This window comes from Pedobacter sp., from assembly GCF_039594775.1.
GTDB lineage: Bacteria > Bacteroidota > Bacteroidia > Sphingobacteriales > Sphingobacteriaceae > Pedobacter.
On the sequence record NZ_JBCNMT010000011.1, the window covers coordinates 57,672 to 104,511 of the forward strand.

Sequence of the window (46,840 nt, forward strand, 5' to 3'; positions counted from 1 at the left end):
TTTACCTCATTTGGAGCTTCTGATAATAGTGCATAACACTTCTTCATTAAAGTTGGAGTACTAATGGCATGCTGAACAATTAACCAAGCTGCATCGCTGGCTTCTTGGCCAACTTTTGATATTGTAGGATATCCAATGGATCTAATGATTTCGTCTAGTCTTTTGGCATTTTCTCGATGAACACTTTCCATCTCTGGATGATAGCCAGGTGAGAGCTTGCCTTGCTTTAAAAGCTCCTCACGCACCTGTAGGTCGTGTTGTGCCATTGCTATTAGCTCATTAGCGATAGGCTTATTCATTTTGTTATTGCTATACTGAAATTTACGATGTTATCTTTAAAAACAGTAAGATATAAAAAATCATATCTTTATTTAAACGCAGATTGAAACTGATCAATAAATCGCTATGAATTACCAAACATTTGAACCTCACGCTAACTTGGCTTCGGTAGTTAAATGTTATTGGACTTTAGAAGTCCCTAAGGAACCTGATACACAAAGGCAACGAATTGTGCCCGACGGATGCCTTGAAATGATCTTTATTTTGGGTGACGATATCAAACGATACACTTCAGAAAATGAATTTATCATACAACCCAGAGCCATCGTAGTTGGTCAAATTACCGAGCCGTTTATTATTGAGCCTACGGGTTATGTGCATTGTTTTGCTGTTCGGTTTTATCCTTTCGGCTTTGCCAATTTTATAAGTACACCCATTAAAGAACTGGCCAATAAAGAAACACCTACCGCACAAATATTTGGAGAAACACCTTCCATAGAATTAGAGCAGAGCATTATTAATGCTGCAGATGAACATCAACGTGTTGCCATTATTGAAGACTTCCTTTTAAATAAGTTAAGCGAAAAAGCAACTATCGATCATGTGGTAAAAGCAACTATTGAAACGCTTTTTTTGACAAAAGGAAATACTACCATAACTGCTATCCTTAAAAATGATTTATCTAAAAGAAGGCAGTTGGAAAGAAAATTCTTTAAACAAGTAGGACTAAGTCCAAAACAATTGGGGAAAGTCATCAGATTGCAGGCTGCCTTAAAGATGTTGCTCAACCAAAAAACAGAAAATCTTACCCGAATTGCTTATGATAATGAATATTATGATCAGGCACATTTTAACAGAGACTTTAAGGAACTTACAGGAATAAATCCTAAAGACTTTTTGGAAAACGATAAAATGCAGCTCTCCACTATTTTTTACTCCAAAGATTAAACTGTCGCATTCATACAATTTTCGTTTAAATAGGCTCGTTAGCTTTGTCTTGTTAAACTAAACAAGAAGATATGAAAAGAAAGACAATGCTGGTTACCCTATTGCTTGTGGGCGTATTTGCAGCCTGTAGAAGCAAAAGTGGTTCAAATGAACAATCAAATAATCAAATAGTTGATCAAAAGGCAAATCGTATGAAAAATTTAATTTCTATAGTAGAAATTCCTGTAGCCGATTTTTCAAGAGCGGTAACATTTTATCAAACTATTTTAGGGATTAAAATAGAAGAAATGCAAATGGACGGTGTAAGAATGGGGATATTTCCAAATGATGAGGGAACTGTAAATGTGGTGTTGGCCAAAGGGAATGACTATGAACCCTCTACAAAAGGCTCGGTTCTTTACCTGAATGCAGGTGATGATTTAAAGCCAGTTTTAGATAAAATAGAAAAAAACGGTGGAAAAGTGTTAGTACCTAAAACAGCAATTAGCCCAGAAATGGGATTCTTTGCTTTGTTTATAGATACCGAAGGAAATAAACTGGGCTTACATTCGGCACATTAATGGAATAGAAATGAAAGCGAGAGTATTTTTTGCAACAACGGTTTGGGTAGTTCTTAGTAGTTGGACAATCAACTATGAAAATCACATTGAAAAAGCGGAGTGGTTGATTGGAACTTGGGAGAATAAAACGTCAAGAGGAAGTATCTACGAAACTTGGAGCAAAGTAAACGATACTGAGTTTTCAGGAAAAAGTTACGCGCTAAAGGAAAGGGATACCATACTTTTTGAAAGCATACGTTTAGTTCAGGAAGAAGGCACATTGTTCTATATCCCTACGGTTAAAAAACAAAATGCTGGGTTGCCTGTTCGTTTCGCTTTAAAAGTAACTACTGATACGACTTTGGTGTTTGAAAATCCTCAGCACGATTTTCCGCAAGTGATCAGTTATACCAAGATTGATAAGACGCATCTCATAGCCGAAATTTCTGGGGTAAAAAATGGACAGGCACGCAAACAGGTATTCCCAATGCAAAAGATAAAGTCGTTGGAATAGATTTTGTGTCACAGTAGGGTATAAACCAAAAACGATGAATAGAAGCTTTACCATGTCTGTTGTTTTGATCCTCTTACTTTTAGGACAAGCCAAGGCACAGCAGTTAATGATCCTTAAAGATTCGGTAAAAATTGGAGAACAATATTATGTCCTTGAGGAACCAAAGTTGGCCGATCAGTACAGCAACGTTTCGATGGATATTTACAGCAAGGTGAGAAGTAAATCCATCATAGGTAGCTATTTTTCGGCCACACCAGCGCAAAGGTTAAAAGCAAAAAAAGACACACTTAAAGCGCTAGTTGCTAATGGTACACTACGGGAAGCAGGTTATGGCTTTGAGCATTATGAGCTGTTTTATGATCAAGGAGCTCTGTTAAACCTATCGGTAAGTGTACAGTCCTTTGGTTCTCCTTTCGAATCGCAACAAGCTTATTGTTTTGATCTTTCCACTGGAAAAATACTAGGCAAAGCGCTATTTGTTAACCATAAAGCACTTTTAAAAACTGTTTTAAAGAAATTGAACTTGCAGAAAAAAGGTATCAAGATTAATTTGGATGTGCTTGATCAATATGAAATCGTTAACCGTAAAGGTGCTATTGAGGGAATTAAGTTTTTGATCACTGATACCGTAAATTATCGCAATAGTGGTTATGAAATTTTTGAAGTTGACCTGATTAGAAAGAAAATAGCACCCTATTTAGCACCTGAGTTTAAAAAACGTTTAAAGTTTTAGATTTAATTACAATAATACTATTACGGCCCACAAACCTGCCATTGAAATGGCTACCCAAAGGATAATACCTTGTAAAATTGGCCTAAATCCTACGGTACAGATCACTTGCTTTGATAAACCAGAACCAATCAGGAATAAAGTGACTGTCAATCCAATTTTGGAGAGCGAAACGATGTGATTTCCTATTTCGCCAATAAAAGGTACGTAGGTGCTGCATATAATGGCCAATACAAACAAACCGATAAAATAAGGGATTTTAATTTTTGTATCCTTAGCTTTAAATAACCAGGTGCTGAGCAAAGCAATGGGGATGATCCAAAGCGCTCGGGTAAGTTTTACCGTTGTGGCAATTTGCAAAGCTTCGTTTCCATATCTACTGGCGGCGCCTACTACGGAGCTGGTGTCCTGTATGGCAATGGCACTCCATATCCCAAATTGATGTTGTGAGAGATTAAGGAAATGTCCAACTACGGGAAAGATAAAAAGTGCCAATGAATTGAGAATGAAAATGGTTCCCAAGGCTACGCTCACCTGCTTTTCTTCGGCTTTAATGACGGGCGATATTGCGGCAATGGCGCTTCCTCCACAAATAGCTGTGCCGGCAGAGATGAGATGAGATGTTTTTCTATCAATTTTTAATGATCTGCCAAGGAAATATCCTATTACCAATGTTCCGATAATGGAGATAACAGTGAAAACCAATCCTTCTTTACCAGCCTGTAGGGCCGTATGAACATTCATGCCAAAGCCAAGCCCAACTACCGAGAATTGCAATAAGAGATGAGTGATTTTATGGTTGAGATGAAGGTAGGGATGTCCTATCCATTGAGCGGTAACAATGCCGAGAAATAGGGCAAGGGGAGGAGAAACAAAAGGTGTTAAGCATAGCAATAAAAGGGTAATAAAAACAATTTCCCTGAAAGTAACGCTGTGGTCTAATGCCTTTTTGAGATTTCTTTTTAACGATAATCTGCTTTGCATATGTTATTTGATATAATACAAAGGCAAAATTCCATAGAAGAATTAAAATGTAGAAATCACTAATGGCAATCTCCAATAACCTCAGGTTATAACGAAATGTGTTTGAAGAAAAGCTCTTGTAAGCTGTGCATGTCTCCGTGATTAATGGCAAGATAAAAGCTACGTTCAATCTCAAGGCCTTTAATGTCGATTATTTTCAGTTCATTTTCTTTCAGTTCTCGGAAAATGGCATGTATAGAGAGGAACGCATAAACATCTGAATGGAGCAGATAAGTTTTGATGCTTTCTGTGCTCTGCATTTCAATTTCCTTTTGTAATTCAGAAAGCTGAATGTTTTTGGTTTTTAAGGCACTGGCAATTACTTCTAAAGATCCAGAACCAGGCTCTCGTAAAATAATGGGCAATTTTTTTAAGTCTTCGGGTTTGATTATCTGCTTAGCACTTTGGTTGCTTGCTTTGGTGCACAGTACAATTTCATCTTTAGCAATGCAGTTATACTGTAGGTTCTGACGTTTAGATTGCCCTTCCACAATGGCCAAATCTATTTTGTTTTCTATCAACAGATTTTCTACCACTTCGGTATTGTTCGAGACCATCGTCATCTCAATATCAGGGAATCTTTCCTTAAACGAAGCCATATATTTTGGAAGATAGTATTGAGCAACGGTCGTACTGGCACCTATTCGTAGCAAACCTTTCGAATTGCTAGAAAGTGCAGCAATATCCATGTCAATATCTCTGTAAATATCTGTTAACTTTTCAACGTGACTATACAGAACATTTCCGGCCTTGGTAAGCTTGATCTTAGTGCCATTTCGGTCAAAAAGTTTTACACCATAATGTTCCTCAATTTCATGAATATGTTTACTGACCGCAGGCTGCGAAATAAATAGCTCTTCAGCCGCTCTGGTAAAATTTAGCCTTTTGGCAACGATATAAAAAACCTTTAGTCTAAAATCATACATATCTTATCGGATTGGGCCAGGTAGCCTTTCGTGTTTAAGCAAATATGCCCTTTTTGTTCGATAAATGATCTGAAGCTAGAATATTTCTACAAATGCAAAAATGCTGTTGAGGTTTTAGTCAACAGCATTTTCTTTTATATGAAAGAATAGAAATGATTATTTATCAAACTCGGGGTAAGGAAACCCTTTGCCTGTTTCGCAGAGGAATTTTAGGCTTCTAAAAAATAATGCCCAATCAAAACTGCAGGAGGCAAACTCCGGCGTGTAAGCTTCCCAACCATCATGATGGAATAATAAAACACATCCCTTTTGGTGGGCCTCCAGTTCAAAAGTCAGTGTAGTGCCTATCCAATCTTCAAATGCTTTAATGCAGCGCCATTTTACTAGGCCATAAGGTTTTAAAGCGATGACTTCCATTTCTTTAAAATAGTCAGGACCAAAGGTAAATCTTGAAATACTGCCCACCTCTGGTTTCGCAATCGTATCGGGTGTCCACCAACCGGCTAAACCTTCCTGTGTGGTAAGTGCTTGGTAAACGATTTCTACGGGTGTTTTAATCAGCAAGCGGTGAAAAATACTTTTAGTGTCGGTTTGATGCTTTTCGTTTTCGCTCATTGTGCTATCTAGTGCAGTTTCTTTTGGCGTGGCTTGTCCTTTACCTGTTATAATCAACGTTTTTAAGCTGTCCTGTACATAATGCGTCCATGCGTCATGACAAACCTGATAACATTCATAACTTGGGACCAAACCCTGATGTGTAAATTTTAATTCGGTTTTGTCCTCTTTTTCGGTGATCTCAAAAATGATAAAAGTGTTTTTCCATTCAGTCTTATCCTCCGTGAATTTAAAATGATTATCAAGCACGTGCCATACCACTTTGGAATTGGCCTGGATTTCTGTAATTCTTATCTTGCAACGGTGCACATCCTGATAGTGATACAGAAATTCGCCATTGAGCTTGTCCGTAGGTCCTTCGATATTTTCTGACCACCATGCCCTTACGTTGTTAACGGCATCAAATACTTGTTGAGGTGAAGCATCTACTGTAAATGAGGTGGTGAAATTTTGCTGTTTCATGATTCATTAGTGATTAATGTTGATTGTTTGTCTATCTCAAAGATACCGACGTTTAATAACCTAAGTGGGGTGTGAAATAGACTTTCTAGGAGGTTGATTTGGACAGCTTTCTTTTTTAAATTTGCTAGGTGTTAATAAGTTAACCTCGAAACAGTTTGTTTTATTCCCAAATCTTGTAGTATGAAACATCTTACCATATTAGTGCCCGATGCGCAAACAGGTCCCAATACCTTGTCCTGTATTATTGGTGCCTATCATATTTTTACAGAAGCGAATAACTATCAGCTTAGAAATGGTAAAAAGGCAATATTTACTGTTGAGATGGCAGGAGTTTCGAAACAGTCGAATTTTGTAAATGGTTTGCTGGCCGTAATGCCGCAAAAGGATATTAGCTCAATTCATCAGACAAATCTGATTGTTATTCCTGCAATTGTGGCCGCTTTTAAAGAAATACAAGCAGAAAATATCCCTTTGGTAGATTGGATATCAGCACAATATAAGAAAGGAGCAGAAGTGGCCAGTATGTGCACAGGGGCGTATATTCTGGCGTCAACAGGTTTATTGGACAAAAAAAGTTGCTCCATACACTGGAATTCAGCCGCAAACTTTAAAACATTGTTCCCAAAAGTAAACCTGAAGGCCGAAAAACTGATTACAGATGAATATGGCATTTACACTAATGGCGGTGGTTATTCTTTCTTAAACCTCATTATCTATCTGGTTGAAAAGTACTATGACCGTCCAACGGCTATTTATTGCTCTAAGATTTTCCAAATTGATATTGATAGGCAGGCACAGTCTGATTTTGTCATTTTTAGTGGTCAAAAATCACATGGCGATGAGGTGATTGTGAAGGCACAGGAATATATCGAAAAGAATTTTTCCGAGAGGATATCCATGGATGATCTTTCTAAAAGATTTACTACAGGAAGAAGGAATTTTGATCGTAGGTTTGTAAAAGCTACAGGTAATACGCCTGTTGAATACCTACAGAGAGTAAAGATCGAATCGGCAAAAAAAGAATTGGAAACCTCCCGTAAAACGATTAACGAAGTGATGTATGAGGTGGGCTATTCAGATGTAAAGGCATTTAGAGAGGTATTTAGGAAAATCACGGGCTTATCGCCACTGGCGTACAAGCATAAGTACAATAAGTTGGGTTCGGTAGCCTGAATGGTTCTGATCAGTTCATTCTGCACTGTTTTTATTCATCTTTTTTAACCATAATACCAGGGTCCACACTACCGTGATCCCAAATAAGATAAAAAGCGGGATGTAATAATTTTGAAAAAACTGGTGGAAATAACTGCCTACAATAATGTAAATGCTCGCTATACATAGTTTAAAGGGAATAAATTCTAGGTTTATCCAAGTGGTTTTTCTTTTCAAAAAGTTCATCATGTTGTTTTGGAAATAATTTGTATAGTTAAAAATAAGAAATCAATAGCTCATAATCTTCATTAAAAAGATGTTTTGAAGAAATGATGTGATAAGGCAAAAAAGAAATATTTTTATTGATAACTTTATGCTGTTGAAAAACTTGAGGATAAAAATTGGCGTTATGGTATTATGCTGCTTGGGCTTTTTATTAATGTCCAAGCAAGGGTATGCCTGTTCCAAAAAAACAAATACCATTGAGAAGGTTATTTGCTCAAAACAATCTTTAAATAAAACAGAAAACAACAATTGTTGCCAAATAGGTTCCTGCCAAAAGAATAAATATCACAGCAATTGTAAAGGTGTTTGCGGGCATAGTTCTTGTAAATGCAGCACAACAATCTCATCTTCAAGCTTACTAATTGCTTTCGAATTGGTGTTAGGTCAACATTTTATCGAAATCGAAGAGAATAAATTCGGTTATTCACAAGCCTATTACTCTTCAGGCTTTTTATCCATTTGGCTACCGCCCAAAATAGGCTAAAATATGGGCTTACTAGCCCTAATTGTGTCCTATCGAAATTAAAGTACTTATAAACTGGTTGCTACTGGTGTTGCCAGCACGCATATGTATGCTGGCAATGATTTGCCATGGGCTCTATAAGTAAGGCTTTCCATAATTATGAGTGATGATAGCTTGAAGCTTTATATCATCATTGGAGCTACATAAAATTTTCTAAAAAATAAATAAAATGAAAAATACAACATTATATCTAGCAGCTGTAGCTATGGTCATTACAGCAATTATATCTTGCAGTTCACCGTCAAATAAAGCAGTTGATCGTTCAGTAAGCGATACGACCGTAAATCAGGTAGTTAATGATACTGCAAAGAACCAAAATGTTGATTTGAAAGAAGGTTTCTCTATTGCGCCCATAGTGGTTAACTATCTGTCTTTGAAGAATGCGCTTGTATCAGGTGATGATAAAATGGCTGCAAATGAAGGGGGGGAATTGTTAGCTACTTTGAATAAAATAGATATATCTTCAATTCCGGCCGATAAGCATAAGGAATACATGGACATTGCTGCGGATGCTAAGGAGCATGCGGAACACATAGGCGACAATGTGGGTAATATAGGGCACCAAAGGGAACATTTGGTGTCGTTAAGTGAAGACCTAAAAGATTTGATCAAGTTATTCGGAGCCCCTCAAACGCTATATCAAGATCATTGTCCTATGTTTAATGGTGGCAAGGGAGCGATTTGGTTCAGTGAAAGTAAAGAAATCAAAAACCCATACTACGGTTCAAAAATGATCGACTGTGGTAGTGTTCAGGAAACCATAAACAGCAAGTAAAATAATGCTACAGTCTGTATTAGCAGGCTGTGGCTTAATTGTAGAAAATCAATCAATGATATGTCATTAAAAAAGAAAATCCTATGGGGATTGGCGACCATCTTAATTGCCATGCAGTTTTTTCAGCCACAACCAAACCAATCTGATAAAATAACCGATTTACACGTTGAAAAATTATATGAAATGCCCCGGGAAGTTAAGGCTATTTTAACTCGGTCTTGCTACGATTGCCATAGTGATAACACAACCTATCCATGGTATCGCCGCTTTCAGCCAGTAGCTTGGTATATGGCCTCGCATATTGAAGAAGGAAAAAGAGAACTTAACTTCAGTGAATTTGGAACTTACTCGTTTCGCAAGCAACGGAATAAATTCAGGTCAATGTCAAATCAGGTTAAGAATGAAGAAATGCCCTTGTCGTCATATTTATTAATTCATCGTCATGCAAATTTGTCTTCAGAAGAAAAACAAACTTTGGTGGATTGGTTCGATAAGAAGGGAGAGGGGATTTCTAATGTAGATTAGCCATATCAATTATTGATTAGATATCTGTAAATTTAGAAAAGTCAAAATAAGAGAAACAAATGCAAACGATACTTGGTGCCAATGGGCAAATTGCGGAGGAATTGGCGAAGGAACTAAAACGGAATTACACCAACGATATTAGGTTGGTGAGCAGAAATCCAAAAAAGGTGAATGACTCCGATGCCTTGTTTGCAGCTGATCTGACGGACAGAAATCAAGCAATGGCGGCTGTTGAAGATAGCGATATTGCTTATTTCACTTTGGGCTTACCCATGGACAGCGAGATGTGGGAAGCGCAATTTCCGGTGATTATGCGTAATGTGATTGAGGCTTGTAAGACACATGGCACTAAACTGGTTTTTTTTGACAATACTTACATGTATCCACAAAATGGAGAGGTTTTGACTGAAGATAGCCCTTTTTATCCAGTAGGTAGAAAAGGTGCGGTAAGGAAACAAATTGCCGAAATGCTTTTGCAAGAGATGAAAGCAGGGCAAATTGAAGCGGTTATTTGTCGTGCACCGGAATTTTATGGTCCTGGTAAAACACAAAGCATTACCAACACCTTTATTTTTGACGCCATTAAAAAGAACAAGACGTTAAAAGTGCCTTTGAGCGATAGTACGCTAAGAAGCCTGATTTGGACACCAGACGCCAGCAGGGCTACCGCTTTGATTGGTAATACCCCCGATGCTTACGGACAAACCTGGCACTTACCTATAGATACCAACCGGTGTAGTTACAAACAATTGGTTGCCTTGGTATCTAAAGTTTATGGAAGAGAACTAAAATATGCCGTGATTCCAAAATTTATGCTCAGGGTTGGTGCCATTTTTAACAAACGAATTAAAGAGCTTCAGGAACTTTTACCGAGATATGCGGCTGATAATTTGTTTGATGTATCGAAGTTCAAGAACAGATTCCCAGAATTTAAGATTACAACTTATCAGGAGGGGATAGCCTATATCAAAGAAGAACAGGGTTCCTGAGGGTAGCTATGCTTTTGTAAATTCTAGTTGAAAACACATGAAAAACTATATATTGGCATCAGCCTTTTTCTTAGCAGCTTGTGAACAAACAAAGCCAAAAGCTGACGATGAGCAAATCAATCTACAGACGAATGCGCCTGCAAATGTTAGTGAGCAAAGTAAACCAACCCAAAAACTTAGCAGACTAGATAGTATAGAAAAGGCGAATGGTGCGAGTGTAATGGCTTCTGGAGACCATATTACTAGAGCGTCTGTTTTTCTGAAAGGTGGTGACAGCACTATCCATTTAACATCCAACATTAGACAAGACCATAGAATTTTTGGCTATGCACAACCTGATATGCGTTCGGAGCGACTATTGCTTTTATCTGTTTTTACAGATGACGTGGAGAATAATCCGTTTGGCTGTAAGTTTGGATCTTATTATGATACAAGTGGGATGGATAAACTAACCCTAAAATATCTTTCTACAAACAATAACTTCGTTAAGGCTGCTATAACCGATCAAAACAATCAAACTTCAATGATCTATTTTGAAAAGAAATGGATAGAATTATTGTAAAAGTCATTGGAGGTATTATACACGATTCTTATCTATCTTTCAATCCATTTTCTGAATTCGGGAGTGGCAGCAGTTGAAGTGATGAGCCGTTTGGTATAATTTGTTAATTTGATAGATAATCGGTCATTAAAATAAGGTTCAATTAATTCAATAAAATTGATGTTAACGACTTCTCCTCTGTTGATCTTAAAAAAGATTTCAGGGTTTAGCTCTTCTACCAAGTCAGAAAACCGTTGTCTAAACTCATAGGTTTTGCCTTTATGGTCTACCGCTTCGCACACTCCTAGATTGGTGGAAATACTCATGATATTTTTTACCTCTAACAACAAAGTGTTGGTTGCTACCTTAACTGCGAGTCGCTCTCTGTATTGAACGTTGATTTTTTTAAGTGCCGACGAGATGCTTGACCAATCTATGGTCGTATTTTGTGGCGTTAAACGCTTAAATTTATCCATGGCTGCCCCAAAACTTTTGAAACTAATAGGCTTCAACAAATAGGCAATGCCATTGCTATCAAAAGCCTCTTGATAAAAGTCGTTAAAGGCAGTGGTAAAAATAATAGGGCATGAGATAATTCCGTGCTGCAAAGAAGAAAAAACATTGCCATCTAGCAATTTAATGTCGCATAATACCAAATCGGGCATTTTGTTTTCCGAGAACCAAGTTGCAATCTCCTTATTGCTTTTTAACACTGCCGCTACGTTTATAGCCGCATCATATTTAGTGATATAGAAAAGGAGCTGCTCGGCATTCAGACTTTCATCTTCAATGAGTACAATGGTCATTTTTGCGATTATTTACGGGTAATTACAGGCACTTTAACCACAAAATTATGGTCTACTGCGCCATAATGCAACACCTTGTTAAAAAGGAGCTGGTATCTTTTGGAGACATTTGATAAGCCTAATCCTGTATTTGAAGTAATTTCAACCGGTCTAATAGGATTACTAATTATAATGCTATCATTGTCTCTTTTTATAACAATCAATAACGGATTGGTTTCACTTCCCTCATTATGTTTAATTGCGTTTTCAATTGCTATTTGTAAGGCAAATGGAACAATATCCCCCTCCATGTCATCAATTTCGATTTCAATAGCATAGGCCTTGTCAAACCTTTTGGTCGTTAATGCAATGTATTTTTTCAAAAAAGCCAGCTCGTCTTTAATTGGTACACTATCTGCTGCATTATGTAATAAAAAGTATCTATAAACGTCAGCTAAATCCTCAATAAACTCGTCTATCTGATCAGAACCTTTACGGGTTAGGGAAGATAGGATACTTAAATTATTGAATAGAAAATGGGGCTCTATATTTTTGGTTAACATTTGTAGATGCATGCTTTCAAGTTCGTAGTGGGACAAAGCGAGCTCTTCTTTCAAAGAATTGGTTTCCGAGAAAAAAAGATACGCAATGGTAAATCCCGAAACATATAGATGAGAAAAAGATAGGGTAAAAACAAAGTTGGTCCAAAGCATATCCAAAGAAGTTGGATGACCATAATAAGCTCTTACCAGGATGTGAAAAATAGAGGTGAAAATAGCAAATAATGGAATGGTGAATAAGAAAGCATAAATGAACTTTAATTTTTTTACTTGCCATTTGCCCAAATATTTCCAGGCAATTAACGTACAGCCTAATGCCCCCAAGGCGTTTAAATAGGTCGTAACATGCGTTGGGATATCGTAAAAATCGATGTCGCCCCAAATCCTGGTGAAGTAATAGGTTAGGGTTTGCAGCGCATTGAATAAAAGCAACACTAATAAGAGCAGTATAATGGATAGTGTCTTTTTCATGAATATATTATTGTTTTTGTTGAATCGGCAATCATGTAATAGTTAATCCAATATTAAGCTATTTAATGCGATTAGCTTCTTCGGCTGCATTTTTTTGCCTGTTACCCTTTACTTTGTTGTTGCCAAGTTTATAGGTCAAATTTAAACGAACACTTTGGTAATCATACTCATTACTTCCATTTAAATTGGCGCTATTATTTACCTGGCTATAAGAAATTTCATTCCCTTTGCTGATAATACTCGACGCTGTAAGGCCTATACTCAATTGTTTAGCTAAAAAATTTCTTCTATAAGCCAATGTTAAAAATCCGTAGGCATTGGTATGCATGGTTCCATTAAAAGCCGGAAAGTTGTGCATGTAGTTTAATTGCACGAGGTCATTGCTCCCAAATTTAAGGGAATTATTGATGGAAAGATTAGCCCCTGTTCCTTTGGTAGATGGTACTAGCGTGGCATCTTTCGATTTTGTTTTTTGCCAATAATATCCGCCGCTAAGTTGGCTTTCCAAGTGTTTTATCTTGTTAAAGGTGTAATTAGCATAAACGCCGTATTGATAAACATTTAATAAATTATAATAGCTATAGCGTTGTGTTTTACCATCATTTAAAAATTGGGCAATATAACTGATCTGATCTTTGGTAATGGAATGGTATAAAGTAGCACTAAAATTGGAATTATTAGCGTAAGTAAACTCGAAATTGTCGGAGAACGAAGGCATTAATAAGGGGTTGCCTTCTACATATTGAAGTGGATTGATAAACCATTGAAATGGGTTTAACTGCTCTAATCTAGGCCTGTTTACCCTTTTTGAATACTTGAAAGAATAGTCGGCAGTGTTGGAATGCTTGTAGTTTACGTAAAATGTGGGGAAGAAATTGCCGTAGCGACGTGATATTTCATTGGCAGCCGCCTGCGATTTTCCTTTATAGTTGGTGTTCTCGTAGCGCAATCCACCTTGTATGGCCCATTTAGTCGCCAATTTCATTTCTGCAGAAAGATAAAGTGAAAAAATATGTTCCTTATAGTTGAATATATTCGTTAAAGCAGGGTTTAATGTTGGCATATCATTAACCATATCAAAAAAGCGTACATCGCTATTATTGTCTAGAAAGGCGTAGCGTGCGCCAGTTTGTAAGGTGCTCCTCTTAAAAGGCAAATTGAAATCTAAATTTGACACTCCTAAACGGTAATTGTTTAAAGATAAATTGCGGGTAGCAGACCGTATGTCATTGTTGTTAATCTGATTGCTTCTTTCATTGTTAATTTCATTATCAAGCCATTGAAAGCCTAGGTCTACAGATTTGCCCATCGTATCCAGTTGTCCGGTAATGTATGCGTGAAGACGATGGAAATCGCCATTTATAGTGCCATAACCCTCATTAAATAATTGGTTGGTTAATTGGGTGTTGGTATAAAATAAGTTTTTGGATTGATCAGCAGAGGTAAAGTCTGAGCCATTATATTCATAGATCAATGAGGCATCAATTTTAGGGTTTAGCCTGTAATTAAAGTTGATAGAAGGTGCAAAATCTTTTGAAAGCACATTTTTGTCCTGTCTGTTGTTGCTTACAAATCCGTTCGCAAATATATTTTCGTCTTTTTCGTATGCAGTAATCTTGTTGTGGCTGTATAGTAAATTAGAAGTCAAACTAAATTTCTCAGTTTGGTAATTTAAAGTGGCACTGCTTCTGCTCGAAAAACGACTACGCTGGGTAGCGGCCAAATTGAGCATTCCGTTAAAACCTAAATTGGGGTTCTTTTTTAAAATGATGTTGATCAGCCCAGCATTGCCTTCGGCTGCATATTTAGCTGGAGGTGTAGTAATGATTTCAATTTTAGAAATATGGTCGTTGGAAATGGTGCCTAAGTAAGCAATCAATGCCTCACCACTAAGTGCTACTGGCTTGCCATTGATCATTACGTTTAAGCTGCTTTTACCAATCATTGCTACCTTGTTTTCATCGACCTTTAGCAGTGGTGTATTTTTTAAGGCATCTATGGCATCCCCACCTTGACTTGCTATTGAATTTTCTACGTTGAAAATCAAACGGTCGGTTTTTTGGGTAAAGAGTGGTCTTTTGCTTACAATAGTTACTTCCTTCATTATGGTAATATCGTCCGCCAAAATGATGGCTGGAAATTCGAATAGAATATCCTCGTTAGTATTCAATTGAATGGTTTGACTTTGATAAGGTTTGAATCCAATGGTTTTAACACGGATAAAATAGGACCCGGATTTTGTAATCTTAAAATTGAATTTTCCAACGCTATCGGTAACTGTATAAATTATGGAAAGCGTATCGTTTGAATTTACCAATAATACAGGAGCATAGGGGATATGGATGTTTTTATGGTCAAATAATATTCCACCAACCTTGTTTTGCGCATTTACCGTAGTATGGCCCAATACTATTAAAATAACAGTAAATAAATAATGTTTCAATATGGTCTTCATGAGTCTGTTTTTTGCTGTTTAACCGTACTAAAATCTAAAAGAAGAACCGATTTAAATCACGGGTTTAAATGAACTAAGGGAACGATGAAATAAATTAGGGGAAATGGTGAATGATCCATAATCAGCATTTAGGTTAATCCATTGGTGCTTGATCCAGAACCTATCGTCACTTCAAAATGTCCCGTCGTCAATAATCTTGGGTAACCCATTAGCAGCGCTTCAAATTTGTGCCCGTCAATAGTTAATGACAGCTACACATATGAAGACAATGATGCTGATGATACTCAGCTTTGCGCATGTTATTGCGTGTGCTCAAGTGAATTCCACGACCGATACCACTGTTATTAATCAAGTGGCAACATTCCAAAATCATCATCCAATATTCGGTTTAGGGAATGAAAATAAAGCAGCAGATCAATCAATATGCCATGAAACGGATAGCATTGGATACAACATTCGGCATCCCAAAAGCTATCGGTCATTCATGGTACCCTTGGCATTAATTGGATATGGAGTAATGGCACAATTCAATACTTCCCTTAAAAAACTGGACCATGGTATACATCGCAATATCAATCAATCTATACACCGTCGCATTACTTTGGACGACTACCTTCAATACGCGCCAGCGGCGAATGTATATGCCCTAGATTTAATGGGAGTAAAAGCAAAACACAGTTTTGGAGATAGAACAATGGTAATGGTTACTTCTTATATGTTGACGGCCGCAGTGGTACAAACCATGAAACATAGCGTTGGTGTGACACGCCCTGACGGTTCCAATACCAAATCATTTCCTTCTGGGCACACTGCTACAGCGTTTGTAGGGGCGCATATTTTATATAAAGAATATGCGCATCATAGCCCTTGGATTGGGATAGGAGGGTATGTGGCAGCTACCGCTACAGGGGCCTTGCGAATGGTAAATAAAAAACATTGGCTTAGCGATGTGGTGGCTGGTGCAGGTATAGGCATTGCGAGTGTTGAATTAGGTTATTTGTTATTGCCTCGAATGCACCAAATATTAGGGGACAAGCAAGCAGGAAAGCAGTTGGCTATTTTGCCAGTAGTTTCACAAAATCAATACGGATTATCGCTGCTGTATAGGTGGTAGCTGTTATTTGCTCAAAAGCTTTTTATTGACAACAGTTTCGAACAGGTCCTCGCGTCGGTACTTTGATAAGGGTAGTTCATGGCCTTTTACATATATCCTTCCTCCATTAATGCTATCAATATGGAATAGGTTAACCAAATAAGATTTATGAATACGGAAGAATACACTGTTTGGGAGCATTTCTTCAGTTGCGTTCATTGATTGGTGGATAAGATGTGTTTTATCCTGGAGGTGAATTTTAACGTAATTTTGCATTGCCTCCACATAATGGATGTCTGCCCAAAGGATGCGAATAAAGGCATCGCCCTGTTTAATGTAAATGTCCTCCTCCTTTACGTCCTTGGTTTGCTGGGGTATCAGTTGCGAAACATAGGCATTTTTAGCTTTTTGTGCGGCCTGAAAAAAACGTTGAAAACTAATGGGTTTTAGCAAATAGTCTACCACATTGAGCCTAAAACCATCTAAGGCATATTCAGAATAGGCCGTTGTCATAATGGTGAGTGGAGGATCATTTAATGATTCGAGAAATTCGAGACCGTTTAGATCAGGCATGTTAATGTCTAAAAACATCAAATCAATGCACTCCTGCTGTAATACACGAGCAGCTTCAACAGCCGAAAAACTAACGTGTGCCGCCACTAGAAAATCTAGTTTTTCGATATAAAGTTTAATGCCTTCTACAGCGCCCATCTCATCATCTACTATGAGACATTTCAGAGGCTGTTGATTAATTTGATTATTGCTCATTTCCAATCAATATGGTAAGTGTCATTTGATAAGTAGTGTCCGTCTCGTTAATCACTAACTGATGTTGGTTTGGGTACAACAATTCCAAACGCTGTTTGGCATTTTTAAGGCCCATTCCAGAGCTGTCTTGATGATGTTTTTTGATGGATGCTTTTGAGTTGCTAACTTCTAACACCATATGATTATTATGCTGTTGTAATTGTATATGAACGTATCCACTTTGGTCGGTCGAACGGCCAACATGTTTAAAAGCATTTTCTATGAATATGATCAATAAAAGAGGGGCTATCTTAGTTTTGCCGTTCTCTATCTCCCATAAATGGGTAACCGCTAAAGTATTCACCCATCGATATTTTTCAACTTCAATATAATTGTATATAAAGGCGATTTCCTCATCAATGCATACCAATTCCTTATCAACACCATATAATTGATAGCGGAGAATATCGGCGTATTTAAGCAGTAGCGAAGAAGCCAATGCTGTATCTTTTTGTATCTGTATATGAATATGGTTAAGGACATTGAACATGAAATGCGGCGTGATTTTAGCCTGTAGGGATTGTAGTTGGGTTTCTAAGTGAGCTTTTTGCAGGGTTAAATGCTGTTGGTATAGCTTGCCATGTTCATAATAAAACTTTAATCCACCGAAACCTAAATTAACCAAAATGGTAGCTGGAAGCGTATTGGTTAAGGTGGTCAAAAAAGTTTCACGCTCATTGGTAAATTCCGAAATGGGTAAAACGTGATGAGCTTCGAGTAGGACAATACCCTCCTGAAATAACCAAAGTAGAAAACCCTGTACAAGACACAATAGCACAATTTGCCCCAACACGAGTAATATTCTGTTTCTGTGGATGGCTTTAGGCAATATATAATTGCACAAAAAATAAGTAGTGCTACATAAAGCCACAATGAGCGAAACCCCTGAAAGCACTTTCTGTATTACCCATGGATATTCAGAATCATCGAGTGCCCAAAGCAGTGCCGTGATCATGATCCACAACAGGAAAAATATGTTATTGAATTGATTAAACTGATATTTTCTTGCCGTCAAAATTGTGGGAGTTTTACCAATGGAACTTATTTGTACTTAATTAACGGATGCAATAATAGTAAATATTATGCTGCTTTAATCAGTGGCCGAGTGATGTTTGGCTGATGTATTTTTTGCTTGCCAAAATCTTAGTTTTTAGGATTTGCCAAGATTTGTTCCTACCGACGGGGCAACTTTCACGACTATGCCACCTTTCAGTTCACAGTAGTATCTAATATTTAGGGTTTTGTCTTCCAACGAAGGAACCCTTGCCTAATAAAAAATCAATTGCCTTTTGAATATTCCGTTGGATGCTTTCAGCTGTTTTTAAGTTGGCAATGTAGCGTACAATTTCTTTTTGCAGGGAAGGACTGAGTTTATCGAATATAGACTTCGCTTCAGGATTATTTTCCAATGCCTTCGCCCATTGAGGATGTGGCTTAATCGTCCTATCGGAAGAATCAAATTGAATAGCCACTTCAATCGCCTCTCCAATACGTTTGGGAGAATCTTTTAGCATGGTGGTGTTGATGTAAAGTCGCCAAAGGCCGCTGTATTTCACCAAGGTTTGTTGGTAGGGTAGACCGTTAATGGTTCCAACAATTGGAATATGTCCTTTGTTTTTGCCTGCTTGATTAAAAATTTCGGATAAAATAGTTTCCGGGACTTCCACATAGGGATTAATTCCTATTATTGCTATGGTAGCTTGGAAGGTGTAAACTTTCATTTGTGGTCTCTAAAAAATCTAAGCTAAATATAAATAAAACTTGAGCTGCTGTAAAAATGAAATAATCAACTCTTTTTGGAAAAAGATATATCAAGCTAAAACGGTAGATCAACAAAAAAAGTCGTACCATTGGTTTTGTTATTTTCGAACCATATTTTACCATTATGGGCCTCTACAATTTGCTTTGAAATAGCTAAGCCCATACCAAAAGGATGTTCTCCGGCAGTGCCTGGTCTCTTGGCCTCGGTAAATAAATCAAAAACCTTTTTGCCCATTTCAGCGGGGATTCCAATGCCTTCATCTTTCACTGAAATTCGTATGCCGCTAGCCTTTTGAACCATTTTAAGCTTGATTTTTGAGCCATTGGGACTAAACTTAATGGCATTGGCAATTAGATTGCTTATCACTCTCCAAAGCTTTTCACGGCTAGCTGTCAATACGGTGGGGACCGTTTCCAGGCTTAGCTGTTGTTCCTTGGCCTCGGCCTTGCTTTCCAACAACGAAACGCAATATTTAAGCATTTCTGCAATATCTATCGGCTCTTTCTTTAATTCTTGACTACTAAACTGCAACTGCAAAAGGCTATCGACAAGTTCAAGGGAATGTTGGCCGGAGGTTTTGATAAGTTCAAGTGGCATTTTATCTTCCTCCGACCTGTCAGGCTCTTCCAACATTATGGAAGCAAGAGACAACATACCTCCAATAGGGTTGCGGAGATCGTGTGCCACAATGCGCATCATGCGGGTGTTATCGGCCTGACTATGTTCAAGAGCAGTTAAAGCCTGTTTCATTTGACTGTTCTGTTTCTTGGTACGTTTTAAATGCCTACGAATCGAAATGATGGTGGAAATAGCCAGCAAAAAGGCGATACATGATAATATGGTGAGTGCAACCTGATAAAAATAGCGGCTTTCAAGGGATTTTACCTGTTCTTCCTTAAGCGCATAGTCAATGTAATCTATTCCCGAGTCGCTATTTAATTTTGTCTCCTTATCTCGAATTTCAATAAACTTTTTGCCAAAAGTTCCCGCCTTTAAATGATCTCCACGGGCATGGTAAAACTCAAATAGTTTGCGTGTTAAAACTTCACCGTAATATAAATAGTCGTTATTGTTGGCAATGGCTAAAGCTTGATGATATATTACCGCACTTTTCTCTGGATTTGTCTTCTCCAACCGTTGTGCCATATCAATATGCATATCCATTGAAACATAGTATAGCTTTTTGGCAAGAGCAGTGGCAATGGTTTTTTCAAGTAATGCCAAGCCTTCGCTACGTTTGCCATGGTCAATCAAGTCGTCTGCGATAAGCTGGTCGATGGCTACCAATGTTCGTTCGTCTTTGTATTTGGCAGCAATTTGTTTGGCTAAGTTAATGTAATAGCGAGTAGAATCCTTGCTGAAATGCTTGGGGTAGGAGAGCAAGTAGTTGTATATAACCAAAGCCCTAATAGAGTCTTGGGTCAACTTTTTTGCCTGGCTAAAAGCCTGGTCATAGCGTTGAATGGAACGTTCATCCTTGCCCATTTCCCTATACACCATGGCAATATTCATTAAGGTTTGAACGACGTTAACGGAATCTCTTATTTTTTTGTAGCCGAGATAACCTTCACTATAATATTTTAAGGCCAATTGAAAGTTGCCCTTGATGTCAAAAAACACACCTAAATTGTTCATGGCATCGGCTTTGCCACGTTGGTAATGATGGCGATTGGCAATTTCACGCGCTATTTTGGTATAGTAGAAAGTGCTGTCTATATTCTTTTCATAGAGCAGCATGGCCATCCGGTTAAGCGCATCCACATATTTCAAGCTATCGCGCAATTGCGGTAGCGAAGCCTGGATATTTTTGAGTTCGGAAGATTGTGCTCTCCCAAAATTCCATAGCAGTAGCAATAAGCAAAAAAACAGTAGCCCTTTCTTCATTATAAACTAATTTAAGCATTTATTACCATAGCTACTTATTTAGCATGCTTATTGAACAGGCTGAATAAAAAACAATAGAAAATAAAATGGTTAAACCTATGTTTTTATTGAATGTTTTTGATGGCTAATAAAAAAATCAATTCAAATGGTCTATCTGATATTTTATCCTATATAATTTACTAACTTTCAGGATAACAAAATACCCTATGCATACTATTTTACCCTTTTTATTGGCCATGGTTGCGGCTGTTGTACTGTTAGAAATGTGGGCAACTAAATTGAAGATTGCTTATCCGGTTTTATTGGTTATTGCTGGATTATTGATCAGCTTTATACCCAATTTACCTATGGTGAGGATCAATCCAGATCTTATCTTTTTTATATTTCTTCCACCCTTATTATTTGAGGCAGCTTGGTCTATATCCTTTAAGGAGATGAAAAAATGGTGGCGCATTATTACCAGTTTTGCGTTTTTGGTTGTTTTTTTTACCGCATTAACCGTTGCATTGGTGACCAATTACTATATTCCGGGTTTTACGATAGCATTGGGATTTTTGTTGGGGGGCATTGTATCTCCTCCAGATGCCGTAAGTACGGGGGCAATTACCAAATTTGTTAAAATCCCGAAATCTACTTCAGCTATTTTGGAGGGAGAGAGCTTGTTGAACGACGCCTCTTCACTTATTATTTTCAGGTTTGCATTGGTTGCGGTAGGTACGGGCCAGTTTATTTGGCAGGAAGCGGCTACAAGTTTTTTATGGATGGTATTTGGAGGGGTAGGTATAGGCCTGTTGTTGGGTTGGATCTTTGTTCAAATGCATAAACGTTTGCCAACTGATGCAGCTTCCGATATTGCATTTACCTTAATAGAACCCTACTTTATGTATTGGGTAGCAGAGCAGGTACATAGTTCTGGAGTATTGGCCGTAGTATGTGGTGGCTTGTATATGTCGTCACAACGGTTGGTATTTTTAAACAGCACAAGCCGTATCAGGGGAGCCAGTGTATGGGAAAGTTTTGTGTTCATCTTAAATGGTATTATTTTTCTGATTATAGGCTTGGAACTTCCCGAAATAGTTAGTGGAATTCACTCCAAAGGCATTCCCTTAAGCACTGCAATTAGTTATGGTATATTGGTAACTGGCGTACTCGTTGCGGTCAGGATCATCAGTGGATATGCGGCCATGGTAGCTACAATGATTTTTCGGCCTACCGTTTTGCCCCATGCGGCCTCACGGAGGAGGCGATGGCTAATGCCTGCTTTGTTGGGTTGGACAGGGATGAGGGGAGTGGTATCATTGGCAGCGGCACTTGCCATCCCCGTTAAACTTGCCAATGGACAGCTCTTTCCACATCGGGACCTTATTTTGTTTATCACCTTTGTGGTTATTTTATTGACTTTATTGGTTCAGGGACTTACACTTCCTTATTTCATTAGGCGTAGCCGTTTGTTTGAAGAAATTTTTAACGAAGCCGAGGAAACGGAAACTCGTAAAAAAATGAAGCAGGGTTTGAAGCAGCACATTTATCAGTTCTTGAAACATAAATATGAAAATGAATTGCATGGTCACACTGGCTTAGAAAAATTTATTCTTCAATGGGAAGAAAGGGCAAAGGCCACCGATGATAGTTGGATGAACGAAAAGACCAAGATTATTTTTTTAGAGATGTTGGAAAGCCAACGTCAATATCTCATCGAGCTGAATAAAGATCCAAAAGTGAATGAAGAGATTATTCGTCAGCAATTATATCAAATCGATTTAGAAGAAGAACGGTTAAAGATGATATAACTAAAAGAGAAAAACAGCAAAACTATAAAGCTTTGCTGTTTTTCATTTTCTTAAAATCTTAGATGTATAGGTTCCAAAAACTGCATTTATAGGATTAAGCGCAAACGTTTCCGCATTTTTTTAGAAAATATTTTCATTGTGTTTTAAACGTATCACTAGTTTAAACACGATTAGATATATAGTGCAATTAATCAGTGCATTATCTTAAATGTGTTATGAGATTTAAGCGTATCAAAATTTTTATAATATGTTAATTATCAGTTGTTTGTGTTGGTTTTGGTGTTGCGGATGTAAAGGTAGCTGACCTATATTTACGATGTCAAATCTTTGACGGAACCCAACTAAAAAACCAAATAAACTGTATGAGTGAAATTCTATTAAAAAGAATTTTGCAGAAGATTTCAATTACACTGCTCTGGTGTTTTTTTCTGCAATTGAATGCTTCAGCCGAAAATGGAATTCCTGTAAACACTTTATCCAATAACACAGCATATGCTGATGAAGTGACGGGAAGAGTAACAGAACTTTCGGGCAAACCCCTACTAGATGTTATTGTGCAAATTAAAGGCAGGTCTAATAGCTTGGTTTTAACAGATGCCGATGGCAAATTTATGTTGAAAGCCGATAAAGGCGATGTGCTTATTTTTAAGGTAAATGGATTTAAAACCCAAGAAATTCCATTTACTGGCCAGAAGGTAATTAATGTAACCTTGCTTGAAGACGACAGCCCATCAGATACGTTTAATTTACTGTACACCACACAAAAGAAAACAACTAACCTAGAATCGGTATCGGAAATTAGGACCAACGATTTAACCAAAACCATCTCTTCACCCATTTATGGGACATTAACAGGTCGTTTAGCAGGCTTAAGTACCTATCAAAGCAGTGGAGAGCCTGGCAATGATGGTTTGAGCTTAAACTTGAGGGGAATGGCCCCTTTGGTTATTTTAGATGGTATCCCGCAAACTTTTACCTCCATTAATCCTGAACAGGTGGAATCGGTGACCGTTTTGAAAGATGCACTAGCTACCGCAATGATGGGCATTAGGGCATCCAACGGATTGGTGCTAATTACTACTAAAAAAGGACAAGAAGGCCCTCAGCGTATAGGTTTTAAAGCCATGTACGGTTTTTCTAGACCCACACAATTGCCAAAAACCTTAGATGCCTATAACTACGCATTGTTATATAACGAGGCTTTAACCAATGATGGTAGACCTGCAGTATATTCACAAGCAGATTTAGATGCCTACAGAGATGGCAGTGATCCATTTTACCATCCAAACGTAAATTGGCAAAATGAAATTTTAAGGAAAGAAACCCCTTACAGTCGTTACAATGTAGATATTTCTGGGGGTAAACAAACCGCTAAATACTATGTAAGTCTTGATTATTTAGATCAACAAGGACTGTTTAAAGAGTCGGATGCAAATGCCAATAGCACCAACTCTAGTTACAAACGTTATGTGTTTCGTTCAAACGTTTCGCTAGATCTAAGCAAGTACATTACCACCAGTTTAAACCTGTTTGGTCGTTTACAGACAGGTAATGAGCCTGGTGTTTCTACCAGTACCTTGTATAATAACATCATCAATACCCCAGCAAACGCTTACCCAATTTTTAATGCTAACGGCAGTTTAGGTGCAAGCCAAGACTTTCAGCAAAACAACATTTACGGTCAAAATTACATGTCGGGCTATCAGGTAGGCTACACCCGCGACTTTAGGGTGGATTTAGCGGTAAAAGCTGATCTGCAAAAAATAACGCCTGGACTTTGGTTTAGGGCATTAAGTGCAATTAACACCTACTTGGATCAAACCACGGTAAGAAGCAAGGCATTGGTGGCATTTTTACAAAGTAAAGATGGCGCAGGCAATCCTGTTTACACGCAATATGGTACACCAGCAGACCAAACAAATAACTTAATTACCAATACCCAAAACCGTGTTTTTTACCTGCAGGGAGAGTTTGGTTATACCAAAAATGTAGGTGCGCACCATTTCGATGCCTTATTGATTGCCAATAACGATTATCGTATGGGTGGGGCCGATTTGGCTTATAACATTAAAGGCTTTAGCGGAAGATTAGCATATAACTACAAAGAGAAATATTTGGCGCAAATTGTGGCTGCCTATAATGGTACTTCTGAACGTTACGCAAAAGGCTACGGCTACGGTTTATTCCCGGCACTAGGTTTAGGATGGAACATTAAAAAAGAAGATTTTTTGGTGGATAAGGCCAAATGGTTGAACGATTTGAAATTGAGAACCACTTTTGGCCGTACCGGAAATTTCAACCCTAATAACTATTATACCTATAACCAGTATTACACGAGCGGAGTTGGATATAACTTTGGTACCAATACAGGAGGTACAGTGTCGGGTATAGAGCAAGGTGCTTTGGCTAACCCTCACTTAACTTTTGAGAAAGCCAACAAGTTTAACGTAGGTGTAGATGCTGTCCTATTCAATAACAAATTATCGTTAACTGCGGAGTACTTCAATAACAAGTATTTCGATTTGTTGCAGTTGATTGGTAACAGTACCCAAATTACTGGTGCTAACTACACTGTACGTAACCTAGGCGAGCGTAATTATTCAGGTTTTGAATTTCAGTTAAACTATCACAACAACATTGGAGATTTTAACTACTTTCTGTCTCCAAACTTCTCTACCGTAAAAACCAAAGTTGTTTTTGCAGATGAACCCGCACGTCAGTTCGCTTACCAGAGATTTACAGGTTTACCTGTAGGACAGCCTTTTGGGTTAGTAGCCAGCGGATTGTTCCAAACGCAAGCAGAAATTAATGCCAGTGCAAAACCGGCCAACTTGGCCATCGTACCTGGCGATATCAAATACGTAGATCAAAATGGCGATAACATTATCGACGAGAATGATTACGTAGCGATTGGCAGAACGGCGCCGACATTGAATTTCGGTTTAAACTTAGGTGCTAACTATAAAGGATTTGATTTTTCGGCTTTACTGCAAGGAGTAACCAACAATGATGTTTTCTTAACTGGAAATTCTTATTGGGCTTTTCAGGGTGCTAGAGGACAGGCTTACGAACACAACCTAGACAGATGGACACCAGCTACAGCGGCCACCGCTACCTATCCACGAGTAAGCGTTGGAACCAACGTAAACAACCAATATGGTTCAACTTATTGGTTGCGCAATGGCGATTTCTTACGATTGAAGAGTGTAGAATTGGGTTATACTTTCCCAATCAGTTGGGTTAAAAAAGTGAAAGCTTCTAATGCGAGGTTATTTGTGAATGGTACCAATCTTTTCACCATTACCGCATTGAAAAACCAAGACCCAGAAAACTACTTTAACGCTTATCCCATCCAAAAAATGCTTGTTGCAGGCGTTAGTGTTAAATTTTAAGAACGAAGAATATGAAGAAATTATTGATAGCAGTAATGACTGCACTTTCTTTGGCAGGCTGTACTAAAATTGAAGACGGGCCTCTTGAAAGAATTACTGAAAACTATGTGTTTGATCCAACCGATAAAAACGGATTTTATGCGGAGCAATTTTTAAATAACATTTACTCTATCTTACCTAATGGATATAATCGAGTAGGAGGCGATTTACTGGATGCCGCAACAGATGACGCCATGCCATCAAGGAATGCAGTAAGTATCGAAAGGTTTACCACCTCCTCACTAAGCGCTTTAACCAATCCTGATGATGCTTGGGCTAAAAACTACGAAGGCATCCGCAAGGCCAATATCTTTTTAAATAACATTGATATTGTGCCTGTACCTGCCAAAATTCCTTTTTGGAAAGCCGAAACCCGTTTCTTAAGAGCCATGTTTTATTTTGAATTGGTTAAAAGATATGGTGGTGTTCCCTTGGTGGGCGATGAGGTTTTAGATGCTGAAAAGCCAAAGAACTTTACTAGAAATACTTTCGAAGAATGTATCAATTACATCGTGTCAGAGTGTGATGCCATTAAAGGTGCGGTACGACCAGATCCTTTAGCCGCTGGCGATTACGGCAGAGTTTCTAATGGAGTAGTGCTAGCGCTAAAAGCAAGAACCTTATTGTATGCGGCTAGTCCCCTTTATAACGGTGGGAACATTGGTGGTACGGCAGATCAAAAGAAATACCAAGGCTATGCCAATTTTGATGCAGAACGCTGGAATTTGGCCGCACAAGCTGCCAATGATTTAATGATTACCGGAAAATTTAAGATTGACGGGGTAACCTTTAACAACGTATTCATTGTTAGAAAAAATGATGAAGTGATTTTAGGCTACCTGCGCAATAATAGCTCTGATCTAGAAACCAACAATGGCCCAGTGGGCTATGCCTTGGCCAGTGCGCAGGGCAGAACCAGCCCCACCCAAGATTTGGTAGAAGCATTTCCAGGTTTAAATGGTAGAGATATTAATGATCCGGTTTCTGGTTTTGTGGCTACCAACCCCTATGCCAATCGCGATCCTCGTTTGGCCAGTACCGTTTTATACAATGGAGTAAACTGGTTAAGCCGACCGTTGCAAACTTATGAAGGTGGTTTAGATAAGCCGAACAATAACAGTACACAAACCAAAACAGGATACTACTTGCGCAAACATTTGGGCAACTTTGCTACCGCTACGCTATACAGTGCACAACCGCACAACTTTCCTATTTTCCGTTACGCCGAAGTGATGTTAAACTATGCAGAAGCCAAAAATGAATATTTAGCCAGCCCAGACGCAAGTATTTACAAAGTATTGCAAGACATCAGAAAAAGAGCAGGTATTACCGCTGGTACTACTGCAGGATATTCATACGGCTTAAAATCATCGGGTATGAGCAAAGAAGAAATGCGTGCTGCCATTCGAAACGAACGTAGGATAGAAATGGCTTTTGAAGAGCAACGTTTCTGGGATTTGAGAAGATGGAAAACTGCCGAAACCGAATTGAATAAGAATTTAAATGGGATGATTATCACTAGGAATGCTACTACAGGAGCATTGACTTACCAAAAGTCTGTAGTCGGCAAAATCAGCTTTGCTAATCCTAGAATGTATTTCTATCCAATACCATACTCTGAAATTGTAAAAAACACAAATCTGGTACAAAATACCGGTTGGTAATTAATCCATTTGAAAATGAAAAGATATTTATTAACGATATATTTATTGTTGCTCTGCGGAATTACTTGGGCACAGCAGCAAACGGTTACCGGAACGGTTAGTGATAAATCGGAGACGCTTATCGGCGTGTCGGTAATTGAAAAAGACCAACCTACCAACGGAACACAAACCGATCAAAATGGTAAATTTAAGCTTACCCTAAAAGGCAGCAGTAAAACCATTATCTTTAAGTACATCGGTTACCTCTCTAAAGAAGTAGCAGTTGGCAATCAATCTAATATCAACGTCACTTTGGAGGTAGATGCCAAGGGCTTGGAAGAGGTAATTGTCGTGGCCTACGGTACGCAGAAAAAAATTACCAATACAGGTTCTACCAGTGCAATCTCCGGCGATGATATTAGACAAACCCCAGCAGCCAGTTTACAGAATACACTTATTGGTCGTGTACCGGGAATCACTACACAACAGCGTTCTGGCCAGCCAGGTAGCGACGGCGCAGTATTATTGATTCGTGGTTTAAGTACTACCAATGGTAACGGCGCACCCCTAATCATTGTGGATGACTTGGAGTATTTTGGAAACATAGCCGAAATAGATCCAGACCAAATTGAAACCTTTACCACTTTAAAAGATGCGGCTACTACGGCCGTTTATGGGATCAAAGGTGCTAATGGGGTAGTGGTAATTACCACCAAACGAGGTAAAATCGGTAAGGCACAAATTACTTTCCGTACCGAGAACAGTATCCAAACACCAACTTACATGCCTGAGTATTTAGACTCGTATAGAGCGGCTTTGTTGGTTAATCAAGCCTTAATTAATGACGAACAAGCTCCTCGTTATTCGCAAACAGATTTGGATCATTTTAAAAATGGCACTGATCCTTATGGCCATCCCAATGTAAATTGGACCGAGGAGCTATTGAGAAAGTATAGCGTTCAGTCCCGTAATAACATTAACATACAAGGTGGTGTTGATAAAGCTAAATATTACGTTTCGGCAGGATATCTGTTCCAAAATGGCTTGATTAAGGATTTTTCTAAACTGTCGGGAATGGATAACAATTACTATTACAAGCGTTATAATTTCAGATCAAACTTAGATTTACAACCCACCAAAACTTTAAACCTTAGTTTAGATTTGTCGGGAACATTTGCCGAGAGGAATAGTCCAACCAATGGTGGTAGAAATAATCGTAACAACATTTTCTTTGAGCTGAGCGATGCTAACCAATTGCCGCCTTATGCTTATTCTATTTACAATCCTGATGGTTCATTTGGGGTAAACAGCAGTATTTTAAATAACAATGTGGTGGGTCGTTTAACTTACTATGGTTACAATCGTCAATTTACCAATGACATTACGGCAAACTTTAGGGCCAATCAAAATTTAAACTTTATTACCAAAGGATTATCGGCTAAAGGAGTAGTAGGTTTCAACGGACAATATGGTTTCAATAGAAATATGACTAGGGGAACAGGCAACGATTTTCCATCGTACTATTACAACCCAACTAATGATACCTATACTATTTCTAACCCTAATTTCTATCGCATAGGTTTGCCAAATCTAAGTTATTCGGCAACAGATAGCTACAAACGTTTAAACTGGCAGGCTTCTATTAACTACGATCGTACTTTTTCTAGTCACCACGTATATGCCCTGGCTTTGTACAATACACAAAATAACGTAACCAACGCCAACGAGCCTAGTGGTTTTAGAGGTTATACCTTTAGGGTAGGATACGATTATAAGCAAAAATATTTGATTGAGTTGAATGCAGGTTACAATGGTTCAAGCGCCTTCGTTTCGGACAAGCGATATGCTTGGTTTCCAGCCATCTCTTTGGGTTGGAACGTGGCCGAAGAATCTTTCTTTAAAGACAATATCAAGTTTATTGACCTGTTTAAAATTAGAGGTTCATTTGGTAAAACAGGTAGTGATGACATCGGAAACTTTGCCTACACCTATTTGCCTACCTACATAAACGGCGGCTCTTATTCTATTGGCGAAAACCACACGGGCATTACAGGAATTAGAGAAGGTCTGTTGGCGCAAAACCCAACTTGGGAAACAGAAGAACAGGCCAACATTGGGGTAGATATCAACATGTTTAAAGGCAAGCTTAAAATTGTGGCCGATGTGTTTGATCGCTATCGTTATAACATCCTTACTTCTAGAACCCTTTCCAACATTGCTGGGATTACGCCAAGCCAGTTGCCACCATCAAATATCAACCGTGTGAGCAATAGAGGTTTCGAAACACAGATTACCTATTTGGGCAACATCAACAAGTTAAGCTTTAACGTAAGTGGAAATATCTCGGTATCGAAAAACAAGATTCTGTTTATGGACGAAGCAACGCCTCCTTACGATTATCAACGTCTCACAGGAAAGCCAATGGGCAGTATTTTAGGCTATAACTTCTTAGGATTTTATACGCAGGAAGAAATTGATAATCCGGCAGTGCCAAAACCAACCACTGGGATTACCAGGGCAGGAGATTTGAAATACGCTGATTTAAATGGCGATGGGGTGGTAAACGTAGACGATAGAATGGTGCTGGCCTTGCCTAATTTGCCTAACACTATTATGGGCTTAACCGTAGGTTTAAACTATAAAAACTTTGCTTTCACCATTACCGCACAAAGTGCCTTAAATTTTGCCAGAAGATCAGCGGCGGAAGCCATCAGGCCGGGTTTAAATAACTTTAGAGAAATACACGAACAAGCTTGGACGCCAGAAAATAGCGTTAATCCTAGTTTTCCTCGTTTAAGCTTGGCGGGTTCTAACTTAAACGATCCTGCGGCGCATCCATCAAATTATTGGTTTAGAAATAGTGATTATTTGAGGATTAAAACAGCGGAATTCTCTTACTCATTGCCTAAAACCTTTGTCAACAAGATAGGCTTACAAGTGGCAAGGATATATGTGAATGGGTACAATTTGGTAACCTGGGGCTTAAAAGAAAAGAACATCTATAATACCGATCCAGAAAATACTTCTGGTAATGATGGTGCCGGTTTTTACCCTCAAACCAAAGTTTACAATTTAGGATTACAAATTTCATTTTAAGGACATGAAAAGGAAGATATACAGCAGCTTATTTATAATCGTGGCCGTTGCCTTGATTTATTCATGCAAAAAGACCGATATTTTAGATGGAAAGCTCAACACCGAGCTGAATGAGGAAACCACCTTTGCAGACAGTGCCAGAACCAGTAACTACTTGTTCGGGGTATATTCTGATATATTCTTTGAGTTTAGCTCAAGATACTATAATTCCGGTAATGGCAGCGGTATTACTGCTGGTACTGCCGAAGCCTGTGACGAGGGTAACCATCGTTTATTTGGGGCTACCCAACCTTTTGTGGTCATTTACACTGGGAGCTTGGCGCCAGTGGTATCAAGTGGTACCAACCAAAACCCTTACACGGTAGCTTACGACAAATCGTATGCGAACATCCGTAGGGCAAATATCTTTTTGGCAAACGTAGATCGTTCGCCCATATCGGCTGCGTTAAAAAAGCAAACTAAAGCTGAAGTCAGATTTTTAAGAGCATGGTACTATTCTATATTAATTAAGCATTTTGGAGGAGTACCGCTATTGGGCGACAAGGTTTATAAACCTGCAGATCTAATCGATGTGACCAGAAACTCCTATGAAGAGTGTGTGAACTATATTGTAAGCGAACTGGATGCCATTACTTCAGATCTACCTGCTAACTATAATGCACAAAATTATGGGCGTATCACCAGCGTATCCTGTAAGGCCTTAAAATCAAGGATATTGCTTTTTGCTGCAAGTCCATTATTTAACGGTGGCAATATTGGTAAAACCGATGCACAGAAAAAAGTAGTAGGTTATGCCGCTTTCGATGCCACTCGCTGGACAAAAGCTGCGACCGCTGCCAAAGAAGCTTTGGATATGGCGACGGCCAATGGCTACGAACTTTATGAAGATAATTCTATACCAGGGTTGGGCTTTGGAAAAGTGTTTACCACACGTGTAAATAAAGAGTTTTTGTTGAATGGTATGGCAGCAGGGTCTAAAACTTTGGAAGGAGCCCTGCTACCTGTTTCGAGAGGCGTAACCACACCACAGGCCATGCCATCGCAAAACTTGGTGGATGCTTTTGGAACCATTAATGGCAAACCAACTGAAACCGACTTGAAATCGCCAACTAACCCAACGGGTTTTGACCCTGCTAATCCGTATGTGAATCGTGATCCACGTTTAAACTACACGGTAATTTACAATCAAATGCTATGGTTTAACAATGCTACAGGGAATAAGCAACCTGTAAATACCTACATTGGCGTGCAAGATGGCTGGTCGGTAGCTGGTTCGGCGGGCTTGACTTATGCTACAGGATATTTCTGGAGAAAAATGATGGACGACGGAACAGCAAATAATGGTGGACCAACTTTGCAACGTACTTGGGGCTTAATTCGTTTAGCCGAAGTGATGTTGAACTATGCAGAAGCCGCTAACGAAGACAATAACATTGCGGTAGCTTATGACCAATTGAAACTTTTGAGAAAAAGAGCAGGTATTTTAATTGGTGCTGACGGCAACTACGGCTTAAAACCATCAATGACCAAAGATGAAATGCGTTTAGTGATCCAAAATGAGCGCATGGTCGAATTGGCTTATGAAGGACACCGTTTCTTCGACGTTCGTCGTTGGAAATTAGCCATGGAAAAGTTTAATTTTACCATGACAGGGATGCAGATTACCCGTACAGGCAATACTTACACCTATAACAAAGTGCCTATTACCAATAATGCCAACCGTGTTTTTAAAGAAGCTAACTACTTTTTTCCAATTGCGCAATCTGAAATCAGTAGAGTGCCAGCTTTGATCCAAAACCCAGGTTATTAATCCATCAAGTGTTCCCTAAGCATTTAAGCCTAGGGAACACTTATATTTAATCCATTGAAAATGTAAATCAGCAAATATGGCATTACCCACCAGAATACAATCCATAGACGTGTTAAGAGCGCTTACCATGTTCTTCATGATTTTTGTAAATGATGTAGCAGGCGTAGGCCATATTCCAGCTTGGATTGGACATACTGCCGCTGAGGTGGATGGTATGGGGTTTTCAGACCTAATTTTTCCGGCCTTTTTGTTCATCGTGGGCTTATCACTACCCTTTGCCATTCAAACCAGAAAAAAAAGAGGAGATGGGATACTCGCCATTGCTGCACATATTTTGTTGCGTTCCATAGCTCTAATTGTGATGGGCTTTTTTCATGTCAACCTCGAAAGTTACAATAGCGAACTAGCAGGCTTGGCAAAAGCTGTTTATACGTTGTTGCTTACTACAGGTTTTTTTCTGGTTTGGTTAGACTATCCAAAGGAAATATCAAACATCAAGAAATATGGTTTTACTACAATTGGCGTGATCCTTATTTTAGTGATGGGTTACTTGTATAAAGGCGGTAGCATTGAAAATCCACAAGATTTAGCACCGCATTGGTGGGGTATTTTAGGTTTAATTGGCTGGGCCTATCTGTTTTCTGCTCTAACCTATCTGCTCACCAGAGGGAAAATGTGGAAGTTGTTGATAGCTTTTGTCGTTTATGCCCTTATCAATATCACCACCCACATGGGGGTGCTGCAGGTTAATTTGTGGCAAATAGGTGATGCTTCATCTATTACTTTAATGATGGGCGGTGCAGTGATCGCTACCAGCTACCAACACCTTATTGCCCAGCAACAAAGCAAAAAACTATGGTTGTTGTTGAGTTTGGCTGGCCTGTTTACCATTGTTTTAGGTTTTGTGTTGAGGCCGTATGCTGGCGGAATTTCAAAGATTTATGCTACCCCTGCTTGGGTATTTATTTGTATGGGAATTACCCTTTTAACATTCCAGTTCATGATTTATTTGGTGGATGTTAAAGGTAAAAAAGATTGGTTTAAATGGATCAAGCCAGCAGGTACCAGTACCCTTACTTGTTATCTCATCCCTTACGTACTTTATGCCATCCTCAGCTTGGCTCATTTCAATTATCCTTCCTTCTTAAATTATGGAGTAGGAGGGATTATGCGTTCGTTTTTGGTGGCATTTATCGTCATCAGGATCGTAGCACTTCTAGAAAAATACCGCATTCGTTTAAAAGTTTGAGCTCATGAATAAAACAAAATACCTCTTTGCGTTAGTGATTATGGTGATGGTTTTAATGGCCGCTAAAAGAAGTACCATTGCCAAAGTAAAACCCGTAGTAATTGGTTACGTAACCGGTTATAGTGGCTTAATTAATCCTGAGCAAATTAATGCGCAAAAATTGACACACATCAATTACGCCTTTGTAAATGTTAAAAATAACCAAGCCTATTTAGATAACGCAAAGCGAGATTCGACCAATTTTGTACGCTTAAACTCCTTGAAGCAGAAGAATTCAAACCTTCAAATCTTAATTTCCATTGGTGGATGGTCGTGGAGCGAGAATTTTTCAGATGCAGTTTTAACCGATTCACTTCGTAAAGGATTTGCCAAAAGTTCGGTCGATATTATTCGCAAGCATCAATTGGATGGAGTGGATATTGATTGGGAATATCCGGGAATGCCGGGCGAGGCTGGAAACGTATACCGACCTGAAGATAAACAGAACTTTACCTTAATGTTTAAGGAATTAAGAAAAGAACTCGACATTTTAGAAAAGGAAACAGGTAAGAAAAAACTTTTAACCACGGCCACAGGTGGATTTGCTTCCTTTTTGAACAATACCGAAATGGGCGAAGCAGCTAAATACCTAGATTATGTGAACCTCATGACCTACGACTATTATTCTTCCAAACAGGCCAAGCATCATACCAATCTATTCGATTCGAAAGCTTATCCTTCTGATAACTCTGCCGATAAAGCCGTTAAAGCTTACCTCGCTGCAGGTGTGCCAGCGTCAAAAATTGTAATGGGCATTGCTTTTTATGGTCGTAACCTTTTATTAAAAGCAACTGCCAACAAAGGAATTGGCGATACCATTCTTTCTTCGGCCAATAGTTATGGCAAGGGCTACACTTTTTTAAAAGATAGCTTATTGAACAAAAAGGGTTTTGTAGCCTATCAAGATGAAGAAGCTAAGGCACCGTATTTGTTTAATCCGCAAACAAAAGCCTTTATTTCTTATGATGATGAGTGGTCGGTAGATCATAAGTGCCAATATGTATTGAAACATCAATTAGGAGGCGTAATGTTTTGGGAATACAGTTCAGATAGAAAAGAGTACCTGCTGAACCAGATTGTCAAAAGCTTCGAATAAAGAACTTAAAACCAAGTATCCAAAAGTAATTACGGAAATCCATTATTAAGGTCTCATGAAATTAAAAATATTAGGACGCAGCCTCGCAGGTTTAGTATTGTTTGCGCACCAAGTATCCGCACAAAGTTGGACCTCTAGTTTGGTTAAACTCAATCAGAGCGGTAAGATCATTTATGTGCCAGAAGCCAAAGGCGATATCTTGCCAGATTTTAGTAGGGTAGGTTACCATCTAGGCAACCAAGCTATTCCACAGGTGAAAACCGTGAAAATCCTTTCTCCAAATGGAACAAATGACCAACAGCAGATACAAGAAGCGATTAATGAGCTGGCTAAAATGCCAATCAACAAAGCGGGTATTAGGGGAGCCATTTTACTGAAAAAAGGGACCTATGAAATTCCAGGAACCATTAACATTACTGCCAGTGGTATTGTTTTAAGAGGTGAAGGTACAGATACTAAACTGGTGGCTACAGGTACAGGTCAACGCAAACTGATCAGTGTAAATGGCAACGGCAAACCAAAAGAAACACCACAAACTAGGGCAAAAATTACGGATACTTATGTACCTGTGGGCGCAAAATCTTTTCAGGTGGATAACATTGCAAATTTTAAAGTAGGCGATGATATCGTGATTTTACGTCCCGGGACGGCCAAGTGGATCCAAGATTTGAAAATGGACCAGATAGAGGCCCGTGAAGGCGTAGTACAGTGGAGAGCGGAAGATTACGATTTGCACTTTGAAAGAAAAATTACTGCCATTAAAGGTCAGCAGGTATTTATTGATAATCCCGTAGTGATGGCTATGGAAACCCAATACGGTGGTGGCGAAATCTATAAATATACTTTTGAGGGTAGAATAAGCGAAGTGGGTATTGAAGATATGTGGCTAGAATCCGCTTATCAGAACGATACCGATGAGGATCATGGTTGGGATGCCGTATGGTTGAATAGGGTAGAGAATGCTTGGGTAACAGATGTAACCAGCAAATACTTTGGCTACTCTTGTGTTAATTTGGGCAATTACAGCAAGCAGGTGACGGTGAAAAACTGTACTTCCTTAGCGCCGAAATCTAAAATTGAAGGGGGTAGAAGGTATTCTTTCAATAATGATGGTCAACTGAATTTGGTGAGGGATTGCTCGGCCGACGAAGGTAGACACGATTACGTGACGGGTGCTAAAGTAGCCGGCCCCAATGTGTTTTACAACTGCAAGTCTACCAATGCAAAAGCAGATATCGGTCCGCACCATCGCTGGGCGGTAGGTACGCTTTACGACAATATCATCACTGATGGAGAAATCAACATTCAAGACAGAGGCAATTGGGGTACAGGACATGGTTGGGCAGGAGTGACACAGGTGCTGTGGAATTGCCAAGCCGCTAAAGTGGCAGTACAAAATCCCTATGTAAGTGGTTATAACTACGCGATCGGCGTAACCGCTACCAAAGTAACCGGTAGGTTAAAGGATAGGCCCGACGGCATTTGGGAAGGTTTGAATAAAAGAGGCATGGTACCAGCCTCCTTGTATATAAAACAACTGGAAGATAGACGTAATACTAAATAAAGGATAGTTATTTCCTAAATATTGGATCAATAAGCGTTGGCATAAGGTAATATTAGTGGGATGGATATCGTGATTTCGGTACCTTCGGCATTTGAATTAATATTTGTTTCCCCATTTAGGTATTGTATCCTACGGCGAATAGAATCCAAACCTATGGTATTACCTCCAGATTTTTTTTCATTCAATCCAACGCCGTCGTCGCTAATGGTTAGCACTAGGCTATCCTCTTCACCATAAATCAAGATGTCTACATTTTTAGCCTTAGCATGTTTAATAATATTGGTAATGGCTTCTTGAATGATACGAAGCAATGCAATTCTTGTGTCGGTATCCACGTTAACTAATGAATGGTCGTCAATGTGGATGGTTTTATGGTAACGATTATCGGGTAAAGCATGGTCCGTTAATAGTTTTACCTGTTTTTCAAAAGATAGTTCCTGCGACTTGTCAGATGCGTTAAACCAATCATGGCTCTTACTTCTAACCGTTTCATAGGTTTTTACCATGTTTGCCCGTAAGGAAATAAATTTGTTTCTTAACGTAATATCGTCAATGTCCATGGATAGTGTTTCCAATTGGTGGGTAAAAGCTGCTATCGATGCCGAAAGACCATCATGAAGATCTTGCCCTAACCTTCGTTGCTCATCTCGTACCGCCTGGTGTTTCGCTTCTTCCATGGCAATGATCTGCATGTTTGCAATGTTGTTAAGCTCCTCCACCTGTGCTTTGGCTTTTCTGCTTTGGTAAACCATGATCAGGTAGATCGCAAGGACAAGAAAGGAGGCGGAAATTGAAATGATGATTAACCAATTGGTTCTGTCTTGCTTTATTTTCTCTGCTTTTTGAAGAGCAATGCCACTGTGTTCGGCTTGTGTATAGGCATATAACAAATCACTTGTTTCAGTCATTAAGGCTCCTTGTAAGTTTCTTTCGTGCTGTAATGCATCGCTGATATAATGGTAGGCACTTTTATAATTGCCGTTTAACGCTTGTAATTTTGCTTTGAATTCCTCAAGGTCTGCGCTTTGGCTTTTTCCAAAATTTGGCGAAGATTCATACCTATTGATATAGGCCAAAAGGCTATCGGGCTTTTTCAAATTTAAAAAGTTCTCTATTCGCATACGTACCAAGTTGATGTCGATAAAATTGGTGGCTTGGTCCTTGTAGGTTGTTTTTAACCCTTCCATACGATTTAGCAGTTGGGCAGCAATATCATACCGTTGTTGGAAATTAGCCAGAGAGTGTTCGATATCAATTATAAGAAGGTCGTTGTAAAGCATTTTACTTCTGCTTATTGGATATCTACTTTGAATGGCCTTGCCAATTTTCATCGCCAAATTCGCTGTTTTTAGCACTTCAGCTGTATCTTTCTTCTTAATATAGCCCGTTAAGGTTGGCGATAAGATATACATCGCATTTAGGGCTATGGAATGGTCTATTTTGTCTTTTTCAACAAGCTTGGGTAAACTTTTCAGATAGTTTTTTTCCTGCTCAAACACCGCAATAACTTTATCATAGAGTCTCTGTTCCTGATAGATTTTACACTTTTGTAATTGTTCTAAAAGTGGATTCTGTTTACCCTCTCTTTTATATTCTTCGGTGATTTTTTCGGCATAATACATGGATGCTCCTTTTTTTTTGAACATGCGAGCATTATTGAAAAAAAGTAGAAAGTAAGTTTTGCGAGCGTAGTTATACTTAGGAATACCCCAAGCGATTTCTTCGTAAAGACTTAGGAGATTGACCAGCTCTTTGGTTTCAAAATGTCTTCCTTCAGAAAGTAATTGATGCGTCAACGAATCGGCCTTGATCAGATATTGGTCTGCTGGTAAACCACCGGCTTTGTATGACTTGGCTAATTTGTCAAATTCATTTTGAGCACGATCCGCTACTTGGCCATTAGCATTGTTGATTTGAGTGAAAAAGAATAGATGGTACCATAAAAAGAAAGATAGGATTCTCAATGAGAAGTTAAATTTGTGGTTCATGATGAAGCTTTATTAATGGGCTGGTTTAGATCAATTCTTGCTTACGTGCATAAGACAATAGTTCTGTAATGGAATTTACATTGGCTTTGGCCATCATTTTACGCCTATGCGCTACAATGGTGTGTTTACTTAAGTAAGTTCGTTCAGCTGTTTGGGCAATGGATAGTCCCCCCGCAAAATACTGTAAAATTTCTATTTCTCGTGCTGAAAAGGGGATAGTGGTTGAAACCGAATTGATTTCATGGATGATGGGACTGATATATTGCTGACCGTTATCTATCGTATCCAAACATTCCAATATCGAGTCAAATCCCGATGATTTACTTACAAATCCGTGAGGGATATAACTAAGGATATTTGCAATGGCTATCGGACTAACTACAGAGCTCATCACAATAATGATTATATTTTTATTCAATCGTTTAGCTTCATTGATCAGTGGAAGCCCATTTTTGTTTTTTAAATAATAATCTATAAATAGATAAACACGGGTTTTGGAGTTTTTGATCAAGAACTGTGTCAATGCTCTCTCTTCGTTGAGGGTATGTACTGCATGAAAAAGTTCCAACCGTTCAATCAGTGCAGCAAAGGAGTCGGCAAATAAAAGGTGGTCGTCAAATACAATCGCTATAGCCTCTTTTCTGTTCATAAATATCTTCCATAAATAACTGAATCGGCAAAAATAAAAGGATGATGTTTGATTTTGAATAGCATATGCTGGGCTTTATATAGTTAAAAATGTTGATGATTCTCTGCTATTTACATCTTTTTGGACTATTATAGGAAGAGGAATTCGCTCAAAAATGCAATTATTATTCTCATCTCAAAATAGCAATAATTTGCTATTTAATCTAAAAAAGCAACATGATGTTGCCTTAATGGGGACCGTACACTTCGCTTTGAGATTATCTGTATTAGCTTTGGTACCAATACGCTTAGCCTAGTGAATAACATATAATTTAAGATGCGACTAATCATTAAAAATGTGGAGGATGTCTATATCGGTCCTGCTGCTGAACCGAGCCGAGTAAATGTACACGTTTCGGGAATAGAGCCTGATGATGTACTATCCCAAATAGATATTAGCCACATTATCAACTACTACGGTATTACAGAGTTACTTGATTTCATAGGTGATCAAGAGGTCAGGTATCACCTTACGAATTCGGAAGAGCCGTGTAGCTGTGAAAAAAAACAATAAGATTGAATTCAAATGGCTCCAATAATAGCGCATAAATTCCATCAACAACATCGCCTTACATCAACAACATCCCTAGATATACAAATATGATATCAATACAAGATAATTGCTCCGTTACTTATGGCAAAAGAACAGAAATACTTAGATGGATTTAACATGTTAAGCCTGAAACTGTTTGTTAAATCTGTCTCGATAACAGAAATACATAGATATTGGAATCTTCTTTTGGTAGGGGAAGAGTTGTATACCATTTCTCCCAGATGTAAAGCCAGATTGTGGAGGGAATTTTGGGGAATTTTGAGAAAAAAAATAAGCTCCACAATTGGATTTTCCCGTCGCTTGGATATTACATTATTAAAATCTAAAATTTTAATTGTTTCGAAATGTAATTTTAATGTATTTCTGTCCAGTGGATTAGGTTTTGGGGGAGGTCTTCTTGTGAAAATAACCCCAAATGCTGCATTTTGGCATACAATTGGTCATACGCATAAAACTTTTTGGAATATAAAAATAAACCAGAATACCATTTAGCATCGCGACTCTAAATCTCTTTTATGACTCTCAACACCATAGTGCTAGCCTTCTGCTGGCGAAAAAATCTTTACAATAGATCACTTACTTTTCAGATTAATCACATATGAGTAAACTACTACGTTACGTTTTATTAGTACCGTTATGGCTTGGCTTTTACATAAATGCCCAAGCGCAAAACTGTACGGTCAATGCGGGAATCAATACGACGATTTGTCCAGGAAGCCCCTTTGTACTTAATGGTCAGGCCAGCGGACTTTTCGCCTCAGGTGGAACGGCAGTTTGGTCTCAAGTTTCGGGCCCCTCTGTTACCATCAGCCCAAGTACTATTTCTGGTACGGCTGTTACCGCAACAGTTTCAGGCTTTACCAGCGATGTCAATTATGTATTCCGCCTAACCGCCAAGTGTACCGATGGTTCACTGGTTTACCAAGACGTAACCTATGTAGTTTCTAGCTTGGGGACTGTTAATGCAGGGCCAGACAATTACGCTTGTCCTGGCACTTTTGTATTGCAGGGTTCTCCTTTGGGGCCTGGCGAAACTGGTATTTGGACAAAAATATCGGGAACGGGACCAGATCCTAATTTGGCAACGGTTAATAGCCCCAATGCAACGATTACTTTTAACGCAAACGCAGCGGCTCAATCGGCAACTTATCGATGGACAGTTTCCAAAACTACTGGTGGAAATACTTGTAGTGCTTTTGACGATGTGATCATTACGAATTTAGGTACTCGGCCTGTAAATGCGGGTACAGATATTACGGCAAAGTGTTATAATGTGACCACAATTGCTCAACTTAGTGGCTCATTTGCAGGCGCCAATGCTGCCTATGGACAATCGGCAAAATGGACCTTTATAAGCGGTCCGTCAAACCCAACCATTAGCAATATCAACATATACAACCCTACGGTTTCTAACCTAGTTGAAGGAACCTATGTATTTCGTTATACCGTTACAGGACCATGTTTTAGTGGATCTGATGACGTAGCTGTTATTGTGGCACCAGCATCACAGACGGTAACGTCTGTTAATGGATCTACTCAGACTTTTTGCGATGGACGGACATCTGTAGTGCTAAACGGTCCTAAGGCATTATATGCCAATGAGGTGATGCTTTGGGAAAAAGTTAGTGGACCTGGTACCCAAACTTTCAGCGCTACCAATTCAAACAGTGTAACCGTAAGCGGTTTAACCGGAACCCCTGGAGCCGATTATGAATTTAAATACACCATTTCTAATCCGGTCACTAATTGTTCTAATAGCGGAACCTACATTGTGCGTTTCCGTGGTGCCCCTTCCATAACGATTACCTCGCCAAGTGCAAATCCTCATTTTTTGGCCTGTGGTATTAGTACCGCGACAGTTAGCTACAGTGTTTCAAACGGAACAGGTACCCAATATGCATTGATCAGTGCTCCTGCAGGATCAACACGCCAAGCCACCATGGGTGGGTTGAATAATTGGACTACAGCCCCAGGTACGGGTACTCCATTAACAGGTTTCGATAAGATTGGTACCTACATATTGCGTTATCGTCAAAATACAGATAATGGATTGGGGGGGTGTGCGGATGCTTATGCAGATATTGCTATTGTGGTTTCTTATGCCCCTACAGCTTCCAATGCAGGTACCAAACAAGTATTGGCCTGTAATGTATTCAATACCAATTTGGCAGGTAACTTGCCAACCTCGGGTATTGGTAAATGGAGTCAGGTAAGCGGTCCTAATACGGCTAATATTGTTAACCCACTATCCAATACCACGGCTGTTAATGGCATGGTCAACGGTACCTACTTGTTCCGTTGGATTGTTTCGGGTGGGGAAGGAGCTTGTACAAATACGCAAGCAGATGTAGAAGTAGTCGTGGCAGCACCATCGCCAACTACTTCGGCAGCAGGTCTCCCGCAAACCGTATGCAACAGTACACCGGTATTGTTAGATGGTAACCAGCCTGTTTTAAATGAAGTGGGTACGTGGACAGTAGTAAGAACGGTGGGGAATGTTGCAGCACCCGAAGTAACCTTCTCTCCCAATGCTAATTCACCAAAAGCGGTGGTAAATGGCTTGTTGGCGAGTACTTCATATACCTTCAAATGGACCATTAGCAATGCTTGTGGTAGTTCTTCAAGTGATGTAGTCATCGAAACTTCAGGTACAGCTGGTGCCAAACAAGCAACAGCGGCCATCTCTACGGGTACAACTTGTTTACCTAGTGGCACAAATAACATCACCATGGCCGGTAACCAGCCAACAAATGGCGAAGCAGGTGTATGGTCGTTAATTAGTGGTCCCAATACGCCAACAATTACAGATCCTTCTTTATATAACACTACCATAACAGGTTTGGTTAATGGAACCTATGAATTCCAATGGCAGTTATCACGTAACGGGTGTACAGCAACAACTGCCCGTATCAAAATTACTATCTCAGCTGCGGTAACTACTGCTAATGCAGGAGCTGGTCAAAACATTTGTGGTACTTCAGTAACCCTAAATGGTAACTCGCCAACGATAGGCACAGGTACTTGGACGCAAACAGAAGGGCCTGGTGGCGCTATAATTACAGATCCGTCATTGCGCAACACTACGGTAACTGGGCTCGTAGAAGGACGTTATATTTTCAGCTGGACCATATCAAACGGAACCTGTACTTCTAGTACAAGTAATGTTACAATTAACGTTTCACAGCCACCATCAACCGCAATCGCAGGTGCAGATTTTGAGGTATGTAATTCAACCACAACTACCCTTAATGCAACTCCTGCTACCGTTGGTACTGGTTACTGGTCTGTGGTGAGTGGACCAAATATCCCTACTTTTTCAAACGTTAATACTCCCAATGCGAACTTGTCAGGTTTAATCTTTGGTCAATATACTTTTAGATGGACCGTACGTGGCGGTATTTACTGTACCCCTTCTACAGATGATGTAGTGGTTAGGGTAACCAGTAACGCCAATGCCGGAGCAGATCAAAACCTTTGTGCCCTGACTTCAACAACCCTAACGGGAACTAATCAAAGTACTGGTACATGGACTCAGATAGGAGGGCCAGCCGCTACGATTAATACTATTTCTCCAAACACGGCGATTGTAACAAATTTAACTCCAGGTAGTACTTACCAGTTTAGGTATACCATTGCAGCTACAGGTAATTGCCCTGCAACAAGCGATGACATGACTGTAAATATTTCGGCGCTACCATCTGCCGCTGACGCCGGGCCGGATCAGAATTACTGCAGCTTAACCACTGCGCAGGTTAATTCGGTAACCTTGGCCGCTGTAGCTCCGGTTTCGGGTACGGGTAAATGGGCTGTTCTTGAAAAACCTGCGAGCAGCCCAAATCCAATTTTTTTGAATGATCAAGTTGCTAACACAACGTTTAGTAATTTGGTAGCTGGAACCTATATGCTGGAATGGGTGGTAAGCAGTGGTAATTGTACCGGTGCCAATTCCAACCGAGATATCGTAAAAATCACCATTTATAACGAGCCTGATGATGCCGATGCGGGCATAGACCAAAATTCTGCTTGTACCAGCAAAGTTGAACTTTCTGCAAGGACACCAGCTGCAGGTAGAGGTCTAGGAACTTGGAGCATTGTTTCACAACCTGCAGGTTCAAACGCTACCTTTAGTGCCATTAACTCTCCAACAACTTTAGTTAACAACACCATTACCGGCACCTATGTTTTCCGTTGGACCATTTCAAACGGCTCGCCTACCTGTACTTCCAAAACAGATGAGGTTACGGTAGAGGTAACTAGTGTACCTACCACCATTGCCGCCGTTGGTGCTAACCAACAGGTATGTAACACCGGTTTCCCAGGAACGCCTACAACGGGCACCACCTTAACGGGAAATGCTCCTTCTGGAACCGAAACAGGAACATGGACTTTTGTAAGCGGGCCGACTACCCTTACTGCAGCCAACTTCAGTAATATCAATTCACCTACCGCTACGGTTACAGGCTTGGCACAAGGAAGTTATGTGCTTCGTTGGACCATAGTCCCTACTTCAAATCAAACCGCTGCCGACTGTCAATCATCTGCAGATTTAACCATTGTTGTTTCTAACCAACCTACCACCGCAGTAGCAGGAGCAAATCAAGAGGTTTGTCTTTCTGAACCAGTAACTATGGCCGCTAACGCCATTACTTCGGGCATTGGAACTTGGTCTGTAGTGAACAAACCAAGTGGCGCAATTGATCCAGTGTTTGCAAACCTTAATTCACCAACTTCGGCAGTAAACGGATTTGTTGCAGGTGTTTACACTTTACGTTGGACCAGCAGCAATGGCAGCTGTACCAATAGTACTTCCGACATGACGGTTACCATTAAATCTTGTGATATCGCCATTTCGAAAGCAACAAGTACACCAGTACTACAGTCGGACGGAAGCTATAATGTTACCCTAACGTTTAACGTACTCAATAACGGAGATCAAGCGCTTTCAAATGTTCAGGTAGAAGACGATTTGACATTGACTTTCCCTAGTCCCAAAACCTATACGATTACAAGTATCACCACTGGGGCTGGAACGTTAACGGTAAATAGTGCTTTCAACGGAAATAGCGATAAGAATCTGCTAAATGCTGCTGCTTCAACTTTAGCCGCAGGAAGTCAACAGACCATTACGCTTGTACTTAATGTTAAACTCATCTAACCTTAGCGACAATGATAAATTTTAATAAAACCCGAATTTCAAAGTTTGCTAAAGGAGCGTTCATCACGTTAATATTCCCTATTTTAGCTTTCTCTCAAGCATATTCGCAAAATACCTATAAAGGGAACAACTCTGCAACTGCAAGAGGTACCGCACTTGGAAAAACCGTAAGCGATTATTCCAATAGTGGTATTACCGTAACCAAAGCCGATGACAAACCTACGGTCATTAATTTCCCGATGATCGGTATTGGAAAAACGGCTTCTACACCAGCGTTCCAAAGTAATGGCAGTTATAATGTGAATTATGTAATTACCATCAAGAACTTTGGTCAGTTGGATTTGCAAAACGTCCAAGTAACAGATGTATTGTCAACGGCATTTCCTTCACCAATGACCTTTTCTGTAAATGCTGCGAATATCACCATTACTGGTGGAACTGGATTGACCATAAATCCTTCCTATAATGGAAGCACCAATACCAACCTTTTGGTAGCAGCTTCGAGCAGTTTGGCAGTAGGGCAAAGTAGAACAATTACCATTCCTGTTAACATAGTACCCAACGGCAGTTTTGGTTTAAGGAACAATACGGCTAGAGCTACAGCTACCACTATCACGCCAGATGCGGCTGCCGTTTCAGACGATTCAAATAACAGCACCGATCCGGATGGCAATGGCAACGGAACACCCTTTGACGATTCGACACCAACGCCAATTACGCTTACTGCACCAGAAATAGAAGTAGTAAGTAAAACGGTGAGCAATGCTACACCTAATGCAGGTGCAAATGTGACCTTCACCATTACGGTGAAAAATAACGGTGGACCAGCTGCAAACGTGATTGTTAATGATTTACTACCTGCGGGCTATCAGTATGTTTCTCATACAACAGCAACAGGGTCATATAGTTCTACTACGGGCAACTGGTCGGTAGGGAATCTAACGAATTCTACTTCCGTATCATTGCAAATAGTCGCTAAGGTTCTAGCCGACAAACTGGCTGCTGAATACAGGAATACGGCTTCAACCAATCATCTTGGCGACTCAAATACAAGCAACGATAGCAAGTTTGTAAACGTAACTCCAGTACCAACTGCCGACCTTGCGGTAACCAATACCGACGGTAAAACTAACTATACCCCAGGTACCACCAATACCTACACCTTTGTAGTCACCAACAATGGCCCTAGTAATGCACCAGGTTCAACCATTACCAATACCTTGCCTGCGGGCGTTACATGTACTTGGACGGCCGTATATGCGGGCGGTGCAACGGGCACGGCATCGGGCAGCGGAAGCATTAGCCAAACGGTCGATATCCCTAGCGGAGGTTCGGTAACCTATACCTATGTGGTTAACGTGCCATCATCGTTCACGGGCAACTTTGTGAACACAGGTTCTGCGGCAGTTGGTGCGGGTATTACCGACCCAACGCCTGCCAACAATTCGGCAATGGATACGGATACGCCTAACCGAATTGCTGATCTTGTGGTGACCAACACCGATGGCAAGACCACCTATACCCCGGGTACTACCAATACCTATACTTTTGTGGTGACCAATGATGGACCAAGTGATGCACCAGGTTCAACCATTACCAATACCTTGCCTGCGGGCGTTACAGGTACTTGGACGGCCGTATATGCGGGCGGTGCAACGGGCACGGCATCGGGCAGCGGAAGCATTAGCCAAACGGTCGATATCCCTAGCGGAGGTTCGGTAACCTATACCTATGTGGTTAACGTGCCATCATCGTTCACGGGCAACTTTGTGAACACAGGTTCTGCGGCAGTTGGTGCGGGCATTACCGACCCAACGCCTGCCAACAATTCGGCAATGGATACGGATACGCCTAACCGAATTGCTGATCTTGTGGTGACCAACACCGATGGCAAGACCACCTATACCCCGGGTACTACCAATACCTACACCTTTACGGTAAGCAACGCTGGACCAAGTGATGCACCTGGTTCAACCATTACCAATACCTTGCCTACTGGTGTTACGGGTACTTGGACTGCCGTATACGCAGGTGGTGCGACAGGCACAGCCAACGGAACGGGCAGCATTAGCGAAACGGCTGATATCCCTAGCGGA

General features: G+C 39.6%; 34 protein-coding genes (1 of these 34 running past the window's edge). 21 read left to right on the top strand and 13 right to left on the bottom strand.

Features of this window, described 5'->3' with window-relative positions; genetic code table 11:
• Positions 1-299: the 5' portion of a DUF6624 domain-containing protein gene (locus ABDV71_RS18975; protein WP_343535386.1), read on the bottom strand. 253 nt of this gene lie to the left of the window's left edge; 299 of the gene's 552 nt are visible here — the first part of the coding sequence; the start codon lies at positions 297-299; the stop codon falls past the left edge of the window.
• A 106-nt stretch (positions 300-405) separates the two neighbouring features.
• Between ABDV71_RS18975 and ABDV71_RS18980 the strand changes: the two genes are divergently transcribed.
• The 4 genes from ABDV71_RS18980 (at position 406) to ABDV71_RS18995 (ending at position 3,013) form a co-directional block, all read left to right on the top strand.
• Positions 406-1,227, top strand: a complete 822-nt coding sequence (locus ABDV71_RS18980) for a helix-turn-helix domain-containing protein (protein WP_343535387.1) — start codon at positions 406-408, stop codon at positions 1,225-1,227.
• Positions 1,228-1,298: 71 nt separating this feature from the next.
• Positions 1,299-1,787 (top strand): VOC family protein, encoded by a 489-nt coding sequence (locus ABDV71_RS18985; protein ID WP_343535388.1) that lies wholly within the window; start codon positions 1,299-1,301, stop codon positions 1,785-1,787.
• 10 nt (positions 1,788-1,797) lie between these two features.
• On the top strand, positions 1,798-2,280 hold the full coding sequence (locus ABDV71_RS18990; RefSeq protein WP_343535389.1) for a DUF6265 family protein: 483 nt from the start codon (positions 1,798-1,800) through the stop codon (positions 2,278-2,280).
• Between the two features lie 34 nt (positions 2,281-2,314).
• Positions 2,315-3,013 carry a hypothetical protein gene (locus ABDV71_RS18995; RefSeq protein WP_343535390.1) on the top strand — a complete coding sequence of 233 codons (699 nt, stop codon included), beginning with the start codon at positions 2,315-2,317 and terminating at the stop codon, positions 3,011-3,013.
• 6 nt (positions 3,014-3,019) lie between these two features.
• Here ABDV71_RS18995 and ABDV71_RS19000 read toward each other — a convergent pair whose 3' ends face one another.
• The 3 genes from ABDV71_RS19000 to ABDV71_RS19010 form a co-directional block, all read right to left on the bottom strand.
• Entirely contained in the window at positions 3,020-3,994 is a 975-nt protein-coding gene (locus ABDV71_RS19000) for a putative sulfate exporter family transporter (protein ID WP_343535391.1), read from the bottom strand.
• Between the two features lie 86 nt (positions 3,995-4,080).
• The gene (locus ABDV71_RS19005; RefSeq protein WP_343535392.1) at positions 4,081-4,959 is read right to left on the bottom strand and encodes a LysR substrate-binding domain-containing protein; all 879 of its coding nucleotides are present in this window, start codon (positions 4,957-4,959) and stop codon (positions 4,081-4,083) included.
• 156 nt (positions 4,960-5,115) lie between these two features.
• Positions 5,116-6,036 carry an SRPBCC domain-containing protein gene (locus ABDV71_RS19010; protein WP_343535393.1) on the bottom strand — a complete coding sequence of 307 codons (921 nt, stop codon included), beginning with the start codon at positions 6,034-6,036 and terminating at the stop codon, positions 5,116-5,118.
• 180 nt (positions 6,037-6,216) lie between these two features.
• Between ABDV71_RS19010 and ABDV71_RS19015 the strand changes: the two genes are divergently transcribed.
• The 5 genes from ABDV71_RS19015 (at position 6,217) to ABDV71_RS19035 (ending at position 10,847) form a co-directional block, all read left to right on the top strand.
• Entirely contained in the window at positions 6,217-7,209 is a 993-nt protein-coding gene (locus ABDV71_RS19015; RefSeq protein WP_343535394.1) for a helix-turn-helix domain-containing protein, read from the top strand.
• A 956-nt stretch (positions 7,210-8,165) separates the two neighbouring features.
• Positions 8,166-8,771 carry a DUF3347 domain-containing protein gene (locus ABDV71_RS19020; protein ID WP_343535395.1) on the top strand — a complete coding sequence of 202 codons (606 nt, stop codon included), beginning with the start codon at positions 8,166-8,168 and terminating at the stop codon, positions 8,769-8,771.
• Positions 8,772-8,831: 60 nt separating this feature from the next.
• Positions 8,832-9,296, top strand: a complete 465-nt coding sequence (locus tag ABDV71_RS19025; RefSeq protein WP_343535396.1) for a heme-binding domain-containing protein — start codon at positions 8,832-8,834, stop codon at positions 9,294-9,296.
• A 59-nt stretch (positions 9,297-9,355) separates the two neighbouring features.
• Positions 9,356-10,285, top strand: a complete 930-nt coding sequence (locus ABDV71_RS19030; protein WP_343535397.1) for an NAD-dependent epimerase/dehydratase family protein — start codon at positions 9,356-9,358, stop codon at positions 10,283-10,285.
• Positions 10,286-10,322: 37 nt separating this feature from the next.
• Positions 10,323-10,847, top strand: coding sequence for a hypothetical protein (locus ABDV71_RS19035; protein ID WP_343535398.1), 525 nt, complete (start codon positions 10,323-10,325; stop codon positions 10,845-10,847).
• A gap of 32 nt (positions 10,848-10,879) precedes the next feature.
• Here ABDV71_RS19035 and ABDV71_RS19040 read toward each other — a convergent pair whose 3' ends face one another.
• The 3 genes from ABDV71_RS19040 to ABDV71_RS19050 are packed head-to-tail and all read right to left on the bottom strand — an operon-like array spanning position 10,880 to position 15,097.
• A complete protein-coding gene (locus tag ABDV71_RS19040; RefSeq protein ID WP_343535399.1) occupies positions 10,880-11,632 on the bottom strand; it encodes a LytTR family DNA-binding domain-containing protein in 753 nt (250 codons plus the stop codon).
• A gap of 8 nt (positions 11,633-11,640) precedes the next feature.
• A complete protein-coding gene (locus ABDV71_RS19045) occupies positions 11,641-12,642 on the bottom strand; it encodes a histidine kinase (RefSeq protein ID WP_343535400.1) in 1,002 nt (333 codons plus the stop codon).
• Between the two features lie 58 nt (positions 12,643-12,700).
• Positions 12,701-15,097 carry an outer membrane beta-barrel family protein gene (locus ABDV71_RS19050; protein ID WP_343535401.1) on the bottom strand — a complete coding sequence of 799 codons (2,397 nt, stop codon included), beginning with the start codon at positions 15,095-15,097 and terminating at the stop codon, positions 12,701-12,703.
• 244 nt (positions 15,098-15,341) lie between these two features.
• Here ABDV71_RS19050 and ABDV71_RS19055 point away from each other — a divergent pair, with 244 nt between their 5' ends.
• Entirely contained in the window at positions 15,342-16,211 is an 870-nt protein-coding gene (locus ABDV71_RS19055; RefSeq protein WP_343535403.1) for a phosphatase PAP2 family protein, read from the top strand.
• Positions 16,212-16,214: 3 nt separating this feature from the next.
• Here the strand turns inward: ABDV71_RS19055 and ABDV71_RS19060 are convergent, their stop codons facing one another.
• The 4 genes from ABDV71_RS19060 to ABDV71_RS19075 all read right to left on the bottom strand — a co-directional run bounded on the left by ABDV71_RS19060 (position 16,215) and on the right by ABDV71_RS19075 (position 20,643).
• Entirely contained in the window at positions 16,215-16,958 is a 744-nt protein-coding gene (locus tag ABDV71_RS19060) for a LytTR family DNA-binding domain-containing protein (protein WP_343535405.1), read from the bottom strand.
• Positions 16,948-18,012 carry a histidine kinase gene (locus tag ABDV71_RS19065; RefSeq protein ID WP_343535407.1) on the bottom strand — a complete coding sequence of 355 codons (1,065 nt, stop codon included), beginning with the start codon at positions 18,010-18,012 and terminating at the stop codon, positions 16,948-16,950. Before ABDV71_RS19065 ends, ABDV71_RS19060 begins: the two co-directional genes overlap by 11 nt.
• Positions 18,013-18,223: 211 nt before the next feature.
• Entirely contained in the window at positions 18,224-18,718 is a 495-nt protein-coding gene (locus ABDV71_RS19070; RefSeq protein WP_343535409.1) for a YdeI/OmpD-associated family protein, read from the bottom strand.
• 95 nt (positions 18,719-18,813) lie between these two features.
• Positions 18,814-20,643: a tetratricopeptide repeat-containing sensor histidine kinase gene (locus tag ABDV71_RS19075; protein ID WP_343535411.1), complete on the bottom strand. Its 1,830-nt coding sequence runs from the start codon at positions 20,641-20,643 to the stop codon at positions 18,814-18,816.
• Positions 20,644-20,849: 206 nt separating this feature from the next.
• Here ABDV71_RS19075 and ABDV71_RS19080 point away from each other — a divergent pair, with 206 nt between their 5' ends.
• The 8 genes from ABDV71_RS19080 to ABDV71_RS19115 all read left to right on the top strand — a co-directional run bounded on the left by ABDV71_RS19080 (position 20,850) and on the right by ABDV71_RS19115 (position 36,361).
• Positions 20,850-22,433 carry a Na+/H+ antiporter gene (locus tag ABDV71_RS19080; RefSeq protein WP_343535413.1) on the top strand — a complete coding sequence of 528 codons (1,584 nt, stop codon included), beginning with the start codon at positions 20,850-20,852 and terminating at the stop codon, positions 22,431-22,433.
• A 362-nt stretch (positions 22,434-22,795) separates the two neighbouring features.
• Positions 22,796-25,825 carry a TonB-dependent receptor gene (locus ABDV71_RS19085; protein WP_343535415.1) on the top strand — a complete coding sequence of 1,010 codons (3,030 nt, stop codon included), beginning with the start codon at positions 22,796-22,798 and terminating at the stop codon, positions 25,823-25,825.
• An 11-nt stretch (positions 25,826-25,836) separates the two neighbouring features.
• Complete coding sequence (locus tag ABDV71_RS19090) at positions 25,837-27,528, top strand: RagB/SusD family nutrient uptake outer membrane protein (protein ID WP_343535417.1); 1,692 nt, start codon at positions 25,837-25,839, stop codon at positions 27,526-27,528.
• A 15-nt stretch (positions 27,529-27,543) separates the two neighbouring features.
• Positions 27,544-30,603 carry a TonB-dependent receptor gene (locus ABDV71_RS19095; RefSeq protein WP_343535419.1) on the top strand — a complete coding sequence of 1,020 codons (3,060 nt, stop codon included), beginning with the start codon at positions 27,544-27,546 and terminating at the stop codon, positions 30,601-30,603.
• Positions 30,604-30,607: 4 nt separating this feature from the next.
• Positions 30,608-32,413 (top strand): RagB/SusD family nutrient uptake outer membrane protein, encoded by a 1,806-nt coding sequence (locus ABDV71_RS19100; RefSeq protein WP_343535421.1) that lies wholly within the window; start codon positions 30,608-30,610, stop codon positions 32,411-32,413.
• Between the two features lie 76 nt (positions 32,414-32,489).
• On the top strand, positions 32,490-33,662 hold the full coding sequence (locus ABDV71_RS19105) for a DUF5009 domain-containing protein (RefSeq protein WP_343535423.1): 1,173 nt from the start codon (positions 32,490-32,492) through the stop codon (positions 33,660-33,662).
• 4 nt (positions 33,663-33,666) lie between these two features.
• A complete protein-coding gene (locus ABDV71_RS19110) occupies positions 33,667-34,797 on the top strand; it encodes a glycoside hydrolase family 18 protein (protein WP_343535426.1) in 1,131 nt (376 codons plus the stop codon).
• 55 nt (positions 34,798-34,852) lie between these two features.
• On the top strand, positions 34,853-36,361 hold the full coding sequence (locus ABDV71_RS19115; RefSeq protein WP_343535427.1) for a hypothetical protein: 1,509 nt from the start codon (positions 34,853-34,855) through the stop codon (positions 36,359-36,361).
• Positions 36,362-36,387: 26 nt separating this feature from the next.
• On the opposite strand, the gene ABDV71_RS19120 is transcribed toward ABDV71_RS19115, so the two are convergent.
• Together ABDV71_RS19120 and ABDV71_RS19125 are read right to left on the bottom strand one after the other, a co-directional pair.
• On the bottom strand, positions 36,388-38,349 hold the full coding sequence (locus tag ABDV71_RS19120) for an ATP-binding protein (RefSeq protein ID WP_343535428.1): 1,962 nt from the start codon (positions 38,347-38,349) through the stop codon (positions 36,388-36,390).
• 25 nt (positions 38,350-38,374) lie between these two features.
• Entirely contained in the window at positions 38,375-38,998 is a 624-nt protein-coding gene (locus ABDV71_RS19125) for a response regulator transcription factor (RefSeq protein WP_343535429.1), read from the bottom strand.
• 672 nt (positions 38,999-39,670) lie between these two features.
• Here ABDV71_RS19125 and ABDV71_RS19130 point away from each other — a divergent pair.
• The 3 genes from ABDV71_RS19130 to ABDV71_RS19140 form a co-directional block, all read left to right on the top strand.
• A complete protein-coding gene (locus ABDV71_RS19130) occupies positions 39,671-40,081 on the top strand; it encodes a hypothetical protein (protein ID WP_343535430.1) in 411 nt (136 codons plus the stop codon).
• 106 nt (positions 40,082-40,187) lie between these two features.
• The gene (locus tag ABDV71_RS19135) at positions 40,188-44,744 is read left to right on the top strand and encodes a hypothetical protein (protein ID WP_343535431.1); all 4,557 of its coding nucleotides are present in this window, start codon (positions 40,188-40,190) and stop codon (positions 44,742-44,744) included.
• A gap of 11 nt (positions 44,745-44,755) precedes the next feature.
• A partial coding sequence (locus ABDV71_RS19140; protein ID WP_343535433.1) for a DUF11 domain-containing protein occupies positions 44,756-46,840 on the top strand: 2,085 nt, incomplete at its 3' end.

Excerpts from the sequence above, each read along its gene's own strand:
- ABDV71_RS18980 (WP_343535387.1), top strand. The coding sequence starts at position 406 with ATGAATTACCAAACATTTGAACCTCACGCTAACTTGGCTTCGGTAGTT.
- ABDV71_RS18985 (WP_343535388.1), top strand. The coding sequence starts at position 1,299 with ATGAAAAGAAAGACAATGCTGGTTACCCTATTGCTTGTGGGCGTATTT.
- ABDV71_RS18990 (WP_343535389.1), top strand. The coding sequence starts at position 1,798 with ATGAAAGCGAGAGTATTTTTTGCAACAACGGTTTGGGTAGTTCTTAGT.
- ABDV71_RS18995 (WP_343535390.1), top strand. The coding sequence starts at position 2,315 with ATGAATAGAAGCTTTACCATGTCTGTTGTTTTGATCCTCTTACTTTTA.
- ABDV71_RS19000 (WP_343535391.1), bottom strand. The coding sequence starts at position 3,994 with ATGCAAAGCAGATTATCGTTAAAAAGAAATCTCAAAAAGGCATTAGAC.
- ABDV71_RS19005 (WP_343535392.1), bottom strand. The coding sequence starts at position 4,959 with ATGTATGATTTTAGACTAAAGGTTTTTTATATCGTTGCCAAAAGGCTA.
- ABDV71_RS19010 (WP_343535393.1), bottom strand. The coding sequence starts at position 6,036 with ATGAAACAGCAAAATTTCACCACCTCATTTACAGTAGATGCTTCACCT.
- ABDV71_RS19015 (WP_343535394.1), top strand. The coding sequence starts at position 6,217 with ATGAAACATCTTACCATATTAGTGCCCGATGCGCAAACAGGTCCCAAT.
- ABDV71_RS19020 (WP_343535395.1), top strand. The coding sequence starts at position 8,166 with ATGAAAAATACAACATTATATCTAGCAGCTGTAGCTATGGTCATTACA.
- ABDV71_RS19025 (WP_343535396.1), top strand. The coding sequence starts at position 8,832 with ATGTCATTAAAAAAGAAAATCCTATGGGGATTGGCGACCATCTTAATT.
- ABDV71_RS19030 (WP_343535397.1), top strand. The coding sequence starts at position 9,356 with ATGCAAACGATACTTGGTGCCAATGGGCAAATTGCGGAGGAATTGGCG.
- ABDV71_RS19035 (WP_343535398.1), top strand. The coding sequence starts at position 10,323 with ATGAAAAACTATATATTGGCATCAGCCTTTTTCTTAGCAGCTTGTGAA.
- ABDV71_RS19040 (WP_343535399.1), bottom strand. The coding sequence starts at position 11,632 with ATGACCATTGTACTCATTGAAGATGAAAGTCTGAATGCCGAGCAGCTC.
- ABDV71_RS19045 (WP_343535400.1), bottom strand. The coding sequence starts at position 12,642 with ATGAAAAAGACACTATCCATTATACTGCTCTTATTAGTGTTGCTTTTA.
- ABDV71_RS19050 (WP_343535401.1), bottom strand. The coding sequence starts at position 15,097 with ATGAAGACCATATTGAAACATTATTTATTTACTGTTATTTTAATAGTA.
- ABDV71_RS19055 (WP_343535403.1), top strand. The coding sequence starts at position 15,342 with ATGACAGCTACACATATGAAGACAATGATGCTGATGATACTCAGCTTT.
- ABDV71_RS19060 (WP_343535405.1), bottom strand. The coding sequence starts at position 16,958 with ATGAGCAATAATCAAATTAATCAACAGCCTCTGAAATGTCTCATAGTA.
- ABDV71_RS19070 (WP_343535409.1), bottom strand. The coding sequence starts at position 18,718 with ATGAAAGTTTACACCTTCCAAGCTACCATAGCAATAATAGGAATTAAT.
- ABDV71_RS19075 (WP_343535411.1), bottom strand. The coding sequence starts at position 20,643 with ATGAAGAAAGGGCTACTGTTTTTTTGCTTATTGCTACTGCTATGGAAT.
- ABDV71_RS19080 (WP_343535413.1), top strand. The coding sequence starts at position 20,850 with ATGCATACTATTTTACCCTTTTTATTGGCCATGGTTGCGGCTGTTGTA.
- ABDV71_RS19085 (WP_343535415.1), top strand. The coding sequence starts at position 22,796 with ATGAGTGAAATTCTATTAAAAAGAATTTTGCAGAAGATTTCAATTACA.
- ABDV71_RS19090 (WP_343535417.1), top strand. The coding sequence starts at position 25,837 with ATGAAGAAATTATTGATAGCAGTAATGACTGCACTTTCTTTGGCAGGC.
- ABDV71_RS19095 (WP_343535419.1), top strand. The coding sequence starts at position 27,544 with ATGAAAAGATATTTATTAACGATATATTTATTGTTGCTCTGCGGAATT.
- ABDV71_RS19100 (WP_343535421.1), top strand. The coding sequence starts at position 30,608 with ATGAAAAGGAAGATATACAGCAGCTTATTTATAATCGTGGCCGTTGCC.
- ABDV71_RS19105 (WP_343535423.1), top strand. The coding sequence starts at position 32,490 with ATGGCATTACCCACCAGAATACAATCCATAGACGTGTTAAGAGCGCTT.
- ABDV71_RS19110 (WP_343535426.1), top strand. The coding sequence starts at position 33,667 with ATGAATAAAACAAAATACCTCTTTGCGTTAGTGATTATGGTGATGGTT.
- ABDV71_RS19115 (WP_343535427.1), top strand. The coding sequence starts at position 34,853 with ATGAAATTAAAAATATTAGGACGCAGCCTCGCAGGTTTAGTATTGTTT.
- ABDV71_RS19120 (WP_343535428.1), bottom strand. The coding sequence starts at position 38,349 with ATGAACCACAAATTTAACTTCTCATTGAGAATCCTATCTTTCTTTTTA.
- ABDV71_RS19125 (WP_343535429.1), bottom strand. The coding sequence starts at position 38,998 with ATGAACAGAAAAGAGGCTATAGCGATTGTATTTGACGACCACCTTTTA.
- ABDV71_RS19130 (WP_343535430.1), top strand. The coding sequence starts at position 39,671 with ATGGCAAAAGAACAGAAATACTTAGATGGATTTAACATGTTAAGCCTG.
- ABDV71_RS19135 (WP_343535431.1), top strand. The coding sequence starts at position 40,188 with ATGAGTAAACTACTACGTTACGTTTTATTAGTACCGTTATGGCTTGGC.